The organism is Polaromonas sp., from assembly GCF_013817205.1.
Classification (GTDB): Bacteria; Pseudomonadota; Gammaproteobacteria; order Burkholderiales; family Burkholderiaceae_C; genus Polaromonas.
This window is the reverse complement of the sequence record NZ_JACDDD010000014.1, coordinates 1-52,924: the sequence shown is the minus strand read 5'-3', so window position 1 is coordinate 52,924 and position 52,924 is coordinate 1. Positions and strand designations below refer to the sequence as shown.

At 62.1% G+C, this 52,924-nt stretch carries 55 protein-coding genes, 2 tRNA genes and 1 pseudogene; 38 read left to right on the top strand and 20 right to left on the bottom strand.

What is annotated here, in order from left to right:
• Window positions 1-291: 291 nt before the first annotated feature.
• From hisF to tatC, 8 genes are all read left to right on the top strand, one after another.
• Window positions 292-1,071 (top strand): imidazole glycerol phosphate synthase subunit HisF, encoded by a 780-nt coding sequence (hisF, locus tag H0W47_RS05375; RefSeq protein WP_296921621.1) that lies wholly within the window; start codon window positions 292-294, stop codon window positions 1,069-1,071.
• Between the two features lie 144 nt (window positions 1,072-1,215).
• A complete protein-coding gene (hisI, locus tag H0W47_RS05370; RefSeq protein WP_296921619.1) occupies window positions 1,216-1,611 on the top strand; it encodes a phosphoribosyl-AMP cyclohydrolase in 396 nt (131 codons plus the stop codon).
• Between the two features lie 15 nt (window positions 1,612-1,626).
• Complete coding sequence (locus H0W47_RS05365) at window positions 1,627-2,007, top strand: phosphoribosyl-ATP diphosphatase (RefSeq protein WP_296921617.1); 381 nt, start codon at window positions 1,627-1,629, stop codon at window positions 2,005-2,007.
• Between the two features lie 28 nt (window positions 2,008-2,035).
• Window positions 2,036-2,407, top strand: a complete 372-nt coding sequence (locus H0W47_RS05360) for a hypothetical protein (RefSeq protein WP_296921615.1) — start codon at window positions 2,036-2,038, stop codon at window positions 2,405-2,407.
• A gap of 20 nt (window positions 2,408-2,427) precedes the next feature.
• Complete coding sequence (locus tag H0W47_RS05355; RefSeq protein WP_296921613.1) at window positions 2,428-2,802, top strand: histidine triad nucleotide-binding protein; 375 nt, start codon at window positions 2,428-2,430, stop codon at window positions 2,800-2,802.
• 121 nt (window positions 2,803-2,923) lie between these two features.
• Window positions 2,924-3,163 (top strand): Sec-independent protein translocase subunit TatA, encoded by a 240-nt coding sequence (gene tatA, locus H0W47_RS05350; RefSeq protein WP_296921611.1) that lies wholly within the window; start codon window positions 2,924-2,926, stop codon window positions 3,161-3,163.
• A gap of 62 nt (window positions 3,164-3,225) precedes the next feature.
• The gene (gene tatB, locus H0W47_RS05345; RefSeq protein ID WP_296921610.1) at window positions 3,226-3,705 is read left to right on the top strand and encodes a Sec-independent protein translocase protein TatB; all 480 of its coding nucleotides are present in this window, start codon (window positions 3,226-3,228) and stop codon (window positions 3,703-3,705) included.
• A gap of 63 nt (window positions 3,706-3,768) precedes the next feature.
• Window positions 3,769-4,569: a twin-arginine translocase subunit TatC gene (gene tatC, locus H0W47_RS05340; protein ID WP_296921608.1), complete on the top strand. Its 801-nt coding sequence runs from the start codon at window positions 3,769-3,771 to the stop codon at window positions 4,567-4,569.
• A 65-nt stretch (window positions 4,570-4,634) separates the two neighbouring features.
• Here tatC and H0W47_RS05335 read toward each other — a convergent pair whose 3' ends face one another.
• A complete protein-coding gene (locus tag H0W47_RS05335) occupies window positions 4,635-5,789 on the bottom strand; it encodes a trypsin-like peptidase domain-containing protein (RefSeq protein WP_296921606.1) in 1,155 nt (384 codons plus the stop codon).
• A gap of 196 nt (window positions 5,790-5,985) precedes the next feature.
• Here H0W47_RS05335 and cysK point away from each other — a divergent pair, with 196 nt between their 5' ends.
• Together cysK and H0W47_RS05325 are read left to right on the top strand one after the other, a co-directional pair.
• Window positions 5,986-6,909, top strand: coding sequence for a cysteine synthase A (gene cysK / locus H0W47_RS05330; RefSeq protein WP_296921603.1), 924 nt, complete (start codon window positions 5,986-5,988; stop codon window positions 6,907-6,909).
• Window positions 6,906-7,688: a Nif3-like dinuclear metal center hexameric protein gene (locus H0W47_RS05325; RefSeq protein WP_296921601.1), complete on the top strand. Its 783-nt coding sequence runs from the start codon at window positions 6,906-6,908 to the stop codon at window positions 7,686-7,688. The genes cysK and H0W47_RS05325 overlap by 4 nt, the downstream gene beginning before the upstream one ends.
• A gap of 6 nt (window positions 7,689-7,694) precedes the next feature.
• Here the strand turns inward: H0W47_RS05325 and H0W47_RS05320 are convergent, their stop codons facing one another.
• Window positions 7,695-8,975, bottom strand: coding sequence for a diguanylate cyclase (locus tag H0W47_RS05320; RefSeq protein ID WP_296921599.1), 1,281 nt, complete (start codon window positions 8,973-8,975; stop codon window positions 7,695-7,697).
• A gap of 217 nt (window positions 8,976-9,192) precedes the next feature.
• On the opposite strand from H0W47_RS05320, the gene pdxA reads away from it, so the two are divergent.
• Complete coding sequence (gene pdxA / locus H0W47_RS05315) at window positions 9,193-10,239, top strand: 4-hydroxythreonine-4-phosphate dehydrogenase PdxA (protein ID WP_296921596.1); 1,047 nt, start codon at window positions 9,193-9,195, stop codon at window positions 10,237-10,239.
• Window positions 10,240-10,420: 181 nt separating this feature from the next.
• Here the strand turns inward: pdxA and mscL are convergent, their stop codons facing one another.
• A complete protein-coding gene (gene mscL, locus H0W47_RS05310; RefSeq protein WP_296921594.1) occupies window positions 10,421-10,849 on the bottom strand; it encodes a large conductance mechanosensitive channel protein MscL in 429 nt (142 codons plus the stop codon).
• Window positions 10,850-11,069: 220 nt separating this feature from the next.
• On the opposite strand from mscL, the gene petA reads away from it, so the two are divergent.
• The 6 genes from petA (at window position 11,070) to H0W47_RS05280 (ending at window position 15,529) form a co-directional block, all read left to right on the top strand.
• Window positions 11,070-11,693, top strand: coding sequence for a ubiquinol-cytochrome c reductase iron-sulfur subunit (gene petA, locus H0W47_RS05305; RefSeq protein WP_296921592.1), 624 nt, complete (start codon window positions 11,070-11,072; stop codon window positions 11,691-11,693).
• 76 nt (window positions 11,694-11,769) lie between these two features.
• Window positions 11,770-13,170 (top strand): cytochrome bc complex cytochrome b subunit, encoded by a 1,401-nt coding sequence (locus tag H0W47_RS05300; protein WP_296921591.1) that lies wholly within the window; start codon window positions 11,770-11,772, stop codon window positions 13,168-13,170.
• Between the two features lie 28 nt (window positions 13,171-13,198).
• Window positions 13,199-13,960, top strand: a complete 762-nt coding sequence (locus H0W47_RS05295; RefSeq protein ID WP_296921625.1) for a cytochrome c1 — start codon at window positions 13,199-13,201, stop codon at window positions 13,958-13,960.
• A gap of 86 nt (window positions 13,961-14,046) precedes the next feature.
• A complete protein-coding gene (locus H0W47_RS05290; RefSeq protein WP_077594012.1) occupies window positions 14,047-14,658 on the top strand; it encodes a glutathione S-transferase N-terminal domain-containing protein in 612 nt (203 codons plus the stop codon).
• A 228-nt stretch (window positions 14,659-14,886) separates the two neighbouring features.
• A complete protein-coding gene (locus H0W47_RS05285; protein WP_296921588.1) occupies window positions 14,887-15,429 on the top strand; it encodes a ClpXP protease specificity-enhancing factor in 543 nt (180 codons plus the stop codon).
• Window positions 15,430-15,453: 24 nt separating this feature from the next.
• Window positions 15,454-15,529, top strand: a tRNA-Thr gene (locus H0W47_RS05280).
• A gap of 108 nt (window positions 15,530-15,637) precedes the next feature.
• On the opposite strand, the gene H0W47_RS05275 is transcribed toward H0W47_RS05280, so the two are convergent.
• Window positions 15,638-15,970: a hypothetical protein gene (locus tag H0W47_RS05275; protein WP_296921586.1), complete on the bottom strand. Its 333-nt coding sequence runs from the start codon at window positions 15,968-15,970 to the stop codon at window positions 15,638-15,640.
• 17 nt (window positions 15,971-15,987) lie between these two features.
• On the opposite strand from H0W47_RS05275, the gene H0W47_RS05270 reads away from it, so the two are divergent.
• The 5 genes from H0W47_RS05270 to H0W47_RS05250 all read left to right on the top strand — a co-directional run bounded on the left by H0W47_RS05270 (window position 15,988) and on the right by H0W47_RS05250 (window position 22,685).
• Complete coding sequence (locus H0W47_RS05270) at window positions 15,988-16,968, top strand: M23 family metallopeptidase (protein WP_296921584.1); 981 nt, start codon at window positions 15,988-15,990, stop codon at window positions 16,966-16,968.
• Between the two features lie 136 nt (window positions 16,969-17,104).
• Window positions 17,105-19,870, top strand: coding sequence for a preprotein translocase subunit SecA (gene secA, locus H0W47_RS05265; protein ID WP_296921582.1), 2,766 nt, complete (start codon window positions 17,105-17,107; stop codon window positions 19,868-19,870).
• 117 nt (window positions 19,871-19,987) lie between these two features.
• Window positions 19,988-21,229 carry a bifunctional glutamate N-acetyltransferase/amino-acid acetyltransferase ArgJ gene (gene argJ / locus H0W47_RS05260; protein WP_296921580.1) on the top strand — a complete coding sequence of 414 codons (1,242 nt, stop codon included), beginning with the start codon at window positions 19,988-19,990 and terminating at the stop codon, window positions 21,227-21,229.
• 17 nt (window positions 21,230-21,246) lie between these two features.
• A complete protein-coding gene (locus H0W47_RS05255) occupies window positions 21,247-22,218 on the top strand; it encodes an ATP-binding protein (RefSeq protein ID WP_296921578.1) in 972 nt (323 codons plus the stop codon).
• The gene (locus tag H0W47_RS05250) at window positions 22,215-22,685 is read left to right on the top strand and encodes an NUDIX domain-containing protein (protein WP_296921576.1); all 471 of its coding nucleotides are present in this window, start codon (window positions 22,215-22,217) and stop codon (window positions 22,683-22,685) included. The genes H0W47_RS05255 and H0W47_RS05250 overlap by 4 nt, the downstream gene beginning before the upstream one ends.
• Window positions 22,686-22,794: 109 nt before the next feature.
• On the opposite strand, the gene H0W47_RS05245 is transcribed toward H0W47_RS05250, so the two are convergent.
• Window positions 22,795-23,439: a lytic transglycosylase domain-containing protein gene (locus H0W47_RS05245; RefSeq protein ID WP_296921574.1), complete on the bottom strand. Its 645-nt coding sequence runs from the start codon at window positions 23,437-23,439 to the stop codon at window positions 22,795-22,797.
• Window positions 23,436-25,178, bottom strand: coding sequence for a proline--tRNA ligase (locus H0W47_RS05240; protein WP_296921571.1), 1,743 nt, complete (start codon window positions 25,176-25,178; stop codon window positions 23,436-23,438). The genes H0W47_RS05245 and H0W47_RS05240 overlap by 4 nt, the downstream gene beginning before the upstream one ends.
• A gap of 114 nt (window positions 25,179-25,292) precedes the next feature.
• Here H0W47_RS05240 and H0W47_RS05235 point away from each other — a divergent pair, with 114 nt between their 5' ends.
• Both H0W47_RS05235 and H0W47_RS05230 read left to right on the top strand, forming a co-directional pair.
• Window positions 25,293-25,985, top strand: a complete 693-nt coding sequence (locus tag H0W47_RS05235; protein ID WP_296921569.1) for an RNA pyrophosphohydrolase — start codon at window positions 25,293-25,295, stop codon at window positions 25,983-25,985.
• Entirely contained in the window at window positions 25,975-26,478 is a 504-nt protein-coding gene (locus H0W47_RS05230; protein ID WP_296921567.1) for a CNP1-like family protein, read from the top strand. The genes H0W47_RS05235 and H0W47_RS05230 overlap by 11 nt, the downstream gene beginning before the upstream one ends.
• On the opposite strand, the gene proB is transcribed toward H0W47_RS05230, so the two are convergent.
• From proB to rplU, 4 genes are all read right to left on the bottom strand, one after another.
• Window positions 26,468-27,604: a glutamate 5-kinase gene (gene proB / locus H0W47_RS05225; protein ID WP_296921565.1), complete on the bottom strand. Its 1,137-nt coding sequence runs from the start codon at window positions 27,602-27,604 to the stop codon at window positions 26,468-26,470. The genes H0W47_RS05230 and proB overlap by 11 nt on opposite strands.
• 83 nt (window positions 27,605-27,687) lie before the next feature.
• Window positions 27,688-28,770 (bottom strand): Obg family GTPase CgtA, encoded by a 1,083-nt coding sequence (gene cgtA / locus H0W47_RS05220; protein ID WP_296921563.1) that lies wholly within the window; start codon window positions 28,768-28,770, stop codon window positions 27,688-27,690.
• Window positions 28,771-28,900: 130 nt separating this feature from the next.
• Entirely contained in the window at window positions 28,901-29,158 is a 258-nt protein-coding gene (rpmA, locus tag H0W47_RS05215; RefSeq protein WP_296921561.1) for a 50S ribosomal protein L27, read from the bottom strand.
• Between the two features lie 38 nt (window positions 29,159-29,196).
• Window positions 29,197-29,508, bottom strand: coding sequence for a 50S ribosomal protein L21 (gene rplU / locus H0W47_RS05210; RefSeq protein ID WP_077593996.1), 312 nt, complete (start codon window positions 29,506-29,508; stop codon window positions 29,197-29,199).
• Window positions 29,509-29,659: 151 nt separating this feature from the next.
• Between rplU and H0W47_RS05205 the strand changes: the two genes are divergently transcribed.
• The 9 genes from H0W47_RS05205 (at window position 29,660) to H0W47_RS05165 (ending at window position 36,854) form a co-directional block, all read left to right on the top strand.
• Window positions 29,660-30,643, top strand: a complete 984-nt coding sequence (locus tag H0W47_RS05205; protein ID WP_296921559.1) for a polyprenyl synthetase family protein — start codon at window positions 29,660-29,662, stop codon at window positions 30,641-30,643.
• A gap of 16 nt (window positions 30,644-30,659) precedes the next feature.
• Window positions 30,660-30,736, top strand: a tRNA-Pro gene (locus tag H0W47_RS05200).
• Window positions 30,737-30,877: 141 nt separating this feature from the next.
• Window positions 30,878-32,605: a type IV-A pilus assembly ATPase PilB gene (gene pilB / locus H0W47_RS05195; protein ID WP_296921557.1), complete on the top strand. Its 1,728-nt coding sequence runs from the start codon at window positions 30,878-30,880 to the stop codon at window positions 32,603-32,605.
• 247 nt (window positions 32,606-32,852) lie between these two features.
• Window positions 32,853-34,070 (top strand): type II secretion system F family protein, encoded by a 1,218-nt coding sequence (locus H0W47_RS05190; protein WP_296921555.1) that lies wholly within the window; start codon window positions 32,853-32,855, stop codon window positions 34,068-34,070.
• The gene (locus H0W47_RS05185; RefSeq protein ID WP_296921553.1) at window positions 34,070-34,930 is read left to right on the top strand and encodes an A24 family peptidase; all 861 of its coding nucleotides are present in this window, start codon (window positions 34,070-34,072) and stop codon (window positions 34,928-34,930) included. Before H0W47_RS05190 ends, H0W47_RS05185 begins: the two co-directional genes overlap by 1 nt.
• Window positions 34,931-34,934: 4 nt before the next feature.
• Entirely contained in the window at window positions 34,935-35,543 is a 609-nt protein-coding gene (coaE, locus tag H0W47_RS05180) for a dephospho-CoA kinase (protein WP_296921551.1), read from the top strand.
• 34 nt (window positions 35,544-35,577) lie between these two features.
• Window positions 35,578-36,333, top strand: a complete 756-nt coding sequence (gene zapD / locus H0W47_RS05175; protein ID WP_296921549.1) for a cell division protein ZapD — start codon at window positions 35,578-35,580, stop codon at window positions 36,331-36,333.
• Between the two features lie 8 nt (window positions 36,334-36,341).
• Window positions 36,342-36,548, top strand: coding sequence for a DNA gyrase inhibitor YacG (locus H0W47_RS05170; protein WP_296921548.1), 207 nt, complete (start codon window positions 36,342-36,344; stop codon window positions 36,546-36,548).
• Between the two features lie 57 nt (window positions 36,549-36,605).
• Window positions 36,606-36,854, top strand: coding sequence for a hypothetical protein (locus tag H0W47_RS05165; protein WP_296921546.1), 249 nt, complete (start codon window positions 36,606-36,608; stop codon window positions 36,852-36,854).
• A gap of 41 nt (window positions 36,855-36,895) precedes the next feature.
• On the opposite strand, the gene grxD is transcribed toward H0W47_RS05165, so the two are convergent.
• From grxD to hemA, 4 genes and pseudogenes are all read right to left on the bottom strand, one after another.
• Window positions 36,896-37,156 (bottom strand): Grx4 family monothiol glutaredoxin, encoded by a 261-nt coding sequence (gene grxD, locus H0W47_RS05160; protein WP_296921623.1) that lies wholly within the window; start codon window positions 37,154-37,156, stop codon window positions 36,896-36,898.
• Between the two features lie 195 nt (window positions 37,157-37,351).
• Window positions 37,352-38,206, bottom strand: a pseudogene (gene prmC / locus H0W47_RS05155) (peptide chain release factor N(5)-glutamine methyltransferase); the annotation flags it as partial.
• Window positions 38,207-38,285: 79 nt separating this feature from the next.
• Window positions 38,286-39,404, bottom strand: coding sequence for a peptide chain release factor 1 (gene prfA / locus H0W47_RS05150; protein ID WP_296921544.1), 1,119 nt, complete (start codon window positions 39,402-39,404; stop codon window positions 38,286-38,288).
• The gene (gene hemA, locus H0W47_RS05145; RefSeq protein ID WP_296921542.1) at window positions 39,352-40,779 is read right to left on the bottom strand and encodes a glutamyl-tRNA reductase; all 1,428 of its coding nucleotides are present in this window, start codon (window positions 40,777-40,779) and stop codon (window positions 39,352-39,354) included. The genes prfA and hemA overlap by 53 nt, the downstream gene beginning before the upstream one ends.
• Before the next feature lie 94 nt (window positions 40,780-40,873).
• Here hemA and H0W47_RS05140 point away from each other — a divergent pair, with 94 nt between their 5' ends.
• Entirely contained in the window at window positions 40,874-41,164 is a 291-nt protein-coding gene (locus H0W47_RS05140) for a hypothetical protein (RefSeq protein ID WP_296921539.1), read from the top strand.
• Window positions 41,165-41,171: 7 nt separating this feature from the next.
• On the opposite strand, the gene ugpQ is transcribed toward H0W47_RS05140, so the two are convergent.
• The 6 genes from ugpQ to ugpB form a co-directional block, all read right to left on the bottom strand.
• Window positions 41,172-41,912, bottom strand: coding sequence for a glycerophosphodiester phosphodiesterase (gene ugpQ / locus H0W47_RS05135; protein WP_296921537.1), 741 nt, complete (start codon window positions 41,910-41,912; stop codon window positions 41,172-41,174).
• Window positions 41,909-42,250 carry a VOC family protein gene (locus H0W47_RS05130; RefSeq protein ID WP_296921535.1) on the bottom strand — a complete coding sequence of 114 codons (342 nt, stop codon included), beginning with the start codon at window positions 42,248-42,250 and terminating at the stop codon, window positions 41,909-41,911. The genes ugpQ and H0W47_RS05130 overlap by 4 nt, the downstream gene beginning before the upstream one ends.
• Before the next feature lie 5 nt (window positions 42,251-42,255).
• Window positions 42,256-43,266: a sn-glycerol-3-phosphate import ATP-binding protein UgpC gene (locus H0W47_RS05125; protein WP_296921533.1), complete on the bottom strand. Its 1,011-nt coding sequence runs from the start codon at window positions 43,264-43,266 to the stop codon at window positions 42,256-42,258.
• 105 nt (window positions 43,267-43,371) lie between these two features.
• Window positions 43,372-44,226, bottom strand: coding sequence for a sn-glycerol-3-phosphate ABC transporter permease UgpE (gene ugpE, locus H0W47_RS05120; protein WP_296921531.1), 855 nt, complete (start codon window positions 44,224-44,226; stop codon window positions 43,372-43,374).
• A 70-nt stretch (window positions 44,227-44,296) separates the two neighbouring features.
• Entirely contained in the window at window positions 44,297-45,178 is an 882-nt protein-coding gene (ugpA, locus tag H0W47_RS05115; protein ID WP_296921529.1) for a sn-glycerol-3-phosphate ABC transporter permease UgpA, read from the bottom strand.
• A gap of 91 nt (window positions 45,179-45,269) precedes the next feature.
• Window positions 45,270-46,583 carry a sn-glycerol-3-phosphate ABC transporter substrate-binding protein UgpB gene (gene ugpB, locus H0W47_RS05110; RefSeq protein ID WP_296921527.1) on the bottom strand — a complete coding sequence of 438 codons (1,314 nt, stop codon included), beginning with the start codon at window positions 46,581-46,583 and terminating at the stop codon, window positions 45,270-45,272.
• 218 nt (window positions 46,584-46,801) lie between these two features.
• On the opposite strand from ugpB, the gene H0W47_RS05105 reads away from it, so the two are divergent.
• The 4 genes from H0W47_RS05105 to H0W47_RS05090 form a co-directional block, all read left to right on the top strand.
• A complete protein-coding gene (locus H0W47_RS05105; RefSeq protein WP_296921526.1) occupies window positions 46,802-50,830 on the top strand; it encodes an FAD/FMN-binding oxidoreductase in 4,029 nt (1,342 codons plus the stop codon).
• Between the two features lie 20 nt (window positions 50,831-50,850).
• Window positions 50,851-51,264, top strand: coding sequence for a DUF971 domain-containing protein (locus H0W47_RS05100; RefSeq protein WP_296921524.1), 414 nt, complete (start codon window positions 50,851-50,853; stop codon window positions 51,262-51,264).
• Between the two features lie 160 nt (window positions 51,265-51,424).
• Window positions 51,425-52,156 (top strand): bifunctional demethylmenaquinone methyltransferase/2-methoxy-6-polyprenyl-1,4-benzoquinol methylase UbiE, encoded by a 732-nt coding sequence (gene ubiE, locus H0W47_RS05095; protein WP_296921522.1) that lies wholly within the window; start codon window positions 51,425-51,427, stop codon window positions 52,154-52,156.
• A gap of 23 nt (window positions 52,157-52,179) precedes the next feature.
• Window positions 52,180-52,924: TIM44-like domain-containing protein (locus H0W47_RS05090; protein ID WP_296921520.1), on the top strand; the 745-nt coding region annotated here is incomplete at its 3' end.

Genomic DNA, 52,924 nt, shown 5'->3' with positions numbered 1-52,924 from the left:
GGTCGAGGCGGACGCAGACTCGGGCCAGCATCGCCAGAAAACCGGCTCGAACACTGTGCCGGTTTCATGTTGTGAACTCTTGACTAGCAACTCTCGCTGCGGCGGGGGTTATGCAGACCTTCCCTAGAGGTCCCCATAAATCCGATTCTCGGGCGCATGGCGTCGTTGCGCGGTGCTCGCAATCCTCATGCACCGAAGTGCATTCCGGTTCCTGTGCGCCGTGCGCCTTGCCCTGCATCCCGATAATCGAATTTCTGGCAACCTCTACAGTCCTCTACCTCAGCTAACTCAATGCTCGCGAAAAGAATCATTCCGTGTTTAGACGTCACCGGCGGCCGCGTCGTCAAAGGTGTCAACTTCGTCGAGCTGCGTGATGCCGGCGATCCGGTCGAGATTGCTGCGCGTTACAACGAGCAGGGGGCTGACGAGCTGACCTTTCTGGACATCACGGCCACCAGCGACGGGCGCGATTTGATTCTGCACATCATCGAGGCCGTGGCATCCCAGGTCTTCATTCCGCTGACGGTCGGTGGCGGCGTTCGCACGGTTGAAGACGTGCGGCGCCTGCTCAATGCCGGCGCCGACAAGACCAGCTTCAATTCGGCCGCACTGGCAAACCCCCAGGTGATTGAAGACGCTTCGGCGAAATATGGCGCGCAGTGCATCGTGGTCGCCATCGACGCCAAGCGCCGCTCCGAGGAAGAAGCCCTCACGCGCGGACCGGGCTGGGACGTTTACAGCCACGGTGGCCGCAAGAACACCGGGCTGGACGCAGTGGCCTGGGCCAGCGAGATGGCGCGGCGCGGCGCCGGTGAGATTTTGCTGACCAGCATGGACCGCGACGGCACCAAGTCAGGTTTCGACCTGGCACTGACCCGCGCCGTCAGCGACGCGGTCAGCGTGCCGGTGATCGCCTCGGGCGGTGTCGGCAACCTCGACCACCTGGCCGACGGCATTCAGCTCGGCGGCGCCGATGCCGTGCTGGCCGCCAGCATCTTCCATTACGGCGAATACACCGTGCAACAGGCAAAAGCCCACATGGCGGCACGCGGCATCCCCGTCAGGGTTTGACGCAACCCCCGCAGGCTTTGCGCACTGCGTGTCGCTACGCCTTCCCCCCTGCTGGGGCGGCATCTGCGGCCCGGCAAAGCCGGTTCCGCGATGCCCTGGCCTGGAAAACCTCTGACGCCCCTCCAAATCCATGACAATTGACGCATGACGCAAAAATGGCTGGATGACATCCAATGGGACGACAAGGGCCTGATCCCGGTGATCGCTCAGGAAGCCGCCAGTGGCGACGTGCTGATGTTTGCCTGGATGAACCGCGAGGCCCTGCAGAAAACCGCTGAACTCGGGCAGGCCGTGTACTACAGCCGCTCGCGCGGCCGGCTCTGGCACAAGGGTGAGGAGTCCGGACACCTGCAGACGGTGCACGAGATCCGTATGGACTGCGACAACGATGTGATCCTCCTGAAAGTCACCCAGCTCGGCCACGAGCCGGGCATTGCCTGCCACACCGGCCGGCACAGCTGCTTTTTCAGCCTGTACCGGGACGGCCAGTGGGTGGTCACTGAGCCGGTCTTGAAAGACCCGTCCAACATCTATAAATAGGCAACAAGAACACGCATGAGTTCCAACGATTCCCTGCAGCGCCTGGCGCGCATCATCGAAAGCCGCAAGCCCGGGCAAGGCGGCGACCCGGCCACCAGCTACGTCGCGCGCCTGCTGCACAAAGGCCCGGACGCCTTTCTGAAAAAAATTGGTGAAGAAGCCACCGAGACCGTGATGGCCGCCAAGGACATCGACCACGGCGGCGCCACGCCGGAACTGCGCGCCAAACTGGTCAACGAAGTTGCCGACCTGTGGTTTCACAGCCTGATTGCGCTGGCCCATTACGGCCTGTCGCCTGTCGACGTGATTGCCGAACTGGAGCGCCGTGAGGGCACCAGCGGCATCGAGGAAAAAGCCCTGCGCAAGGCGCAGGACCGTGAAGCTGCCGAAAAATAACACCTACCCACCGCAGAGGAAGAACACCATGAGCGAGACCGACCTGGCCGAATTCGACACCAAAGGCCCCAATGACCGCCTGGTCATGCACGTGCTGTATGGCCTGCATACCCTGGCCTGGTTCAGCGCCGGCATCTTCGCCGTGGTCGCGCTGATCGTCAATTACCTGCGCCGTGGGGAGGAGTCCGATGCGCTGTATATTGACCACCACAACTACATGATCCAGACCTTCTGGTGGACGCTGATGTGGCTGGTGCTGCTGTCGCCGCTGTGGCTGCTGCTGTTCCTGCCGGGTGCGATTGCCTATGGCATCGTCTGGCTCTGGTATCTGTACCGCTGCATCCGCGGGTGGATGAAGTTCAACAGCCACCGGCCGGCCACCAGCCATCCCGCTCTTTGAGTTCACGCCATCGCCCGACCATGAGCCAGCCCAGCCACGCCCACGACGAAAACTGCATTTTCTGCAAGATCGCTGCCGGAAAAATCCCCAGCCGCAGGGTTTACGAGGACGATGAGATATTTGTCTTCGACGACATCAACCCCTGGGCGCCGGTTCATTTTCTGATGATCCCGAAAATGCACATCCCGTCGATGGCTCAGGTCGGGCCGGAACAGGCGGCACTGCTGGGTCGCATGATGGTGCTGGCCCCCAAACTGGCCCTTGAAAAGGGCTGCCGGCCCTACCCGGAAGGCGGGTTTCGCATTGTGACCAATACTGGCGCCGAGGGCGGGCAGGAGGTTCACCACCTGCATATTCACGTCATGGGCGGCCCAAGGCCCTGGTTGAAAGGTTGATTTGCCTGCACAACCCGCCCGCAAGCAGGTGTAATAGGGCTTGTGCTGTGCGAGACCTTTAGAATCAATACAGTTGTATGGAACCCGGCAAATTTTGCCGTTACTGAATCAGGAGTAAATCATGGGCGGACTAAGTTGGGTACATTGGTTGATCGTGCTGTTGATCGTGGTGATGGTCTTTGGCACTAAAAAACTTCGGAATATGGGCAGCGACCTTGGTGGCGCCGTCAAGGGTTTCAAGGACGGCATGAAGGAAGGTGGCCAGACTGCTGATGAAAAAGCTGCTGAAGCCGGCCAGGTCACGCACGCACAAACTGCCGACAAGACCACGATCGACGTGGAAGCAAAGCAGAAGTCCTGATCAGGATGGCCGTCCCCCTCGCCTGTTATTGCTGTATCGCGTCATGCGGGGTCTGATGTCCAATGATTGATCTCGGCATTTCGAAAATTGCCCTGATAGGTGCGGTGGCACTGATCGTCATTGGGCCGGAAAAACTTCCACGTCTGGCCCGCACCATCGGTACCCTGCTGGGCAAGGCGCAGCGTTATGTCGCCGACGTCAAGCAGGAGGTCAACCGCTCCATGGAGCTGGACGAGCTCAAGAAGATGAAGGAATCGATGGAAGGCGCGGCGCGCGACGTCGAAAACTCCATCCAGACCAACGCCAGCGACTTCGAGAAATCCTGGGCAGAAACCACCGGCACGGCGTCCAGTGAAGAGTTGCCGGGCATGATCAGTTTCCCTGAATACAAACACCCGAAGAAAAACTGGCGCCTGAAGACCGGCGCCACGCCGCAGTGGTACAAGGCGCGCTCCGGGGTGCGTACCAAGGCGCTGTCGGGTGCAGCCCGGGTGGCCCGTTACCGTCCCCGTCCTGGCGCGTCTTCCGGCCGAAACGGCTGATTTGTTTCTCAACCGTCACCCACGCGCAGCCCTCGCGCCTATTTTCCAGCGCACACCGTCCCCATGAGCGATCCCAACACCGACAAGCCCGACGAACTCGCGGGCACTGAGCAGCCCTTTGTGCAGCACCTGATGGAGTTGCGCGACCGGATGATCAAGGCGGTCATCGCCATCGGCATTTGCGCCGGCGTGTTGGCGTTGTACCCGGGCCCCGGGGCTTTGTACGACCTGTTGGCCGCGCCGCTGGTGGCGGCCCTGCCCAAGGGGGCCACCCTGATCGCCACCAATGTGATCTCGCCGTTTGTGGTGCCGATCAAGATCCTTGTCATGGCGGCCTTCATGATGGCGCTGCCGGTGGTGCTGTATCAGGTGTGGGCCTTTGTGGCGCCCGGCCTTTACGCCCACGAGAAAAGGCTGGTGATGCCGCTGGTGGTCTCCAGCACGCTGCTGTTTTTTGTGGGTGTGGCCTTTTCCTATTACTTCGTGTTTGGCCAGGTTTTCAGCTTCATCCAGAGCTTTGCACCCAAGTCGATCACTGCCGCACCTGACATCGAGGAATACCTCAACTTCGTGCTAGGCATGTTCCTGGCATTCGGCCTGGCGTTTGAGGTGCCCATTGCCGTGATCCTGCTGGTTCGCATGGGTGTGCTGAGCATTGCCCAGTTGCGTGAATACCGGGGCTATTTTTGGGTGATTGCTGCCGTTGTCACAGCCTTGGTCACGCCGCCCGACGCGGGCTCCATGATCATGCTGCTGCTGGTCGTCGGCAGTCTGTATGAGGTCGGTATCTGGGCGGCGCAGCTGTTCGCCAAACACACCAAAAAGCCCGAATCCGACGGCGACACCGAAGCCGCCAAACCCTGAGTCAAACAGGCCTTTCGCCCATACCGGACGGGCGCAACCAGCTATTAATTTTGTAGCAAATCTGCTTACTGACGGCGCTGCTGCGGGCGCTGCCGGGTGCCGGGCACCACAGCGATGTCGGTCTTTTTATCCTTGCGCCACACCGCCAGCGGGGCTGAGAGGCCGGGCTTGAGTGCTGCTACGGCAGTCAGCAGTTCCGACACCGTCCCCACCGCCTTGCCGTTCACCTCCAGAATCACGTCGCCCGGCACGATGCCAGCCTGGGCGGCCGGGCCATTTTGCAGCACGCCTGTGATCACCACGCCCCCCGCCGCGCCGGGCTTGATGCCAAAGGTTTCGGCCAGCTCGGGGCTCAGCTGCTGCGGCTCCACCCCTATCCAGCCGCGCGTGACCTGTCCGTCCTTGACGATGCTTTCCAGGACCTGCTTGCCGGTGGACACCGGAATGGCAAACCCGATGCCCATGGAGCCACCCGAGCGCGAATAGATCGCGGTGTTGATGCCCAGCAGCCGTCCTTGCGTGTCCACCAGCGCGCCGCCCGAGTTGCCAGGGTTGATCGCTGCGTCGGTCTGGATGAAGTTTTCGAAGGTGTTGATGCCCAGCTGGTTGCGGCCCAGCGCGCTGACGATGCCGCTGGTCACGGTCTGGCCGACGCCGAAGGGGTTGCCGATGGCCAGCACCGGGTCGCCGACCTGCGCCGTGTCCGAGCTGCCCAGCACGATGACCGGCAGCTTGTCGAGCTCGATTTTCAGGATGGCCAGGTCGGTTTCCGGGTCGGTGCCTATGACCTTGGCCTTGGCCCTTCGGGTGTCGTTGAGAATGACCTCGATGTCATCGGCGCCTTCGACCACATGGTTATTGGTCAGGATGTAGCCGTTGGGGCTGACGATGACGCCGCTGCCCAAGCCGACCTGCGGCTCGATCTGGCCACCCTGGTCACCAAAGAAGAACCGGAACCAGGGGTCGTTCATGTTGGGGTTGCGTGCGGCCGCCTTGCTGGTGTTGATGCTGACCACCGCAGCCGAGGCCGCCTTGGCCGCCGCCGCAAAACTGCCGGCCGGTGCGGCGCTGCCGGCCGGACCAACGGGCGCTTCAATCACGGCCACTGCATTGCTGAGCGCCCGCCGGTTCACCCATTGCGGCTGCAGGGTGGCAACGACAAAATAGGCGGCCAGCAGCACGGTGACGGTTTGTGAAAAGAAAAGCCAGGATTTGCGCATGGGGGGTCCAGGGGGAAGAGGCTGCCGCCAGCCGAACAGGGCTGCGCAGCGATTGCAACAAGCGCAATTTTCCTCCAGTTTGCAGGCCTTGCGGCGGCGTCTGCGTGCCGGAAGGGCCATAATTTGCAGACATTCCGGCGAGCCCGCGCGCGGCCCGTCCTCGCCGCAGCCTCGCGGTACCACCCAAGGATTCGCCATGAAGGCCTCCAGCGTTCTCGCCACCATCGGCAACACACCGCACATCCGCATCAACCGCCTGTTCGGGCCGGCCAGCCAGACGCACCAGATTTACGTCAAGTCCGAGCGCAGCAACCCGGGGGGCTCGATCAAGGACCGCATTGCGCTCGCCATGGTCGAAGCCGCCGAGCAGTCCGGCGCGCTGCAGCCCGGCGGCACCATCATCGAGCCGACCTCGGGCAACACCGGCGTTGGCCTGGCCATGGTGGCCGCCGTCAAGGGCTACCAACTGGTACTGGTGATGCCCGACAGCATGAGCATCGAACGCCGGCGCCTGATGCTGGCCTATGGCGCCAGATTCGAGCTGACGCCGCGCGAAAAAGGCATGAATGGCGCGATTGCCCACGCCAAAGAGCTGGTCGCCAAAACGCCCGGTGCCTGGATGCCGCAGCAGTTCGAAAACCCCGCCAACATCGCCGTCCATGTACGCACCACCGCAGAGGAAATTCTGGCCGACTTTCCGCAGGGCGTGGACTACCTGATCACCGGCGTGGGCACCGGCGGTCATTTGAGCGGCGTGGCACAGGTTCTCAAGGCGAAGTTTCCGTATATCAAAGTTTTTGCGGTCGAGCCCACGGCCTCTCCCGTGATCAGCGGCGGCAAGCCATCGCCGCACCCGATCCAGGGTATAGGCGCCGGTTTTATCCCGGCCAACCTGCAGACCGCTCTGCTCAACGGCGTGATTCAGGTCGAGGGCGATGCGGCCAAGGACTATGCGCGCCGCTGTGCTGCGCAGGAGGGCTTGCTGGTCGGCATTTCCTCGGGGGCCACGCTGGCGGCGATTGCGCAGAAGCTTCCGGAGATTCCTGCCGGCAGTATCGTGTTGGGGTTCAATTACGACACCGGCGAACGCTACCTGTCGGTTGAAGGTTTTTTACCGTGACCGTTCAGTATGCGGTGGTTGCGCCGCGAGCGTTGTTGCTGTCGGCTTTCGACCAGCTGCTGCAGCCCGAGCTGTTCAAGGATTACGGTCCCAATGGCCTGCAGGTCGAGGGCAAGGCTGAGGTGCGCAAGATCGTCTCTGGCGTCACCGCCAGTCTGGCGCTGATCGAGGCGGCCATCGCGGCGCAGGCGGATGCGATTTTTGTGCACCACGGCCTGTTCTGGCGCGGCCAGGACGGGCGGGTGACCGGCTGGATGAAGCAGCGCCTAGCGCTGCTGCTGGCGCACGACATCAACCTCTACGCCTACCACCTGCCGCTGGACGCGCACCCCGAACTCGGCAACAACGCGCAGCTGGGCCTGCGGCTGGGCTTGAAGGCGGACCGGTATTTCGGCGACAACAAGCTGGGATTTCTCGGCGGGCGCAGCGGCGCCGAAGATGGCTTCGACACCGCCGAGAGTCTCGCTTTACACGTCAAAAATACATTAAATCGGCCTGTAACCCTCGTCGGACGGGCGCAAGCAGCTATTAAAAACGTAGCATGGTGCACTGGCGGCGCGCAGGGCTACTTCGAGGACGCCATCGCTGCCGGAGCCGACGCTTTTATCACCGGCGAGATCTCCGAGCCGCAGGCGCACTACGCGCGTGAGATGGGTGTGGCCTTCATCGCCTGTGGCCACCATGCGTCAGAGCGGTATGGCGCGCCTGCGGTGGCGGCGCATGTGGCGGCGCAGTTCGGGCTGGTGCACGAGTTCATCGATATCGACAATCCGGCCTGAAACGGTTCAGGCCGGGGTGCGATGCTGACGCGCGCGCGCCGGGCGCGAACGGGCGCTACGCATCGCGTGCCAGCTGGCGCCGAGTTCCGCGTGTTCCACCGGCACCGCCTGGCGGGTGATCTCGTCGAGCAGCGCGGCCCGCGAGCGCATCGTGCGGGCCGCCGCCGCCATGTCCTGCACCTCATGCAACAACTCATCGACGTCCTTGGCCGCGCCTGACATATGCACCATGCCAACGCCGATGTCGACGCTGAGCCTGATGCGTTCGCCACTGAGTGAGGTCACTTCCACCGGCTTGCGCAGGCTGGAGGCCACCCGCAGGCCCATGGTGCGTATCCAGCGCGGCGAATGCAGGGTTTCGATGAGCACGACGAAGCAGCGGTCGTAAAAGCGACCGGCCGGATTGACCACACCGGTATGACGCTGCATGCGCCGCGCGAGCTGGATGTAGATCTCGTTGAGCCCGTAGTGGCCGACTTGGGCCAGCAGCCGCTCCGGCTCAAAAACCTGCACAGCCATCAGCGCGCCGTCGCGCCGCGTGCGCGCCTGCCGGCGTTGCGCGTGGACGATTTTCTGCACGATCAGGATGCTGCCGTAGAGCTGTGTCACCGGGTCACGCCGGGAGCGGGCGTGATGGCGAATCTGCCTGATCTGGTGATTGCGCTGCCATAAAAGACCGGCAATCAGGGAAATGCTCAGCAAGCCCAGCAACGCCAGGCCGGCTTGATACGGGGCAGACAGCGTCCCAAGGTCCAAAGCCAGCCAGTACAAGCCCAGCTGCAGCGGAAGCGTGAGCAGGGCGGCAATGGCCAGCCCCCAGGCCATCCGGTCACCCTGCTGCGCCGCTCGTGCGGTCAGCCACAGCATCACACACACACTGGCGACGGTGAGCGCTGCAGACGCAGCCAGTTTCATGGGCGAGGGCAGCAACAGGCACAACGGCCCGCCAACCAGGCACAGGCAGGTGGTGCCGCGAAAACTGATGTCCGTCAAGCGGTCGCGCCGGGCTGACGCCAGCCAGTGCCTGCCGCCGTAAAAGCCCATGCCGCTGCGCAGGGGCCCAATCAAGACCTGAGCGCTGGCTATCCAGGGCGCGCTTGCCGATGGCAGCATGGCTGCCGGCAAGCCGGAGAGCAGGACGAAAAAAAGCCAGTACATGCCGAGGTAGACCAGGCTTTGCAGGCTGGCGCGGCTGCGGCTGTAGGCGGCTTCGGCGGCGGCCAGCAACACCACCAGCCCCATGGACCCGGTGGCGGCACTCCAGATGATGATTTCGGCGTTGGTCATGGCAATGCAGGCAGGTCTGAAGCCCGCACAGGCGCTTGCGCGAAAATACCGACAGAATGCATCGTGCAGCTTTCTTCCATCCGGCTTCCTGCCGTCTGCCGTTCAACCGGGGATGCGGTCGGACGGTGCAGCTTTCAAATCATTATGGGCCGATCAGGTGGCCAGGGGAAGTCATGACATACACCAAGGCCGGACCGTTCCATGTTGGGATGCTGGTATGGCGCTGAACCGGCCGCTGCTCATCACCATGGGGGATCCGGCGGGCATCGGGCCGGAAATCATTGCCAAGGCCTTTCGCGATGCGCCCGCCGAGCTGGCGGGCTGCGTGGTCGCAGGCGATGTGGCGACCCTGCGCCGGGCGTCGCGGCTGATCTCGGGCGCGTCGGCTTTGGCTTTGCCCGTGGTGCAACTGGCAGCAATCGGCGATTGGGCGGGCGTGCCGCCGCGCAGCATCGCGGTGCTGCAGAGCTGCGACTTGCCCGACCTGGCCGCTTACGGCCAGGTCAGTGCAGCGGCTGGCAAGTCGGCGGCAGAGTGCATCTTGCGCGCCGCCCGCGCCACGCTGCGGGGCGAGGCTGGGGCCATGGTCACGGCGCCCATCCACAAGGAGGCGCTGGCATTGGCCGGTGCGGCGTTTGCGCGTTTCCCGGGGCACACCGAACTGCTGCAGGCAGAAGCCGCTGCCTTTGCCGGCAGGGGGCTGACCGACATGCCGGTGCGCATGATGCTGGCCAACGATGAGCTCAAGACCGTGCTGGTCAGCATTCACCTGTCCCTGCGCGATGCCTTGGACGCGGTCACGGTGGACAGCGTGCTGCAAACCCTGCAGATCACACACCAGTCAGTGCGCAGCGCTTCTGGCAGCGCGCCGCGCATCGCGGTGGCCGGCTTGAACCCGCATGCAGGCGAGGGTGGCTTGTTCGGCCGGGAAGAAATCGACATCATCGCGCCGGCCATCGCCGCCGCCCGTGCCCAGGGCATGGATGTGAGCGGCCCCTTCGCGCCCGATACCGTATTCATGCGCGCGCGTACGCCGACCGGACAGGCTAGCGAGTTTGACGTGGTGGTGGCGATGTACCACGACCAAGGCCTGATCCCGGTTAAGTACCTCGGCGTGGAGCAGGGTGTCAATGTCACCCTGGGTCTGCCGCTGGTGCGCACCAGCCCGGACCACGGCACGGCTTTCGACATTGCCGGCACCGGGAAGGCGGACGCATCCAGCCTGATCGCCGCCGTGCGCATGGCGCGCCGGCTGGCCGCCTGAATTGCCCGTTTAATTATGAAAAATGCCGCCAGCCCTTGTGTGGCGGGCGCAAGCAGCTATCAAAAGTATAGCGCCCATCTCCTGTTTACAAGCGGGGGCCGCGCGTCCGGCTTCGCCGGCGCGCAGGCGCCGCCCCTGAGGGGGAGGGCCGCTACACGAAGTGAGCGGTCAACGGGGGAACTTACTTCTTCAGACTGTCGCGAATCTCGCGCAGCAGCACCACATCTTCAGGCGTGGCTGCGGGCGGCACCGCCTCGGCAGGATCTTCCCTTCGCAGGCGGTTGATCTGCCTGATCATCAGGAAGACGATGAAGGCCAGGATCGCGAAGTTGACCGCCACGGTGATGAAGTTGCCATAGGCAAACACCGGCACGCCAGCTTTTTTCAGCGCATCGAGGGTGGCGGCGGTTCCCGGCGGCACGCTGCCCAGAATGATGAACAGGTTGGAAAAATCGATTTTGCCGATGACCGCGCCAACCAACGGCAGCACCAGGTCGCTGACTACGGAGTCGACAATCTTCGCGAACGCCGCACCTATGATCACGCCCACGGCCAGATCAATCACATTGCCCTTGACGGCAAATTCTCTGAATTCCTTCATCATGCCCATGGCGTGCTCCTGTGTTGTGCCAGATCGTTTTCCGCAGTATCAGCGGGTCACCATGCCGGATTATGGTTGCTCTTTCGGCACGCGGATCGGCCGTGTGCGGGCGATGTCATGGCGACCCTGTCGGGTGGGCCCCAGTGCTTGAAATTGCGCATCGCGCTCCGTTACAATCCCGGGTTGACCCCAATACGCCTTTTTTCCAGCCTGTTCTTGTAGGACACCCATGACCGACGCAAGCCTCAAGGCGCCCCCGAGTGCGCCCATCGATAAAGATAAAAGAAACTGGATGATCGCGACCTGTGCCGCCGGCGGCGCAGGCGCAGCGGCAGTGGCTGTGCCTTTTGTCAGCACTTTCCAGCCGTCCGAGCGCGCCAAGGCCGCGGGCGCTTCGGTGGAAGTCGATATTTCTGCCATGAAGCCGGGCGAAAAACTCACGGTGGAGTGGCGCGGCAAACCAGTCTGGATTGTCCGGCGCACGCCTGAGCAACTGTCCGGTCTGTCCAAGCTGGACCCGCAGCTGGCCGATCCCAAGTCCGAGCGCAAGCCCGGCGAGCTCACGCCGGAATACGCCCGCAATGAAAGCCGCTCGATCAAGCCCGAGTACTTTGTGGCTGTCGGCATCTGCACGCACCTGGGCTGCTCGCCCAGCGACAAGTTTGCCAGCGGCCCCCAGCCTTCGTTGCCTGACGATTGGGCCGGCGGCTTTTTGTGCGCCTGCCACGGCTCCACCTTTGACATTGCCGGCCGCGTCTACAAAAACAAGCCGGCGCCGGACAACCTGGAAGTGCCGCCCCACATGTACCTGTCAGACGCCAAGCTGCTGATCGGTGAGGACAAAAAAGCCTGAAGCTTTGCTGGACCGGGCGGCTGATCGATTGATGCGCCGGCCCAGGTCCTCCACCGACTAGCAAATAGGATCCCTTATGGCTGAATTCAAAGAACTATCCCCCGATGCACCGGCTGCCGCCAAGTTGATGAACTGGGTCGACAACCGCTTCCCCGCCAGCAAGCTCTACAAAGAGCACATGAGCGAGTACTACGCGCCCAAGAACTTCAACTTCTGGTACGTGTTTGGCTCGCTGGCCCTGTTGGTGCTGGTGATCCAGATCGTCACCGGCATCTTCCTGACCATGCACTACAAGCCGGATGCGGCGCTGGCCTTCGGTTCGGTCGAATACATCATGCGCGACGTGCCCTGGGGCTGGTTGGTGCGCTACATGCACTCGACCGGTGCGTCGGCGTTTTTTGTGGTGGTTTACCTGCACATGTTCCGCGGCCTGATTTACGGCAGCTACCGCAAGCCGCGCGAACTGATCTGGGTGTTTGGCTGCGCGATTTTCCTGTGCCTGATGGCCGAGGCGTTCATGGGTTACCTGTTGCCCTGGGGCCAGATGAGCTACTGGGGCGCTCAGGTGATCGTCAACCTGTTTGCCGCGATTCCTTTCATCGGTCCTGACCTGGCGCTGCTGATCCGCGGCGACTATGTGGTCGGTGATGCCACGCTGAACCGCTTTTTTGCCTTCCACGTGATTGCCGTGCCCCTGGTGCTGCTGGGCTTGGTGGTGGCGCACATCATCGCGCTGCACGAGGTCGGCTCGAACAACCCCGACGGCGTCGAGATCAAGAAGCACAAGGATGCCAGCGGCAAGCCGCTGGACGGCATTGCCTTCCACCCTTACTACACGGTGCATGACATTTTTGCCGTCAGCGTGTTCCTGATGGTGTTCTCGGCCATTGTGTTCTTCGCGCCCGAGGCTGGCGGTTACTTCCTCGAGTACAACAACTTCATCCCGGCCGACCCACTCAAAACGCCGCTGCATATCGCGCCCGTCTGGTACTTCACGCCGTATTACTCAATGTTGCGCGCGATCACCACCCAGATGATGTGGGTGCTGATTGCCTGCGTGTTGCTGGGCGCCGTTCTGGGCGTGCTCAAGGCGAAGATCGCCGGCCTGTTTAAGGCCGCCATCGTCGGCGCTGCGGTGGTTCTGATTGCCGCCATGCTGATGATTGATCCCAAGTTCTGGGGCGTGGTGGTCATGGGCGGCGCGGTCATCATCCTGTTCTTCCTGCCCTGGCTGGACCACAGCCCGGTCAAGTCGATCCGTTATCGCCCGGACTGGCACAAATACCTCTACGGTGTTTTTGTGATCAATTTTGTGGTGCTCGGCTATCTTGGCATCAAGCCGCCATCACTCATCAATGAGCGTGTGTCCCAGGCCGGCACCCTGTTTTACTTCGGTTTCTTCCTGCTGATGCCGTGGTGGAGTCGTCTCGGGACCTTCAAGACGCCCCCTGACCGCGTGACTTTTGCCGCCCACTGAGCCGGAGATGCTGACCATGATGAAAACATTGAAAAAACTGGCCATTGGCGCGGTGGCCGTACTGGCGCTCGCTGCGGGTAACGGCGCGTTTGCCGCGAGTGGAGGCATTGCCTGGGACAAGGCGCCCAACAAGACCAACGACTTGGGCGCCCTTCAAAACGGCGCCAAGTTGTTCGTCAACTATTGCCTGAACTGCCACTCGGCGGCTTTCATGCGTTACAACCGCCTGCAAGACATAGGCCTGACCGAGCAGCAGATCAAGGACAACCTTCTGTTTGGCACCGACAAGGTCGGCGACACCATGAAGGCGGCCATCGATCCTAGGCAGGCCAAGGAATGGTTTGGCGGCAATCCGCCTGATCTCACGCTGATGGCCCGTTCGCGCGCCGGAGCGGGCGGCACGGGTGCCGACTACCTTTACACCTATCTGCGTGCCTATTACCGCGACGACACCAAGGCCACCGGCTGGAACAATCTTGCTTATCCCAACGTGGGCATGCCGCATGTGCTGTGGGAATTGTCTGGCGAACGCAAGCCGCTCTTCGACGAGAAGGAAGAGCATGGCCACAAGGTGCAGGTCTTCAAGGGCTGGCAACAAGTCACGCCCGGCACCATGAGCCCGCTGCAGTATGACCAGGCCATGGCCGATCTGGTCGGTTACATGCAGTGGATGGGAGAGCCGGCGCAGAACACCCGTGTCCGGGTCGGTGTCTGGGTGCTGCTGTTTCTGTTGATGTTCACCTTCATTGCGTGGCGCCTGAACGCTTCATTCTGGAAAGACATCAAGTAATTTTTTCGCCGGAACTTGTTTTCCGGCACCTTCTGGAGTGGATGCCTTCACCGTATCCACTCCTTTGCATTTAGGAGTTCGCAACCATGATGGTCCTTTATTCAGGCACGACCTGCCCGTTCTCGCACCGCTGCCGTTTTGTGCTGTTTGAAAAGGGCATGGATTTCGAAATCCGCGATGTGGACTTGTACAACAAGCCCGAAGACATCAATGTCATGAACCCCTACGGCCAGGTGCCCATTCTGGTTGAGCGCGACCTGATCCTGTATGAGTCGAACATCATCAATGAGTACATTGACGAGCGCTTCCCGCACCCGCAATTGATGCCCGGCGACCCGGTGGACCGCGCGCGCGTGCGCCTGTTCCTGCTGAACTTCGAAAAAGAACTGTTCGTGCATGTCAACACGCTCGAAGCGCGCGCTTCCAAGGGCAACGAAAAAGCGCTGGAAAAGGCCCGCTCGCACATCCGCGACCGCCTGACGCAACTGGCCCCGGTGTTCCTGAAAAACAAGTTCATGCTGGGCGACAACTTTTCCATGCTCGACGTGGCTATTGCGCCGCTTCTCTGGCGCCTGGATTACTACGACATCGACCTGTCGAAAAACGCCGCGCCACTCCTGAAGTACGCCGAGCGCATCTTCTCGCGTCCGGCTTACATTGAGGCGCTGACACCTTCCGAGAAGGTCATGAGGAAGTAATGGTGCCCCCACGCTCGCTCGCTGCGTGTAGCTCGCTGCCCCCCAAGGGGGCTGTGCTTGCTCGGGGCGGCCCTTCGCGGCGCACCATGGCCTCCACGCTTGTCGCTTCGCGTACTGGGCAGCCCCCCGGGGGGGCGCTGCGCCTGCGAACCGGCGAAGCCGGATCCGCGGCTCCTGCTTGTAAAGAGGGTGGTTGCACGCTGATGTGGGGCGGGCGTGGCTGATTTCATGAACGCCCTGGACGCCACGTCGACACGCCCGTATTTGATACGGGCGCTGTACGACTGGTGCACCGACAACGGGTTGACGCCTTATGTGGCGGTGGCTGTTGACGAAACCGTCCAGGTGCCGCGCGAGTACGTCAAGAACAACGAAATCGTGCTCAACATTTGCTTTGATGCGACCAGCTCGCTGAAGCTGGGCAACGACTTCATCGAGTTCAAGGCGCGTTTTGCCGGCAGTGCGCGCGAAATCATGGTTCCCATCGCGCGTGTGATTGCCATCTACGCACGTGAAAACGGCCAAGGGATGGCGTTTCCGTTGGGGACACCTGTTACCGGCGTGTCTCAGGCGGACGCTGTTCTTGCCGCACCGCTGGTGTTGACGCCGGAATTGCCGGCAGAGCCGCCGACGGGGACGGCTGGGGACACAAAGGTCGTACAATTGGTCCCGGCCAACAATACGGCTCCGGGACGCGAGGATGATCCGGAGCCTCCCGACCCCCCCAAACCGCAGCAGGGCAAGAGGCCTTCGCTGAAACGGGTGAAATAAACGGGTCAAGTAAACTAGATTTGTGCCGCTTTAGCTCAGTTGGTAGAGCAACCGCCTTGTAAGCGGTAGGTCGTCAGTTCGAATCCGACAAGCGGCACCATTTTCACCAGTTCCGTTCCGGCCCCGCGCCGGCTGCCGGCGACTATCACTTCGATAGCAGGCTACGTAGATGGCATGAGCCCCCACGGGGTATTTGCCTTATATCCTGCTACTTTCGGGTTATTAGTATCTTCAGCCGAATTGAGGTAACCTTCCAACCTTTGTCGATCAGGCGGGACTGGATCAGCGGCAGCAGTTGGCGGACTTTGGCGGCAGCGGCATTGCTGCTGACCAGCAAGCACCACTCGCCGTCATCAATCGGGCCGGCTTGGACCGAGGACCGCAGGGTTTGCGGAATCAGGGACTCGATGGCCTTGAGCCTGTCGTTGGAATCCTGAACCAGCCCGGTCAGCCGCGCCAGAGACGGCGAGTTCTCGACCGCCTGGCTGAAGGTGACGGCCCGATGCGGGCGGTGGCTGGATTCCACGGCAGGTAGGCTCAATTCAAGGAGTGGGACAGGTGCATCTGATTATCACGGATGCGTGGCTAGCCAAAAGCCGCGCGGTTTATCTAAGTGGCACCCGGTTGGTGGTGGTCGGTTTTGTTGCTGCACTGGTCCTGATGCTGGTGGCTGCCGGCATGTACCACTGGGTTTTTCTCAAGGGCGCGCGTGAAGGCTGGCCGGTGATCGGATCGCTGGTCAAGCTGGTGGTCAAGGACGAGTTTGAACAGCGCGACCGCTTCCTCCGGGAAAACCTCGACGTCATGGCCAAGCGCCTCGGCGAGATGCAGGCCAAGATGATGCAACTCGAAGCCCTGGGCGAGCGGGTCTCAGGCTTGGCGGGCGTGAATCCCAATGACATCAAAACGCAGCCCGGGCGCGGCGGTGTGCTGGTCACCGGGCGCTCCCTGACCATGGAGGAGCTGCAAGCCACGCTTGCCGACCTCGACCGGCTAACCGACCAGCGCGTGGACCTGATGACTGTGATGGAGTCGCGCCTGTTCGACCAAAAGATCAAGAAAATGATGGTGCCGACACAGCAGCCGGTGCAGGCTGGCGTCCTGGGCTCGGCCTTTGGGTGGCGCATCGACCCGCTCAATGGCCGCTCGGCCCTTCACACCGGGCTGGATTTTCCGGCCGATCCGGGCACCCCCATCCTCGCCGCCGCTGGCGGTGTCGTGGTGACCCAGGAGTACCACTCTGCGTATGGGAACATGGTCGAGGTGGACCATGGCAACGACCTCGTCACGCGTTACGCACATGCTTCCCGCGTGCTGGTCAAAAAGGGTGACTTGGTCAAGCGCGGGCAAAAAGTCGCCGAGGTCGGCACCACTGGTCGCTCAACCGGTCCGCATCTGCATTTCGAGGTGCTGGTCCAGGGCGTCTACCAGGATCCTCAAAAATTCCTGACAGCGGGCCAGAAACTGCCGCAGGCGCCGACGGTTGCCATCGCCTCGTCAGCGGCAGCCCAGCCGGCCACCGTGCCCCGCCCGAAGTAAGGGGCGCAGCAGAGGTAAAATTCTCGTTTGGCGCGCAGTTGAACAAACGGCGAGCGCCCACACTTACGTCGATACTCAATAAGGGATTTCGGCCGCACTGCCAGCTCACCGGGGCTGCCAGCGCGGCCTCGCATTTATGGCTTCCAATATCCTGACCAAACTCTTCGGCAGCCGCAACGACAGGCTCCTCAAAACCTACCGCAAGTCCATTGAGCGCATCAGTGCGCTGGAAGCTCCGCTTGAGAAACTCGATGACACCGCGCTGCGCGCCAAAACCCGGGAATTCATAGACCGCGTGGCTGCGGGCGAAACCCTGGATGCAATTCTTCCCGAGGCGTTTGCGGTGGTCCGCGAAGGCAGCAAGCGCGCCATGAAAATGCGCCATTTCGACGTCCAGATGCTGGGTGGCATGGCGCTTCACAACGGCAAGATTTCGGAGATGGGCACTGGCGAAGGGAAGACCCTGACCGCCACCCTGCCGGTTTACCTGAACGCGCTGACCGGTAAAGGCGTGCATGTGGTGACCGTCAACGATTACCTGGCCAGCCGCGATGCGCGCTGGATGGGCAGGTTGTACAACTTCCTGGGCCTGACGGTGGGCGTCAACCTGCCCAACATGGCGCGCGAGGAAAAGCAGGAAGCCTACCGCTGCGACATCACCTACGGGACCAATAACGAGTTTGGTTTTGACTACCTGCGCGACAACATGGTTTATGAGGTCGCCGACCGCGTGCAGCGCGGTCTGAACTACGCCATTGTTGACGAGGTCGACTCCATCCTGATCGATGAAGCGCGCACGCCGCTGATCATCAGCGGTCAGGCCGAAGACCACACCGAGATGTACCTGGCGATGAACACGGTCGTCCCTGCGCTGACCCGCCAGGAAGGCGAGGCCGACCCGCGCACCGGTGAGGGCGTCACCAAGCCGGGCGACTTCACGCTGGACGAAAAGACCCAGCAGGTGTTTCTGACCGAGCAGGGTCACGAAAATGCCGAACGCATCCTGTTCAACCTGGGGCTGATTCCGGAAGGCGCCACCCTTTACGACCCGGCGAACATTTCGCTGATGCATCACCTGTACGCGGCGCTGCGCGCCAACCACCTTTACCACCGCGACCAGCACTATGTCGTGCAGGAAGGCGAGATCGTCATTGTTGACGAGTTCACCGGCCGTCTGATGTCGGGCCGGCGCTGGAGCGAAGGGCTGCATCAGGCCGTTGAAGCCAAGGAAGGCGTCGAGATCCAGCCTGAAAACCAGACCATGGCCTCGATCACCTTCCAGAACTATTTCCGCCTGTACGGAAAGCTGTCTGGCATGACCGGAACGGCCGACACCGAGGCCTATGAATTCCAGACCATCTACGGCCTTGAGACCACGGTAATTCCGCCGAACCGTCCGAGCCGGCGCGACGACCAGCTGGACCGCGTCTACAAGACCACGCGCGAAAAGTACGAAGCCGCCATCAAGGACATCCGCGAGTGCCATGAGCGTGGTCAGCCGGTGCTGGTGGGCACGACATCGATCGAAAACTCGGAAATCATCGACAAATTGCTGGAAAAGGAAAAACTTCCGCACCAGGTGCTCAATGCCAAGCAGCATGCGCGTGAGGCCGAGATCGTGGCCCAGGCCGGACGCCCCGGAATGATCACGATTGCGACCAACATGGCCGGTCGGGGCACCGACATCGTGCTCGGTGGCAACGTGGAAAAGCGCATCGAAATGGTCGAGGCTTCAGAGAGCATCCCCAAAGAGGGCAAGGACGCCGAAATCACGCGGCTGCGCGCCGAATGGTCGCAGGAGCATGAAAAGGTCAAGGGCCTGGGCGGGCTGCGCATCATCGCGACCGAACGTCACGAATCCCGCCGCATTGACAACCAGCTGCGCGGCCGCTCGGGCCGCCAGGGCGACCCCGGGTCGTCGCGCTTCTACCTGAGCCTGGACGATCCGCTGATGCGCATCTTCGCCGGTGACCGCGTACGCGCCATCATGGAACGGCTCAAGATGCCCGACGGCGAAGCCATCGAAGCAGGCATCGTCACGCGCAGCATCGAGTCGGCCCAGCGCAAGGTAGAGGCGCGCAACTTCGACATCCGCAAGCAGTTGCTCGAATACGACGACGTCGCCAACGACCAGCGCAAGGTGATCTACCAGCAGCGCAACGACATCATGGACGCCACCAGCCTGGGTGAACAGATCGCCTCCCTGCGCGAAGGCTGTTTCACCGACGTGGCCCGTCAGTACATTCCGACGGAAAGCGTCGAGGAGCAATGGGACCTTGCGGGCCTGGAAAAAGTGCTGCTTGACCAGTGGCAGATTGAACTGTCGCTGCAGCAGGAGGTGGAGGCAGCCAGCGCCATTTCCGACGAAGACCTGGTCGAAAAGGTGATCGCAGCGGCCCATGAAGCATTTGCCGCCAAAGTGGAAAAAGTGGGCGAGGAAAACTTTACCCAGTTCGAACGTGTGGTGCTGCTGCAGAGCATCGACAAACACTGGCGCGATCACCTCAGCGCACTCGACCATTTGCGCCAAGGCATTCACCTGCGCGGTTACGCCCAGAAGCAGCCCAAGCAGGAATACAAGCGCGAGGCTTTCGAGCTGTTCGGCCAGTTGCTGGACAGCGTCAAGAATGAAGTTACCAAAATCCTCATGACGGTGCAGGTGCAGTCGGGCGAGCAACTCGACCAAGCCGCCGAGGAGATGGAAGACCGTGCGGAGCGGATCGCCAACGTGACCTATACCGCGCCAACCGAAACTGGCGGCGTTGAGACCACGGTGGACGAGGAATCGCAACGCTACAAGCAGGCCCTGCCAGCTGGCGCCGTGCCGCGCGTCGGTCGCAACGATCCCTGTCCCTGCGGCTCTGGCAAAAAATACAAACTCTGCCACGGCAAGCTGAGTTGATGCCCCCACGTTCGTTCACTGCGTGTCACTCTCTGCCGCCCAAGGGGGCGCATTTTTCCTAGGGGCGGCCCGTCGGAAAAACCTTTCTACCCTACCGTTTCCTGGAGTCTCGAAAACATGCCTGTGAACTTGTCCGCCACACCCGCTGCCGACCTGTATCCCGTACCTGGTGTGCGCTGGGGCATCACCGAAGCAGGCATCCGCAAGGTGGGTCGCAAGGACCTGTCGGTGCTGTTGCTCGACGAAGGCGCTTCGGTCGGCGCGGTCTTCACGCAAAACCGCTTTTGCGCCGCGCCGGTTCAGCTGTGCCGCGAGCACCTGGCCAAAAACAGCGGCAAGAGCCTGGGCATACGCGCGATGCTGATCAACACCGGCAATGCCAACGCCGGCACGGGTGTCGAGGGCCTGAACCGGGCGCAGGCCAGCTGCATTGCGCTGGCCCGTGAACTGAATCTGGCACCCGAGCAGATCCTGCCGTTTTCGACCGGCGTCATCATGGAGCCCCTGCCGCACGACCGCATTGCCGCCGGCCTGCCTGCCGCCGTGGCAGATGCGCATGAGTCCCACTGGGGCAAAGCCGCCGAAGCCATCATGACCACCGACACCGTGGCCAAGGCTTTCTCCAGCCGCATGACTCTAGGCGGCGCGACGGTCACCATCACCGGCATAGCCAAGGGTGCCGGCATGATCCGGCCCAACATGGCGACCATGCTCGGCTTTCTCGCGACCGACGCCTGCGTGGCGCAGGACCTGATGGCGCAGCTCGCCACGGATCTGGCCGAGGGTTCGTTCAACCGGGTCACGGTCGATGGCGACACCTCGACCAACGATTCCTTCGTCGTGATGGCCACCAACCGCGCGAAACACGCGCAGATCACTTCGCTGGACAGCGCCGCCGGCCAGGCGCTGAAGGCGGCCATGCTGGACATCGCCCGGCGGCTGGCTCAGGCCATCGTGCGCGATGGTGAGGGGGCCACCAAGTTCATCACCGTGCAGGTTGAAGGCGGAAAAACCGCCGCAGAATGCCGTCTGGTGGCCTATGCGATAGCGCACTCGCCGCTGGTCAAGACGGCGTTTTTTGCCAGCGACCCCAACCTCGGACGTATCCTGGCCGCGGTCGGTTATGCCGGCATCGCCGACCTCGACCAGACAAGAATCGACCTGTATCTCGATGATGTGCTGGTGGCGAAAGACGGTGGCCGGCATCCCGACTATGTCGAGGCTGATGGCCAGCGTGTGATGAAACAAAGCGAGATCACCGTTCGCGTCGTGCTGGGACGCGGCGACGCGGTCGACACGGTCTGGACCTGCGACCTGTCTTACGACTACGTCAAGATCAACGCCGACTATCGCAGCTGAGTGCTGGCGCATTGACCATGAACGAGCAATTTGAACGCCTGATGGTCCGCGCCGAGTCTCTGCTGGCGCGCATCGAATCCGTGCTGCCGCAGCCGCTGTCGGCGCCGGACTGGAGTGCCTCGGTGGCTTACCGCTACCGCAAACGCAGCTCTGGCCATGGCGCGTTGGAGCCGGTACGCCACATCGGCCAGATGAGTCTTTCGAACCTCAAGGAAATCGAGGACCAGAAGGAAAAAATCCGGCGCAACACCGAGCAGTTCGTGAGCGGCAAGCCTGCCAACAATGTGCTGCTGACCGGCGCGCGCGGTACCGGCAAGTCCTCACTGATCAAGGCCTGCCTTAATGAATATTCGGCGCGCGGGCTTCGTCTGATTGAGGTCGACAAGGCCGACCTAGTGGACCTGCCCGACATCGTCGACGTGGTCTCCGTCCTGAGCGAAAAATTCATCGTGTTCTGCGACGACCTGAGTTTCGAGGAGGGCGAGCCCGGCTACAAGGCGCTCAAGTCCATCCTTGATGGCTCGGTCGCGGCGGCCACGCCCAATGTGCTGATCTACGCGACCAGCAACCGGCGCCACCTGCTGCCCGAATACATGACGGAAAACCTAACCTATTCCCGCAGCGAGGACGGCGAGGTGCATCCCGGCGAGGTGGTGGAAGAAAAAATTTCGCTGTCCGAACGCTTTGGCCTGTGGGTCAGCTTCTACCCCTTCAGCCAGGACGAGTACCTGACCATCGTCGCGCAATGGCTGTCGTCATTCGGTGTGACGCCAGAGGCCATCAGTGCCGCCAAACCGGCGTCGCTGGTCTGGGCGCTGGAGCGCGGCTCACGCAGCGGTCGGGTGGCTTATCAGTTTGCGCGCGACTATGCGGGGCGTGACAGCGACAGTCGGCCTGTGTCCGCGCCGGTGATCGCTGCCTACGAACGGCCCGGTGCTGCGGTTTCGGCTTCCGACCCCGGCGACCAGGCGGCTGACCACGCGACATGAGCGTGCTGGTGGCCGACGGCGAGCGCCCGCGCGAAGGTGGCGCGGACCGCAAGGTGGTCGATGTGGCGGTGGGTGTGCTGCTGCGGCCGGATGGCGACTTCCTGCTGACGTCGCGCCCGCCCGGCAAGGTCTATGAGGGCTACTGGGAATTCCCCGGCGGCAAGCTCGAGGCCGGCGAGACTGTGGAACAGGCCCTGCGGCGCGAGCTGCACGAGGAAATCGGTATCACAATAGGCGCGGCCCACCCCTGGAAGGTGGAGCTGGTCGACTACCCGCACGCGCTGGTGCGGCTCAACTTCTGCAAGGTTTTCGACTGGCACGGTGAGCTGCACATGCGTGAAGGCCAGGCGTTTGCCTGGCAACGCTTGCCGGTGTCCGTGACGCCCGTGTTGCCGGGCACCTTGCCAGTGCTGGACTGGTTTGCTGCGGAGCGCCAGTTTGCAGAGATCACCCGCGCCGCCGATTGAGGCAAGCCAGGGTAGCGTCTTCGCTACCTTTTTGATAGCTGCTTGCGCTTTACAGACAAGGGCTGGAGCCTGTTCTGGCTTGAAATTGAGGCTCTTCCCGGCATCAGGCTCAGGCCGTGAATTCCCACAGCTTTCTCGCCCCCAGCACCGCATCCGGGTAGGGTGCCTTTCCGCGCGAGCCGTTGTAGCGGCCCAGGCCCATGAACAGATCGCCTTTTTCCCGGTCCAGGTAGTGGCGCAAGATCACGCAGCCAAAACGCAGATTGGTTTGCATATGGAACAGCTTGCCGGGGTCGCCGTCGCCGATGACGCGCGTCCAGAATGGCATGACCTGCATGTACCCGCGGGCGCCGACCGGGCTGACTGCGAACTTGCGGAAGTTGCTTTCGACCTGAATCAGGCCCAGCACCAGCGCCACGTCCAGCCCGGCGCGTTTGCTTTCGTACCAGACGGTCTGCAGGAATTCCTTGCGGATTTGCAACTCCGGTTTTTTCTTTTTCAACCGATCGCTCATGGCGCCCAGCCAGCGCAGGTAGGCCAGCCGGCTGTCGGTATCGCGAAACTCGGGCACCGGTGGCGCCTGGCTGGCAATGGCCGAACTCAGCGCATTGCGCACCGGGTCGATCAGCGGTTCCTCGATCTGTCCGCCGGCCACGGCTTGCTCTGAAATAAATAGCAGAACCCCCCCGGCCGACAAGGACTGGAGGCACTTTCTCCTTGTAACCGCAGCTAGACAACAAGCCTCTGCCGTCATGCGGCCAGCTTGCCTTTCAGAAAGGAAAGGATCTCGGCACTCGCCACGTTGCTCGCAGCCGCGTCGCGGCGGTGCTGGTATTCGACTTGGCCTTCCTTGAGCCCGCGGTCACCGATGGTCACGCGGTGTGGCACGCCGATCAGTTCCCAATCGGCAAACATCGCGCCGGGGCGCTCGCCGCGGTCGTCCAGGATCACGTCCACGCCTGCGGCCACCAGATCATCATGCAGCTTCTGGGCCGCAGCCTTGACGTCGGGAAAGCGGTCCGGGCTGATGGGGCACAGCACCACGGTGAAGGGCGCAATGGCATCGGGCCAGATGATGCCCTTGTCGTCATGGTTTTGCTCGATGGCGGCGGCCGGCAGGCGTGTGATGCCGATGCCGTAGCAGCCCATCTGCAGGAACTGCGGCTTGCCGTTTTCATCGAGAAAAGTGGCGTTCATGGCCTGGCTGTATTTGGTGCCAAGGTAAAACACATGGCCTACCTCGATGCCGCGCTCAATAGCCAGAACACCTTTCCCGTCGGGCGACGGGTCACCGGCGATGACGTTGCGCAGGTCTGCAATCACCTCGGGTTCAGGCAGGTCACGGCCCCAGTTCACACCGGTGATGTGAAAATCCGGTTCGTTGGCGCCGCAGACCCAGTCGGCCATGACGGCGACCTCGCGGTCCACCACCAGCCTGATCGGTTTTTTCAGGTTCAGCGGCCCGAGGTAACCCGGCTTGCAGCCAAAATGGTCTTCGATTTCAGGCAGGGTGGCAAAGCGGAAACCGGCCAGACCATCGACCTTGCCGACCTTGACTTCGTTCATGTCGTGGTCGCCACGCAGCAACAGCAGCCAGACCTGGGTCTTGATGACTTTGCCGGCATCGTCGAGATCTTCGGTGGCCAGCACCAGTGATTTGACCGTTGTATCAAGCGGAATCGAGAGCAGCTCTGCCACATCGCCGCAGGTGGCCTTGCCGGGCGTGGCGGTTTTGGTCATGGCCCGCGAGGCCGCCTTGCGCAAACCTTGCGGCGTCAGCGCCTCGGCTTTTTCCATGTTGGCTGCGTAATCGCTATCGGGGCAATAGACGATAGCGTCCTCACCGGTGGCAGCAATCACCTGGAACTCTTCGCTCAGGTCGCCACCGATAGCGCCGCTGTCAGCGGCCACAGCGCGGTAGCGCAAGCCGAATCGGTCGAAAATCCGGCGGTAGGCGGTGGCCATCACCTGGTAGCTGGCTTTGGCTGCGGTCTGGTCCCGGTCGAAGCTGTAGGCGTCCTTCATGATGAATTCACGCCCACGCATCAGGCCGAAGCGCGGGCGGCGTTCGTCGCGAAACTTTGTCTGGATCTGGTACAGGTTTTTCGGCAGCTGCTTGTAGCTCTTGATATCCTGCCGCATCACATCGGTGATGACTTCTTCGCTGGTCGGCTGGACCACAAAATCACGGCCGTGGCGGTCCTTGATGCGCAGCAGCTCGGGGCCCATTTTTTCAAAGCGGCCGGTTTCCTGCCAGAGCTCGGCCGGCTGGATCACCGGCATGGTCATCTCGACCGCGCCGGCGCGATTCATTTCTTCCCGGACGATTGCTTCGACCTTGCGGATCACGCGCAGGCCCATGGGCATGTAGTTGTAAATGCCGGCCCCCAGCTTCTTGATCATGCCGGCGCGCATCATGAGCTGATGGCTGACCACCTCGGCGTCCGCGGGCGCTTCCTTGAGCGTGGAAATGAAGAACTGGGAGGCTTTCATGACTTGTTTTTCTGGGCTTCGTGAAGTTTTTGGGGGCGGTGCCCCGGGGTGCGCTTGGCTCTGAGCATTCTGCTGTGCATAATGGACTCAGTTTAAAAAATTTGAGGTTTGATTATGCTTGACCGGGACGGCTTTCGGCCCAACGTCGGCATCATCTTGCTCAACCAGAGAAGTCAGGTATTTTGGGGCAAGCGCATACGCACTCACTCCTGGCAGTTTCCGCAGGGTGGCATTGACCGTGGTGAAAATCCCGAGCAGGCCATGTTCCGCGAATTGCACGAAGAAGTGGGGCTGATGCCGCAACATGTGCAGGTGCTTGCCCGGACCCGGGACTGGTTGCGCTATGAGGTACCCGACCGGTTTATCCGCCGCGATGCGCGCGGACATTACAAAGGCCAGAAACAGATCTGGTTCCTGCTGCAGCTGGTCGGCCACGACTGGGACTTGAACCTGCGCGCGACTGACCACCCCGAGTTTGACGCCTGGCGCTGGAATGACTACTGGGTGCCACTGGACGTAGTCGTCGAATTCAAGCGCGGTGTTTACGAGATGGCGCTGACCGAGCTGTCGCGTTTTGTGCCGCGCGCCGACAACCGTTTTGATGCCAAACCGGACCACCGAAACCGGTATTTGCGCGGCGGCATGCGCCAGCGTGACCTTGGGGAAGCTGGCGAGCACGGCGTGCATGCGGCCGGCATCCCGGGCGCGTCCTTTGAGCTGCCTCCCGGCGCCACCTTCGAGCCTGACCCCCAAACCGGTCTGACCAGCCTGACAGCCATTTCCCAAAATGAAAAACATGATCATTAAATCACTGGTGATGGCCTGCCTGGTGGGCCTGTCGGCCACGGCCTGGGCGCAACGTGATGTGGACCTGCTCGACTGGAAGGAAGAGGCGGTTCCGCCGCCGCCGGCCTTCGACACGGGCAAGCTGCTGACCTTTGACGTCTTGCAGGCATCGTCGCTGGTCTTCGGCGTCGACCCCGCAACGTTGCGCATCTCGAAAGACGGTGTGCTCAGCTATGTGATGGTCGCTACCAGCGCAAGCGGCGCGCGCAATGTGCTGTATGAAGGCATACGCTGCGTAACCGGCGAGGTCAAGACCCATGCGCGTTACAGCCCCTCGGGCAGCTGGACACCGGTGACCCTACCCGAATGGCGCTCGATGTTCGACAACATGCCATCCAAACACGCATTGGCCTTCGCCCGGGCCGGCGCATGCGACAACTCGGCACAGGCCTCGTCGGTCGATGAAGTTGTCCGCAGGCTGAAACTCAACCGTTCCGGCCGCTTCAGCTGGTGAGCACTAGGTTGGTCCGGTGGACCATCTCGGTTTCGCCGGTGTAGCCCAGCAACTTTTCGAATTCCGCTGAGGGCTTGCGGCAAATCAGCCTGGCCTCGGCACTCGAGTAGTTGGCCAGGCCGCGCGCAATTTCTCCGCCTGCGGCATCATGCACGGCAATCACGTCGCCGCGCGAGAATTCGCCCTGCACCGAGGTCATGCCAATGGGCAACAGGCTTTTGCCTTCGTCGTGAACTTTCACCGCCGCGCCTGCGTCCACCGTCACCGAGCCGCGCAGCTGGAGGTGGTCGGCCATCCATTGCTTGCGCGCCTGGTTTTTCGGCGTTTGGGCCACCAGCAGGGTGCCGATGGCTTCACCCTGGGTCAGGCGGATCAATGCGTTGGGCTCGCGTCCCCATGCGATCACTGTCGACGCGCCAGAACCGGCCGCCCGTTTCGCCGCCAGAATTTTCGTGATCATGCCGCCCTTGCCGATGCTGGAGCCGGCACCACCAGCCATCGCTTCCAGCGCCGGATCGCCGGCGACCGCCTCATCGATGAAGCGCGCTTCGGGGCTCTTGCGCGGGTCGGCGCTGTACAGGCCTTTCTGATCGGTCAGGATGATCAGGACGTCGGCCTCCACCAGGTTGGCCACCAGCGCACCCAGCGTGTCGTTGTCGCCGAACTTGATCTCGTCGGTCACCACGGTATCGTTCTCGTTGATCACCGGCACCACGCCGAGCTGCAGCAGCGTCAGCAGGGTGGAGCGGGCGTTGAGGTAACGCTCGCGGTCGGTCAGGTCGGCGTGGGTCAGCAGCACCTGGGCGCTGCCGACGCCGTTGTCGCGCAGCTGGCTCTCATAGACCTGCACCAGGCCCATTTGTCCAACAGCGGCGGCGGCCTGCAGCTCGTGGATGGCCTTGGGGCGTGCTGTCCAGCCCAGCCGTTTCATGCCTTCGGCAATCGCGCCGCTGCTGACCATGATGACCTCCCGGCCGCTTTTGACCAAGACCGCCAGCTGCTGGCACCACAGGCCGATGGCGGCGGCGTCCAGGCCCCGGCCATCATTGGTGACCAAACTGGAGCCCACCTTGACCACAATGCGTCTGGCGTTCAGAAGGACTGGGGAAGCTGCGGTTGGTGGCATGTTCAGATCGTTTTGTGCTCCAGCCCTTACCGGTCGGGCGTGAGTAGCTATGATTATTGTAGCAAATGGACGCCCGCACCGGGTCAGAGGGCGTCGGTTTCGCGCGGCAGGTCGGCAAACCGTGGGTCGATTTCTTCGGGTGCCTGTTCGCTTTTTTGCACACTCTTGACGTGCTGGTAAATCGTCTTGACCAGCTGTTCGCAGCCTTCACGCGTCAGTGCCGAAATCTCGAATACCGGGCCCTTGAACTTGAAACGCTTGACGAAGTCTTTGACCAGTGCAGCGCGTTTGTCGGCGTCCACCATGTCGAGCTTGTTGAGCACCAGCCAGCGCGGCTTGTCGTAAAGCGCCGGGTCGTATTTCTTGAGCTCGCCGACGATGGCCTTGGCCTGCGCCACCGGGTCCACGCTGTCGTCAAACGGGGCCATGTCCACAATGTGCAGCAGCAAACGCGTGCGCTGGAGGTGGCGCAGGAACAGGTGGCCCAGGCCAGCGCCTTCGGACGCGCCCTCGATCAGTCCGGGCAGGTCGGCGACCACAAAACTCTGCTCGGGCCCCACGCGCACCACGCCCAGATTCGGGTGCAGCGTGGTGAAAGGATAGTCGGCGATGCGTGGCCGCGCGTTGGAAACGGCGGTAATGAAGGTGGACTTGCCGGCGTTGGGCATGCCCAGCAGGCCGACGTCGGCCAGTACCTTGAGTTCGAGCTTGAGGCTTTTGCGCTCGCCGGGCCAGCCCGGGGTCTTGCTGCGCGGCGCGCGGTTGGTCGAGCTTTTGAAGCGCAGGTTGCCAAAGCCGCCGTCGCCGCCCTTGGCGATCAGCATTTCCTCGCCCGGCACCAACAGCTCGTACAGGACTTCTCCAGTTTCGGCGTCGGTCAGGATGGTGCCCACTGGCATCTTCAGCATGATGTCGTCGCCCTTGGCGCCGAACATATCCGAGCCCATGCCATGTTCACCGTTGCGCGCTTCATGGCGGCGTGAAAAGCGGAAGTCCACCAGGGTGTTCAGGTTGACATCGGCCACCGCATAGACATGGCCGCCACGGCCGCCGTCACCGCCGTTGGGACCGCCGAACTCTTTGTACTTTTCGTGGCGAAACGAGACGCAGCCGCTCCCGCCATCGCCGGCGGCGATGTCAATAAAGGCTTCGTCAACAAATTTCATGATCGGCTCTGGTGTGTACTGTGGCGGCGCCCGGGCCGTCAGGAAGTTCGGGAAAACAGTTTACAAATAAAAAAGCCCCGACAGGTCGGGGCTTCGTTCGAGTCCAAGCGACTTAATCGAAGTGATCAGCTTACGCCGGAGTCACGTTGACCGTGTGCTTGTTCAGCGCGCCCTTGACGGCAAACGAGACCGAACCGTCCACCAGTGCAAACAGGGTGTGGTCTTTGCCGATGCCGACGTTGACGCCGGGGTGGAACTTGGTGCCGCGCTGGCGCACGATGATGCTGCCCGCGTTGATCACTTCGCCCCCGAACTTCTTGACACCCAACATCTTGGGCTGCGAATCGCGCCCGTTTCGCGTAGAGCCGCCGCCTTTTTTCTGTGCCATTTTTCAATACTCCTTGGTGAGTCCTGGTACTTCGCTACTTAACCGACGATGGCGCCGATTTGCAGTTCAGTGAAGTTTTGCCGGTGACCCTGGCGTTTCTGATAATGCTTGCGACGGCGCATCTTGAAGATGCGAACCTTGTCGTGCCTGCCCTGCGAGAGGACAGTAACCGTGACAGTAGCGCCGGACACCAAGGGCGTACCAACCGTGATTGTGCTGCCGGTTCCGACAGCCAATACTTGGTCAATAACGATCTCTTGGCCTACGTCCGCAGCAATCTGTTCTACTTTAATTTTTTCGCCAGTAGCAACTTTGTATTGTTTGCCACCGGTTTTTATGACCGCGTACATGTAAGACCTCTTTAAATTGAGTTCTGCGGACGGATTTCCACAGAGCCCTCGATTCTAGCACGGGACGCGGAAAACCCTCATCGCCGCCCATCCGGCCTCGGGTGATGCCGCAGGCTTCCTATAATCGGGCCAACCTCTTGTCTGGACCGCCTTGACTGTCAATTCCTCTCGCACGGCCGCTGCGCTGGCCCTCATCGCCGGCGACATGCAGGCCATGGACGCGGTGATCGCGCGCCGCCTCAGCTCCGATGTTCCCCTGGTCAGCCAGGTGTCGCAGTACATCATTGCGGCCGGCGGCAAGCGCTTGCGTCCCGCGCTGCTGCTGCTGATGTGCGGCGCCCTGGATTACCGCGGCGAACAGCGGTTCAACCTGGCGGCTGTTGTGGAATTCATACACACGGCCACCCTGCTGCACGACGATGTGGTGGATGAGTCCACCTTGCGCCGGGGCCGGGCGACGGCCAATGCCTCGTTTGGCAACCCGGCCAGCGTGCTGGTCGGCGACTTCCTGTATTCGCGGGCTTTCCAGATGATGGTCGATGCCGGCGACATGCGCATCATGCAGACCCTGGCCGAAGCCACCAACGTGATTGCCGAGGGGGAGGTGCTGCAACTGATGAACATGCACGACGCCAGTTTGTCGGAAGAGGGCTACCTGCGCGTCATTCGCTCCAAGACGGCCAAGTTGTTCGAGGCCAGCGCGAGGCTCGCAGCCTTGCTGGCGGGGGCGCCGCCTGATATCGAGCGGGCCTGCGCAGACTACGGCCAGGCGCTGGGAACGGCTTTCCAAGTGATTGACGATGTGCTTGACTATGACGGTGATGCGGCAGAGATGGGCAAAAACCTGGGGGATGACCTGCGGGAGGGGAAGGCCACTTTGCCCCTGATCATCGCCATGCAGCGTGGCACAGCGGCCGAGAACGCCACGATACGCCACGCCATTGAAACCGGCGGAACCGAGCGTCTGGCCGAAATCGTCGCCATCGTCAAGCACACAGGCGCCCTCCAGGCGACCCGCGATGCGGCGGCAGCCGAGGCGCAGCGGGCGATAGCGGCCCAGGCCGTGCTGGGGCGTAGTGCCTACAGCACCGCATTGCTAGAATTGGCTTCCCAGCTGTTGCAGCGTCGTTCCTGACGCGCCCTGGGCACTTCGGGGTGTAGCTTAGCCTGGTAGAGCGCTACGTTCGGGACGTAGAGGCCGGAGGTTCGAATCCTCTCACCCCGACCATTAGCGCCTGTTCCCACCCACTCTTCCAGTTTCATTGTCGTCCGTCCAACACCGGGGTCGAAGCAGCCGCCTTTTCGGTTTACATCGCCATGGCTATCAACGATGATGTCAATTTTGTCACTTTGAGATAGATTCGGACATATGGCCGCCGTCGATACCGTCATCAATTCGCCTGCTTTGCCTGGCTTGGGCCGGGCGCTGGTGATGGCCGGCAAACTTGAGCAAAAGGCCGCAGAGGATATTTTCCGCAAGGCCCAGAAAGGGCGCACCAGTTTTATCGCCGAACTGACCGGCTCCGGCGTGGTTTCTGCCTTTGACCTGGCGCACACCATGTCCACCGCGTTTGCGGCGCCGTTGCTGGATCTGGAAGCAATAGACACACAGCGCCTGCCCAAGGGGCTGCTCGACACCAAGATCTGTCAGGCCTACCGTATCGTTGTGCTCAGCAAGCGCAGCAACCGGTTGATAGTGGCCACGGCCGACCCGTCGGATCAGGAGGCCGCAGAAAAAATCAAGTTCTCGACCCAGATGGGCGTGGACTGGGTGATTGCCGAATATGACAAGCTGTCCAAAATGGTGGAAGCATCGGCTACCACCGCGTCCGAGGCCATGGACAGCATCATCGGCGACGACTTCGAGTTTGACGAGTCCACCGCCGAGGCAGCCAGCGCCGACAACAACGATTCCGGCGTGGCCGAGGTCGAAGATGCCCCGGTCGTCAAGTTCCTGCACAAGATGCTGCTTGATGCGTTCAGCATGCGCGCCTCCGACCTGCATTTCGAGCCCTACGAGCATACCTACCGCGTGCGTTTCCGGGTTGACGGTGAGTTGCGCGAAATCGCTTCGCCGCCGGTGGCTATCAAGGAAAAGCTGGCGTCCCGGATCAAGGTCATCTCGAAAATGGACATTTCCGAGAAACGGGTGCCGCAAGACGGCAAGATGAAGCTGAAGATCGGGCCCGACCGGGTGATCGATTTCCGGGTCAGCACCTTGCCGACGATGTTTGGCGAAAAGATCGTGATTCGTATCCTGGACCCGAGCAGCGCCAAGCTGGGCATCGATGCGCTGGGCTACGAACCGATTGAAAAAGAACGCCTGCTCAATGCGGTCCAGCGCCCCTACGGCATGGTGCTGGTGACCGGGCCCACAGGTTCGGGAAAAACCGTGTCGCTGTACACCTGCCTGAATATCCTGAACAAACCTGGCGTGAACATATCCACCGCCGAAGACCCGGCCGAGATCAACCTGCCCGGCGTCAACCAGGTCAGCATGAACGACAAGGCCGGGCTGACCTTTTCGGTCGCCCTCAAGGCGTTTTTGCGCCAGGATCCGGACATCATCATGGTCGGCGAAATCCGCGATCTGGAAACCGCCGAAATCTCCATCAAGGCCGCGCAGACCGGTCACCTTGTGCTGTCCACGCTGCACACCAATGACGCGCCTGCCACCCTGACCCGGTTGCGCAACATGGGTATTGCGCCCTTCAACATCGCGTCGAGCGTGATCCTGATCACGGCGCAGCGCCTGGCGCGCCGCCTCTGCCCGAACTGCAAGGCGCCTGCGGACATTCCGCGCGAGACCCTGCTTGATGCCGGGTTCGAAGAGGATGATGTCGACGGCACCTGGACGCCTTTCCGCCCGGTGGGTTGCTCCATGTGCAACAGCGGCTACAAAGGACGGGTCGGAATCTACCAAGTGATGCCGATCACGGACGAGATCCAGCGCATCATCCTGCGCGATGGCAGCGCCCTCGAAATTGCCGAGCAAGCCGCCAAGGAAGGCGTCAAAAGCCTCCGGGGGGCCGGCTTGCAAAAGGTCAAGACGGGCATGACCTCGCTGGAGGAAATTCTGGGGTGTACCAATGTCTAGGAGTCTGTCGCACTTGGGAATCGTCGGCTGTAAATTGACCGCAGCGGTCCATTTTTCACGGTCTTTTCGCCCCATAGCTGGGCTATGGGACTGCAAATCCGGCAAAAACTGTCCTCGCTGGGGCCGATTTTCGCTTTCGACGCCCCAAGTCCGACAGGCTCCTGGCTCTGCCATCGCATTTCGGCCCGTGCAGCGTGGCAGCTGCTCCCGGCTTTCATCATCCTGTAAGCATTAGCAAGAAGGCAACATGGCAACTGCAACATCCAGGGACGTCAAGGAATTTGTTTTCGAGTGGGAAGGGAAAGACCGCAACGGCAAGCAGGTTCGCGGTGAAACACGGGCCGTTGGTGAAAACCAGGTCAAGGCTTCGTTACGCCGGCAGGGCGTGTTCCCAACCAAAATCAAGAAACGCAGCATGCGTTCGGGCAAGTCCATCAAGCCCAAGGACATTGCCATTTTTACCCGCCAACTGGCCACCATGATGAAAGCTGGCGTGCCTTTGCTGCAGTCTTTTGACATTGTTGGGCGCGGCAACCCCAATGCCAGTGTCACCAAACTACTCAACGATGTGCGCACTGACGTGGAAACCGGCACCTCGCTGAGCGCCGCCTTCCGCAAGTACCCCTTGTACTTCAATGCGCTGTATTGCAACCTGGTGGAAGCTGGTGAGGCCGCCGGTATCCTGGAAGCGCTGCTGGACCGGCTGGCGGTTTACATGGAGAAAACCGAAGCCATCAAATCCAAGATCAAGTCTGCGCTCATGTACCCGGCTTCGGTGGTGGTGGTGGCTTTTGTGGTGGTGGCGGTGATCATGATTTTTGTGATTCCGGCATTCAAGCAGGTGTTTTCCTCGTTCGGCGCGGATCTGCCGGCGCCGACACTGTTCGTGATGGCCATCAGCGAATTTTTTGTCGCGTACTGGTGGCTCATTTTTGGCGGCATAGGCGGCGGCATCTACTTTTTCATGCAGGCCTGGCGCCGCAATGAAAAGATGCAGCGTGTGATGGATCGCGTCCTGCTGAAGGTGCCGGTGTTCGGCGTGCTGATAGAAAAGTCCTGCATCGCCCGCTGGACGCGCACGCTGTCCACCATGTTTGCTGCCGGTGTGCCTTTGGTCGAGGCGCTGGATTCCGTGGGCGGCGCCTCCGGCAATTCCCTTTACGCTGATGCCACGGAAAAAATCCAGCAGGAGGTGTCCACCGGCACCAGCCTGACCGCCGCCATGGGCAATGCCAACCTGTTTCCGACCATGGTGCTGCAGATGTGTGCGATCGGCGAGGAGTCGGGCTCCGTGGATCACATGCTTGGCAAGGCCGCCGACTTTTATGAAGCGGAAGTTGATGAAATGGTCGCCGGCCTGTCCAGCCTGATGGAGCCCATCATCATTGTGTTTCTCGGTGGTTTAATCGGCGGCATCGTGGTTTCCATGTATCTGCCGATCTTCAAGCTTGGTCAAGTGGTTTGATGCCGCAACTGGTGTCGGGACTGCCTGCGGGACTTGTCGCCGCGCTGGCAGGTTTTCTCGGTCTGCTGGTCGGCAGCTTCCTGAACGTGGTGATTTACCGTTTGCCAAAAATCATGGAGCGCCAGTGGGTGCTGGAATGCGCCGAAATGTCCGGCACGGCCTTGCCCACTGCTGAGCCCTTCAACCTGATGGTGCCCCGGTCGCGCTGCTCCAGTTGCGGGCATGTGATTGCGTGGCATGAAAACATCCCCGTGCTGAGTTACCTCTTCCTTAAAGGACAATGTTCGGCCTGCGGCTCAAGATTTGGCTTGCGCTATCCGCTGGTCGAACTGACAACCGGTGCGCTGTTTTTCTTCTGCGCCTGGCGCTGGGGCCTGAGCTGGACCGCGCTGGCGTGGAGCGGCTTTTCGGCCGTCCTGGTGGCGCTGGCGATGATCGACTGGGACACCACGCTGCTGCCCGATGACCTCACACTGCCCATGCTCTGGGCAGGACTGATTGTTGCGGCGCTGGGATGGAACCCTATGGTCGCCCTGAGCAATGCGCTGTGGGGCGCCGTCGCGGGTTATCTCTCGCTCTGGCTGGTGTACTGGGCCTTCAAGCTGGTTACCGGTAAGGAAGGCATGGGTTATGGCGATTTCAAACTGTTTGCGGCGCTCGGTGCCTGGTTCGGCTGGTCGGCGCTGGTGCCCATGATCCTGATGGCCTCGGTCATCGGCGCACTGGTCGGAATTGCGATGAAATTTTCCAGCGGCTTGCGTGAAGGCGGCGTGGTGCCTTTCGGACCGTTCCTGGCCGGCGCCGGCCTCACCGCCATGCTGTTTGGACCCCAATCCATCCTTCGCTTCATCGGGTTATAAGGGCATGCCGGCTTTGCGCGTAGGGCTCACCGGGGGCATAGGCAGTGGCAAAAGCACGGTGGCGGGCATGCTCGCCGATTGCGGCGCCGCCATCATCGACTCAGATGCGATCTCGCGCCAGACGACAGCCCCGGGCGGAGCGGCGATTCCCTTGATCTCCGGGCACTTCGGCGCGGAGATGGTGACGGCCGAAGGTGCGCTGGACCGCGCTCGCATGCGCTCACTGGTTTTTAGCGATCCCCAAGCCAAACTCCGGCTGGAAGCCATCATCCACCCGCTCGTCGGCACGGAAACTGCGCGTCAGGCGGTGCAGGCTGAGGAATCGGGGAAGCGCTGCATCGTGTTTGATGTGCCGCTGCTGGTGGAGTCCGGCCGCTGGCGACAGAATGTGCACCAGGTGTTGGTGGTGGACTGCAGCGAAGAAATGCAGATCAGCCGCGTCATTGCCCGCAATGGTTGGTGCCGGGAGCAGGTCGGTCAGGTGATGGCGGGACAGGCCAGTCGCAGCCAGCGACTCGCCGCCGCTGATGTCTGTATTGCCAACGATGGGTCGGTCTCGCTGGCCGCGCTGGCACTGCTGGTCCGGCAGGCGGCGCAACGCTTCGGGCTATGATGGCTGATCCTTCCGCTGAAAAAGATATATCGCAGTGATTCTTTACGAATATCCCTTCAACGAACGCATTCGCACGTATTTGCGGCTTGAGCACCTCTTTCACCGCCTTGGCGAACTGGCCGCGCGGGACCATCCGACCGACCACCACTACGCAATCACGACGATTTTTGAAGTGATGGATGTGGCGGCCCGCGCCGACCTGAAAACTGATGTGCTCAAGGATCTGGACCGGCAAAAACACCAGCTCAATGGCTACCGGGGCAATCCCGCGATCTCTGAGGCGGTGCTCGATGAGGTGACCGCCCAGCTGGATGCCTGTTTTGCCACCCTGACCGGGTTGCCGGGAAAAGCTGGTCAGTCCCTGACCGAAAACGACTGGTTGATGAGCATACGCAGTCGCATTGGCATCCCTGGCGGCACCTGTGAGTTCGATCTGCCGGCGTATTTTGCCTGGCAGCATTTTGATGCGGCCACCCGCCAGCAGGATTTGCAGCGCTGGATCGCCACGCTGGTGCCACTGGCCGAATCGGTGCGCATGCTGCTCAAGCTGCTGCGCGACTCCGGTCTGCCGCAAAAAGTCGTGGCTAACGGCGGGCAGTACCAGCAGACCCTGCCGCAGGGGCGCACTTTCCAGTTGCTGCGCCTGCGGATCGACCCTGCGCTGGGACTGATTCCTGAAATCAGCGGCAACCGGTTGATGGTGTCGGTCCGCATGATGCGCCATGAGAGCGATGACCGACTGCATGCGTCGGCCGACGATGTGGCTTTTGAATTGACGCTCTGCTCCTGAATAGCGCGATGACTTCCGGTCTCTCCCCATCCAAAATGGTGGTATGCCCCGGCTGCGGCGGGCCCAGTGTCTATGCGCCGGACAACCGCTTCCGCCCTTTCTGCAGCGAGCGCTGCAAGAATGTCGATCTGGGTGCCTGGGCCAGCGAGAGTTTCCGCATGCCGGCGGATGCCCCACCGGATGACCAGGTGTACGGCGACGCCAAACTGCAGTAAAAACACAATCTGTGTGCAAGCAGGCGGCGACTGACCGCCGTTTTCAGGGAGTGTGAAATGAATGGATCGTCGTTTTTGAGGCGTGGCGCCCTCGTGGCATTGGGCACGGCCTTGTGTCTGGCGTTCTTGGCCGGGTCGGGCCTTGCGGCGACCGAGAAGGCCAAAAAGACCTCGGCCGTCAAGAAGCAGGGCAGCACAAAATTCTTGCCGGGATCGCAGGAAACCCGTAAGGAACGCAGCGAGCGGCTCAAGCGGGAGTGCAAGGGCCGGGTCAATGCCGGCGCTTGCACTGGTTACACCGACTAGCGTGCGGGCAGATCAGCCCGCAGCCCGGTGGAAACCTCGGCTCAGGCCGACGGGGTGCCCAGAACCCGTTGCAATTCTCCGTTCTCGTACATCTCCATCATGATGTCCGAGCCGCCTATGAATTCCCCCTTCACATAAAGCTGGGGAATGGTTGGCCAGTTGCTGTATTCCTTGATGCCGTTGCGAATTTCTGGATCTTCCAGCACATTGACGGTGGCGGGCTTGTTCACGCCGCAGGCCTTGAGGACCTGGATGGCGCGGCCTGAAAAGCCGCACTGCGGGAACTGGGCCGTGCCTTTCATGAACAGCACGACGTCGCTGGATTTGACGATCTGGTCTATGCGCTGCTGGGTATCACTCATGTCGGGTCCTTGAAGGAGGTCAAGCCGTTGCCGGGGCGGATCGGGCTGATCCGGCGGCCGTCCACCCCAAATGGATGTCACCGGCGAAAAAATCAATGGCTGATTATCCCGCTGTTTGCTGCGGGCTGCTTTCACCCCCGGCCAGCGCCCGCCCGAACAGCGTTCCACGCCGGCCAGATCGATGCGACTTTGCACTTGGCTAAAGCCTTGCGCTGCCAGCAAGAGGCACACAGCGTCGGCCTGGCCGTAGCCATGCTCCAACAACAACCAGCCTTGCGGATGAAGGTGGGCGGGTGCGTGCTTGATGATGGTCCGGAGGTCGTCCAGACCGTCAGTGCCAGCAGCGAGCGCGTTCAGCGGCTCGTGGCTCAAGCTGCTGAGATGCGGATCATCCTTGGCCACGTACGGTGGATTACTGGCGATCAAGTGAAAGTGTCCGCTTACATTTTCAAGCCAGCTGCCTTCGATGAAGCTGATGGTCAAGCCGTGGCGCGCCGCATTGCCACGGGCTACGGCGAGGGCACCGGCGCTGGCATCGAGGGCGGTGATATCCAGGGCCGGCCGGGTTTTCTTCAGTGCCAGCGCAATCGCGCCGCTGCCGGTGCCCAGATCCAGCACACGCGCGCCCGCCGGCATGCCGGGGGACGCCAGCGCTTCAAGCGCCCAGTCCACCAGGGTTTCCGTGTCCGGGCGCGGCACCAGCACGCGCGTGTCGACCTCAAACTGCAGGCCGTAAAACTCTTTGCGGCCAACGATATAGGCCAGCGGTTCACCGGCGGCCCGGCGCAGACTCAGCGCGCGGACCCGGTCGGCGGTTTCCCCGGGGAGGGCATCGCCGTCATGCGCCAGCAGCCAGCCCCGGTCGCTGTCAGGCCGGCCCAGCGCATGCAGCAGCAGCAGTTGCGCGTCCAGGCGCGCCAGCCCCAGGGTCTGAGCTGCGGCGAGGGCCTGAGCGCAGTTCAGCAGGTTCGGCGTGTCTGGATGGGGCATTGATTTTGCTATCAATTCAGGAGCTGTCTGCGCCCGCTGGATAGGGGCTGAAGGCCGATTTGATTCATAAGTGGCCCGATCAGCCGTTCGACGCCGATTCCAGCTCGGCCAGCAATTCCGCACCGCGCGCGACTTGCAGCGCGGTCACCACGTCGTCCATGTCGCCCTCCATGATGGACAGCAGCTTGTACAGGGTCAGGTTGATGCGGTGGTCGGTGAGCCGCCCCTGCGGGAAGTTGTAGGTGCGGATGCGATCGCTGCGGTCCCCGCTGCCGATCAGGCCCTTGCGGGTGGCGGCGTCTTTGGCGGCGCGTTCAGAACGGTCTTTCTCGTGGATACGCGCAGTCAGCACCTTGAGCGCCTGCGCCTTGTTGCTGTGCTGGCTGCGGCCGTCCTGGCATTCGGCGACGATGCCGGTCGGCAGGTGGGTGATGCGCACCGCCGAGTCGGTCTTGTTGATGTGCTGGCCGCCGGCGCCGCTGGCGCGGTAGGTATCGATGCGCAAATCGGACGGGTTGATCTGGATGGCCACCGCCTCGTCGGGCTCGGGCAGCACGGCGACGGTACACGCGCTGGTGTGGATGCGTCCCTGGGTTTCTGTGGCCGGCACGCGCTGCACACGGTGGCCACCGGATTCAAAACGCAGCTTGCCGTAGACGCCCACACCCATGGGGTCGGTCGCGCCGTCGATGCGAATCACCACCTCCTTGTAGCCGCCGAGTTCGCTGGGCGACTCGCTGATGACTTCGACCGCCCAGCGCTTGCGCTCGGCAAAACGTGAATACATGCGCAGCAGATCGCCGGCAAACAGTGCCGACTCGTCGCCGCCGGTGCCGGCGCGGATCTCGATGAAGGCCGGGCGCGCATCGTCCGGGTCTTTCGGGATCAGCATCAGCTGCAGGTCCGCATCCAGGCCGGCGATGTCGGCCTGCGCCGCGCTGATTTCCTCTTCCGCCATGGCCGCCATCTCGGGATCGTCTTTCGCCTCGGCCAGCATGACCTGCGCGCTGGCCAGATCGGCCTCGCGCGCCGTCATGCGCTGGTACTGGCCGACCACGATGCTGAGCTCGGCATGTTCGCGCGTCAGGCTGCGAAAGCGCTCCATGTTGCTGACCACGTCGCTGGCCGACAGCAGCGCGTCCAGCTCATGCAGGCGGAAGATCTGGCGGTCCAGGGTCTGGCGGAGAAAGGGTTTCATCGGGGAAAATGCGGGTGGGCGAACAGTCGGGGACGGCACCGGCAAAGCCGGCAGGGACGGGCAGCGGATAGTGGCCGCGATGCGGCGCAGCGCAGCTAACGCTCTGGTCTTCGGTCGGCAGGTTGCCGCGCAGGAACAGGCGGGACACCGTCTGCGCCGTGGCTTCGCGGCTGCCGGCGTCGCCCGCGTGCAGCTCGGCCAGCGTACCGTGCAGCATCTTCTGCGTGAGGCCGCGCGACAGTGCGTCCAGCACCGTGTCCACTGGCTCGCCACGTGCCAGCAGCTTTTTCGCGCGCGCAATCTCGGCGGCGCGCCAGGCGTCGGTTTGTGCATTGAGCTGCTGAATCAGTGGCACGGTGCGGCGCTGGCCCAGCCAGTGCATGAAGTTCTGCACACCGGCATCGATGATGACTTCGGCCTGCGCGACGGCGGCCTGCCGGCTGTCCTTGCCGGTTTGCACCACATGGGCCAGGTCGTCCACGGTGTAGAGGTAGATGTCGGGCAGTTCCTTGACCTCGGGCTCGATGTCGCGCGGCACGGCCAGGTCGACCATGAACATCGGACGGTGCTTGCGCAGCTTGACCGCACGCTCCACCGCGCCCAGGCCGATAATGGGCAGGGTGCTGGCGGTGCAGCTGATCACCGCGTCGAACTCATGCAGTCGGCTCGGCAGGTCGGCCAGGCGCATGACCTCGGCGCCAAAGCGGCTGGCGAGTTTTTCACCACGTTCCAGCGTGCGGTTGGCCACCGTCATGGACTTAGGGTTTTTGGCGGCGAAGTGGGTCGCGGCCAGGTCAATCATTTCACCGGCGCCGACAAACAACACGCGGATGTCGCCAAGATCCTCGAACAACTGCCCGGCCAGCCGCACCGAGGCAGCCGCCATGCTGATGCTGTGCGCCCCGATTTCGGTGCTGCTGCGCACTTCCTTGGCCACAGAGAAGGAGCGCTGGAACAGCTGGTGCAGGGTGCTGCCCATGGCGCCGGCGTCTTCGGCCGCGCGCACGGCTTCCTTCATCTGGCCGAGGATTTGCGGCTCGCCCAGCACCATGGAGTCGAGTCCGCTGGCGACACGAAAGGCATGGCGCGCGGCCTGGTCGTTTTCAAGCGTGTAGGCATGTGAGCGCAGCAGGGCCGGCGACACGCCGCCGTGGTGCGCCAGCCAGTCCAGCGTGTGGTCGATGTCGGACCGGTCACTGGCGCAGTAGATCTCGGTGCGGTTGCAGGTGGACAGCAGCGTGGCCTCTGGCTGCCGCTTCAGTGAACTGCGCAACCCCTTCAGGATCGGCTCGACCTGGTCGATGGCGAACGCAAACCGGCCCCGCAAATCAAGCGGTGCGGTGGTATGGTTAATGCCGAGGGCCCAGACTGACATCCGCTGATTATAAAATTGAAGCCATGAGCAGGCGCTCACATTCTTTCAATCCCCTTGATACACGGCAAGCCGGCCGACAATTCACCCTGAGGCCATGACCGCATTCAACCTGATCAACCAGTTGCTCAATTTCATGGCGCCGGCCGCCGCTGTCGCCTTGTTGCTGGGGTTGTCGGTCCGTCTTTTTGCCGGATTTTTCAGATCAAAAAGGCCTCCAGCCCACGGCTGGATTGCACAAGCAGCTATTGTTTTCATAGCGGGCGTAGTGTTGCTGCTGGCCGGGCTGCTGGTGTTTGGCCGCGACGGCAAGATGGCCAGTTATGCGTTGCTGGCCGTCGGCGCTGCCACCTGCCAGTGGCTGTTGCTGCGCGGCGGCAAGGCCTGACCCGGGCTCAGGCGTCCGGCGGAAACAGGTCGGTGCGGTCGGTGATTATGCCGTCTGTGCCCAAATCCAGCAGGCGCCGGGCGGCCCATTCGTCGTTGACGGTGTAGCTCAGGGTGCGGAAGCCGGCCTGCTTTGCTGTGCGTACGCTGGCCGCATCCCACAAGGCGTGGTTGCAGACCAGCGCGGTGCAGTCCAGTGCCTGTGCGATGTCCACCCAGCCATCCCACCAGCTGTCGAGCAAGAGCCCGCGCGGCAACTGCGGCTGGGCGGCTTGTGCAGCCTTCAGCGCCTCGGGCCGGAACGAGGTCAGCAAGGGCGGCACCGCAGCGCCTGCCCAGAGCCGGGCGGCCGCATCTGCCACGACCTGGCCGGTCAGTACCTCAGCGCCCGGCGTCGGCTTGATCTCGATGTTCAGAAAGTAGCCGTTGTGCTGGCAGTAACGCGCGAGGTTGTCCAGGCTGGCCAGCGGCTCGCCCGCATGGGCGCGCGAATGCCAGCTGCCGGCGTCCAGCAGCGACAGCGCGTGCCAAGACTGGTCGCCGGCCGTGCCCTTGCCGTTGCTGGTGCGCTCCAGCGTGGCGTCGTGCAACAGGAAGGGTACGTCGTCGGCGCTCAGCTTCACGTCACATTCGAACATGCGGTAGCCGTGGGTCGCGCCCAGGCGGAAAGCCGCCAGGGTGTTTTCAGGCGCCTGTTTGCCGGCGCCCCGGTGCGCGATCCAGCGCGGGTAGGGCCAGCCGCTGTTCACGCAGACTCCCCGAATTTCAGCAGATTGCCGTGCGGGTCGGTCACGTACAGCTCCTTCATGCCCCAGGGCTGCGCCACTGGCGGATCGAGCGTCAGGCCACGCTGCACGAAATCCGCGTGCAGCGCCGCGGTGTCGCCGCGCACGTAGCAGGAGGTGTTTTCAGCGATATGCCGTTCGGGGCAGAGCCAGAAATGCAGCTCGCAGCCGTCGCGGGCAAGAATCAGGTAGCCGGGGGTTTCCAGTTCGCAGGCAAAACCCAGCCGCTGCATGTAGAACGCCCGCGACTGCGCGATGTCCAGTGACGCCAGGACCGGGACGGTGGACTGGATGCCCGCCATGGCGGTCAGCCGGGGATGCGTTTGCCGGTATCTGCGTCGAAGCTGTGCAGCCGGTCGGGTCGGGGTGCCACATGGATGATGGTGTCCGGTGCCGGTGAATGCGTGCCTTCTTCGACCCGCACGATCAGCTGTTCTCCGTTCACGCGGCCGTAGATTAGGCGCTCCGCGCCCAGCAGTTCGACGGTTTCGACCTTCACTTCCCAACCTTCGATGCGCACGTCCAGGTGTTCCGGGCGGATGCCCAGAATGGTGCCGGGCTTGCCGCCGGGTGCGTTTTTCAGCAAATTCATCGGCGGGGAGCCGATGAAGCTGGCCACGAAAGTGGAGGCGGGCGTGTGGTAAACCTCTTCGGGTGTTCCGAACTGCTCCATGTTGCCGGCGTTCATGACGATCATCCGTTGCGCCAGTGTCATGGCCTCGACCTGATCGTGGGTGACGAAGAGCGAGGTGATGCCCAGTTCGCGGTGTAGCTTCTGGATTTCCAGCCGGGTCTGGGCGCGCAGCTTGGCGTCGAGGTTGGACAGCGGCTCGTCGAACAGAAAGACCTGCGGCTGGCGCACGATGGCGCGGCCCATGGCCACACGCTGGCGCTGGCCGCCTGAGAGCTGGCGCGGCTTGCGGTCCAGCAGGTGGCCGAGTTCCAGGATGCCGGCGGCCTTGTCGACGCGCTGCTTGATCTCGTCAATCGGCATTTTCTTGATCTTCAGGCCGTAGGCCATGTTGTCGAACACGCTCATGTGCGGGTAGAGCGCGTAGTTCTGGAACACCATGGCGATGTCACGCTCGGCCGGCTCGAGCTGGTTGACCACGCGGTCGCCGATCCAGATTTCACCGCCGGAGATCTCTTCGAGGCCGGCCACCATGCGCAGCAGCGTGGACTTGCCGCAGCCCGAAGGCCCGACGATGACGATGAACTCGCCATGCGCGATGTCGGCGGTGACGCCATGGATCACCTGAAGCTCGGCTTTGCCCTTGCCGTACTTCTTGACGATGTTTTTGAGTTGGATTGAAGCCATTGAGACAACCTATGTTGGTTTTAATTCAAGCGGACGCCGCAGAACCGGCTTTGCCGGGCCTCAGGCGACGCCCCCTGGGAGGCACGAAGGCGCTTACTGGGAGGGTCATTTCTCCGTATCGACCAGGCCCTTGACGAACCATTTTTGCATCAGCATCACGACGATGGCGGGCGGAAGCATCGCGAGGATAGCGGTGGCCATCACCACATTCCACTCGATGTAGACCTCGCCGAAGATCAGGCGCTTGATGCCCATCACGATGGGGTACATGGATTCATCGGTAGTGACCAGCAGCGGCCAGAGGTACTGGTTCCAGCCGTAGATGAACTGGATCACGAAAAGCGCGGCCATGGACGTTTTGGACAGCGGCAGCAGCACGTCTTTGAAGAAGCGCATGGGTCCGGCGCCATCGACGCGCGCCGCCTCGACCAGTTCGTCGGGCACCGTCATGAAAAACTGCCGGAAGAGAAAGGTGGCTGTGGCCGACGCGATCAGCGGAATCGTCAGGCCCGACATGCTGTTGAGCATGCGCAGGTCGGAGATGACCTCATAGGTCGGGCCGATGCGCACCTCCACCGGCAGCATCAGCGTCACGAAAATCATCCAGAACACGAGGTTCTTGAAGGGGAAGCGGAAGTAGACGATCGCAAATGCCGACAGCAGCGAAATCGCGATCTTGCCGATGGCAATGATCAATGCGCTGGCCAGGCTGATGCCCATCATGGGCAGGGCCGGTGCCACCGTCGCGCCGGCCTCGGTCTTGCCGCCGAACAGCGCGAAGCGGTAGCTTTCCACGATGTTGTTGCCGGGCAGCAGAGAAATCGGGTTACTGGACATGATCTGCTCGGCAGTCTGGGTCGATCCGATGAAGGTGACGTAGATCGGGAAGAACACGATGACGACCCCGAGGATGAGGATCGCGTGCGAAACGAAGTCGAGGATGGGGTGGCGTTCGATCATGCAGGCCTCCGCAGGGCCACCCGGAGTGGCGTCGAATGGCTCGAAGTGGGCAGAGTTGGGGCGGTTCTCATCAGTAGTGGACTTTTTTCTCGACAAATTTGAACTGGATCACCGTCAGCACGACAACAATGACCATCAGTACGACCGACTGCGCGGCCGAGCCGTTGATGTCCATGGCCTTGAAGCCGTCGTAATACACCTTGTAGACCAGGATCGAGGTGTCTTTGCCCGGGCCACCGCTGGTGGCGGCGTCGACGATGGCAAAGGTTTCGAAGAAGGCGTGCACGATGTTGATGACCAGCAGGAAGAAGGTGGTCGGCGACAGCAGCGGCCACACGATGCTCCAGAAGCGCTTCCAGGGCGTAGCGCCATCAATCGTGGCAGCTTCAATCAGCGAATGCGGGATCGATTGCAGGCCGGCCAGGAAGAACAGGAAGTTGTAGGAGATGTACTTCCAGATGGACGCCATGACGATTAGCGCCATGGCATGCCTGCCGTTGAGGACGTGGTTCCAGTCGAAGCCCATCTCGATCAGGGCATAACGGATCACGCCGTAGGGCGAGGCGAACATCATCAGCCACAACACGCCGGCCACCACCGGGGCCACCGCATACGGCCAGATCAGCAGCGTTTTGTAGATGCCCGCGGCGCGCACCACCCGGTTGGCCATGACCGCCAGCAACAGTGCCAGCGACATGCCGCCGACGGCTACCAGCACCGAAAAGATCGCCGTGACGCGAAACGAATCCAGGTAGGCCGGGTCGCCGAACAGGCGGCGGAAGTTGTCCAGACCGACGAATTCGCTGGAGGAGCCAAACGCGTCTTCCTGCAGCACGCTCTGATAAAGCGCCTGGCCGGCCGGCCAGAAAAAGAAGACCAGGATGATCGCCATCTGCGGCGCAATCAGCACCCACGGCAACCATGCTGACTTGAAGAGGACTCTCTTTTCCATACTTTGCTATAAAAATAAGAGCAGCCCGCGCTTGTTTGGCGCGGGCTGCGGGCTATTCGGTCAAAATAGGTCGCTCAGGACCTCTCGCGCATCAGCCCTTGTTGGCTTTCTGGAAGCGCTCGAGTTGCTCGTCTCCGCGTTTGACGGCGTTGTCCAGCGCTTCCTTGGCAGTCTTGTTGCCTTGCCAGACGCCTTCGAGCTCCTCGTCGATGAGGGTGCGAATCTGTACAAAATTGCCCAGGCGGACGCCGCGCGACTTGTCGGTGGTCTTGCGAATCATCTGGTTGACGGACACGTCGGCGCCGGGATTCTGCTTGTAGTAACCGGACTTTTCGGTCAGCTCGAACGACGCCTTGGTGACGGGCAGGTAGCCCGTGCGCTGGTGGCTGGCCGCTGCAACTTCCGGTTTGGACAGGTAGTTGAGGAAGGAAGCCACGGCCTTGTATTCCTCAGGCTTCTTGCCTGACATCACCCAGATGCTGGCGCCGCCGATCACGGTGTTCTGCGGTGCGCCCTGCACGTCAGGGTAGTAGGGCAGGGTGCCGGTGCCGTAGCCGAACTTGCCGTTGCGCTTGACGCTGCCGGCCAGTGCCGAGGAACCCGTAGCCATCGCGCACTCGCCCGAAACGAAGGTGGCGTCGGCTTTGTTTTCACGGCCCTTGTAGACAAACAGGCCGGTCTTGGCCATGTTGCCCAGGTTTTCGATGTGGCGCACGTGCAGCGGGCTGTTGAAGGCCAGGCGCGTGTCGGTGCCGCCAAAGCCGTTGTTCTTGGTCGCGTACAACACGTTGTGCCAGGCCGAGAAGCTTTCCAGCTGGGTCCAGCTGATCCAGGACGTGGTGAACGGGCATTTGTGGCCGGACGCCTTGAGCTTGGCCGCAGCCAGCGCTACTTCTGGCCAAGTGGTGGGCGGCTTCTCGGGATCCAGGCCGGCGGCCTTGAACGCATCCTTGTTGTAGTGGAACACCGGCGTGGAGCTGTTGAAAGGGTAGCTCAACATCTGGCCGTTTGGCGCGGTGTAGTAGCCCGAGACCGCCGGCACGTAAACCGCGGGATCGAACTTCAGGCCCGCGTCGGCCATCACCTTGCCGACCGGTATGGTGGCGCCCTTGGCGGCCATCATGGTGGCGGTGCCGACCTCGAACACTTGGATCATGTGGGGCGCGTTGCCGGCGCGGTAGGCGGCAACACCTGCGGTCATCGACTCTGCGTAACTGCCCTTGAAGGTGGGCACGACCTTGTAGTCCTTCTGGCTGGCGTTGAAATCCTTGGCCAGGTCATTCACCCACTCGCCCAGGGCGCCGCCCATGGAATGCCACCACTGGACTTCGGTTTGGGCGTGGCTGGCGACGGGCGCAACAAGTGCGCAGGCCGCCAGGGCGATTGCTGTCAAGCTCTTTTTCATTACTAACTACTCCTGGATGAGGCGGATGTTCGAACAAGCAGATTGCCGAGTTTACGAACGATTTGTGACAGTTCGATTTAAACGGTGTGACAGATTTTCCGCTAGCGGGTTTCCACGAAGGCCTGCCGGCATACCGCTGTGAATGTTGCGCTGCGGTAACATAGGGGCAACGCGCCGGACACAGGCCCACAGGCCTCTTTCGCACCCGGCCTCCCACGATGAACGCTCCTGAATCTCTTCAAAAGTTAAGCGCACTGGCCGGTGAGGCTGGCGCCGGCGCAGCCCGCATTCGCGAAATTCCCTACAACTACACCTCGTTTTCCGACCGGGAAGTCGTGATTCGCCTGCTGGGCGCGCGCGCCTGGGACCTGCTGAACCTGCTGCGCGACGAACGCCGCACTGGCCGCTCGGCCCGTATGTTGTACGAGGTGCTGGGCGACATCTGGGTGGTGCAGCGCAACCCCTATCTGCAGGATGACTTGCTCGACAACCCGAAACGCCGCCGCATGCTGGTGGAGGCCCTGCAACACCGCCTGGGCGAGGTCGAAAAACGCCGCACGCCCGAGCAGGACAGCCAGCGCGATGCCATCGTGGTTGAGCTGCTGGACGCGGCCAAAGGCGCCGTGGCGCAGTTCGCCACGTCCTTCGAAAACATGTACGACCTGCGCCGCCTGACCGCGCGCAAGCTGGGCAAACTGACGCAGAAGGACAACATCAAATTCGACGGCCTGTCGCGTGTCTCGCATGTGACTGATGCGACCGACTGGCGTGTGGAATACCCGTTTGTGGTGCTCACCCCAGACACCGAGGCCGAAATGGCCGGCCTGGTCAAAGGCTGCATAACGCTCGGCCTGACCATCATCCCGCGCGGCGGCGGCACCGGCTACACCGGCGGCGCGATTCCGCTGACCTGGAAATCGGTGGTTATCAACACCGAAAAACTCGAGGCCATGACCGAGGTTGAGATGATGGCCCTGCCCGGCATCGCCCAACCGGTGGCCACGGTCTGGACCGAAGCCGGTGTGGTGACGCAGCGCGTGGCCGATGCGGCCGAACGCGGTGGCTTTGTGTTCGCGGTAGACCCGACCTCGGCCGAAGCCTCATGCATAGGCGGCAATATCGCGATGAACGCCGGTGGCAAGAAGGCCGTGCTCTGGGGCACGGCGCTGGACAACCTGGCGTCCTGGCGCATGGTCACCCCCCAGGCCGAGTGGCTGGAAGTCACTCGGCTGGACCACAACCTTGGCAAGATCCACGACGCCGAGCAGGCCAGCTTCGAGCTCAAGTATTTCGCCGCCGACGGCAAGACGCATCTGCGCACCGAACGGCTGGACATCCCCGGCAAGACCTTCCGCAAGGAGGGCCTGGGCAAGGACGTCACCGACAAGTTTCTCAGCGGACTGCCCGGTATTCAAAAGGAAGGCTGCGACGGCCTGATCACCAGCGCGCGCTGGATTGTGCACCGCATGCCGGCGCACACGCGCACCGTCTGCCTGGAGTTTTTCGGCAATGCCAAGGATGCAGTGCCCAGCATTGTCGAGATCAAGGACTTCATGTTCGCTGAGCAAAAGCGCGGTGGCGCCATCCTCGCCGGACTCGAACACCTGGACGACCGCTACCTGAAGGCGGTCGGTTACGCGACCAAGTCCAAGACCCACGGCGGCCTGCCCAAGATGGTGCTGTTTGGCGACATCGCCGGCGACGATGCCGATGTCGTGGCGCGCGCCACTTCGGAAGTGGTGCGCATTGCCAACTCGCGCCGCGGCGAAGGTTTTATTGCCATCAGCCCCGACGCGCGCAAGAAATTCTGGCTGGACCGCAAGCGCACCGCGGCAATTTCGCGCCACACCAACGCCTTCAAGATCAACGAGGACGTGGTGATTCCGCTGCCGCGCATGGCCGAGTACACCGACGGCATCGAACGCATCAACATCGAGCTGAGCCTGGCCAACAAGGTCAAGCTGTGCGATACGCTGGAGACGTTTTTCCTCAAGGGCAAGCTGCCGCTGGGCAAGTCCGACGACGCCGGCGAGATTCCGTCGGCCGAACTGCTGGAAGACCGCGTTGGCCAGGCCGTGACGCTGATCGCCGGCGTGCGCGACTTGTGGTCAGGCTGGCTGCGCGATGTAGACGCGCTGTTTCCGCAGCTGCAGGATCATTCGCTGCGCGCCAGCTGGAAAACCCAGTTGCGCGCGCCGCTGCAGGCAATTTTCTCCGGCGCCGCTTTTGCGCCCATCCTGGCCGAATGCAGCGCCATCCACAAGCAGGTGCTCAAGGGCAGGGTCTGGGCCGCGCTGCACATGCATGCCGGTGACGGCAATGTGCACACCAACCTGCCGGTCAACAGCGACGACTACGAGATGCTGCAGACTGCACATGAGGCAGTGGCCCGCATCATGGTGCTGGCGCGTTCGCTGGACGGCGTGATCTCCGGCGAACACGGCATCGGCATCACCAAGCTGGAATTTTTGACCGATGCCGAGCTCCAGCCTTTTGCCGATTACAAGTTGCGGGTCGATCCCGAAGGGCGCTTCAACAAGGGCAAGTTGCTACGAAATCAGGAGCTGCTTGCGCCCGCCGTTATTGGGCTGGACGCCGAAAATACCAAAAGTTCCAGCGAGCAGGGCGGCGGCCGCCGCGCTGGGCCGCCCCAAGCAAGGCCAGCCCCCTCGGGGGGCAGGGAGCTACACGCAGTGAGCGACCGTGGGGGCCCTATTTATGCCGACCTCACCAACGCCTACACGCCAAGCTTCGGCCTGATGGGCCATGAGTCGCTGATCATGCAGCAGTCCGACATCGGTGCTATCGCCGACAGCGTCAAGGACTGCCTGCGCTGCGGCAAGTGCAAACCGGTCTGCGCCACCCATGTGCCGCGCGCCAACCTGCTCTACAGCCCGCGCAACAAGATCCTCGCAACCTCGCTGCTGGTGGAAGCCTTCTTGTATGAAGAGCAGACGCGGCGCGGCATCAGCATCAAGCACTGGGAAGAGTTCGAAGACGTCGCCGACCACTGCACAGTCTGTCACAAGTGCCTTTCCCCCTGTCCGGTGGACATCGACTTCGGCGAGGTGTCCATGAACATGCGCAACCTGCTGCGCAAGATGGGCCAGAAAACCTTCCGCCCCGGCAACGCCGCCGCCATGTTTTTCCTCAACGCCACCAGCCCGCAGACCATCAAGTTCATGCGTGGCGCCATGGTGGACGTCGGCTTCAAGGCGCAGCGCCTGGCCAACGACCTGCTGCGGCGCGTGGCGCGCAAACAGACAGCCCAGCCGCCGGCCACGGTTGGCGCCGCGCCGGTGAAGGAGCAGGTGATCCACTTCATCAACAAGAAGATGCCGGGCGGCCTGCCGAAAAAAACCGCGCGTGCGCTGCTGGACATCGAGGACAAGGACTACGTTCCCATCATCCGCGACCCGAAAACCACGACTTCGGAAACCGAAGCGGTGTTTTATTTCCCCGGCTGCGGCTCGGAGCGCCTGTTCTCGCAGGTCGGCCTCGCGACCCAGGCCATGCTCTGGCACGCCGGTGTGCAGACCGTGCTGCCGCCCGGGTACCTGTGCTGTGGCTATCCGCAAAAGGGCAGTGGCCAGTTCGACAAGGCCGAAAAAATCATCACCGACAACCGGGTGTTGTTCCACCGCGTGGCCAATACCCTGAACTACCTGGACATCAAGACCGTGGTGGTGAGCTGCGGCACGTGCTACGACCAGCTGCAGGGGTATGAGTTCGAGAAAATTTTTCCGGGGTGCCGCATCATCGACATCCACGAGTACCTGCTGGAAAAAGGTATCACCCTGCGCACCGACCAGCCCGGCGCCGGGTATCTGTACCACGACCCTTGTCACACACCGATGAAGCTGCAGGAGCCGATGAAAACCGTCAAGGCGCTGCTGGGTGACCAGGTGCTCAAGTCGGACCGCTGCTGCGGCGAATCCGGTACCTTGGGCGTCACGCGCCCCGACATCTCCACCCAGATCCGCTTTCGCAAGGAAGAGGAGCTGCGTAAGGACGAGGCCACCTTGCGCGCCAGCGGCGCGGTCGCCGCAACTGGCAATGTCAAGATCCTCACCAGCTGCCCGAGCTGCCTGCAGGGCCTGAGCCGCTACGGCAACGACCTGAACAACGGCCTGCTCGAGGCCGATTACATCGTGGTCGAGATGGCCAACCAGATCCTCGGCAAGGAATGGCTGCCCGGCTATGTTGAATCAGCCAACAACGGCGGCATTGAGCGCGTGCTGGTTTGAGTCAAACAAGGTAAACGAACATGGCAGGCCTGCAAGCCGGAACCCCGACACCGACCGAGATCACCGTTCATGGTCAGTCTCGCACGCTGGAGGTCGCTTTTTCCGACGGCGCGTCTTTCACGCTCCCCTTTGAGCTGATGCGCGTGTATTCGCCCTCTGCAGAGGTGCAGGGCCACGGCCCCGGCCAGGAAGTGCTGCAGACCGGCAAACGCGAGGTGACGCTGCTTGAGCTCGAACCGATTGGCAACTACGCTGTCAAACCGGTGTTTTCTGACGGTCACGACAGCGGCATCTTTTCCTGGGACTACCTGTATTTCCTCGGCGCCGAGCAGGCGCGGCTGTGGGCCGACTACACGCAGCGACTTGAAGCGGCCGGCATGCAGCGCGACGCGCCCATGCCTGCCGCCGGCGGCCAGGGCTGCAGCAGCCATTGATGCGCGCAGCCACCGGTTTCTGTTTTGCTATCAATTGCATAGCTGCTTGCGCCCGTTGGACGTGGGCGGGTGTTGTTTTTCAACATAAATTCCGTCCAATGTCCCATGCGGGGGCAGGGTTGTACATTGAATTGCCGGCTTTCACCCCTAGCATTGGTTTATGAGCAGCACCCATTTCGGATTCCAGTCCGTCGACGAGAAAGACAAAGCCAGTCGCGTGCGCGGCGTGTTCGATTCGGTAGCGCCCAAATACGACGTGATGAACGACCTGATGTCCATGGGTCTGCACCGCGTCTGGAAGGCCTACACCGTGATGGTGGCCGATGTGAAAGAGGGCCAGCGTGTGCTGGACATCGCAGGCGGCACCGGCGACCTGGCACTGGCTTTTGCCCCCAAGGTGGGCAGCACGGGCTGTGTAGTCCATACCGACATCAACGAAGCCATGCTGCGTGAGGGGCGCAACCGCCTGCTCGACGCCGGCAAGGTTCTGCCGACCACCGTGTGTGATGCCGAGAAGCTGCCGTTTGGCGATGCCAGCTTTGACCTGGTGACCGTGGCCTTCGGCCTGCGCAACATGACGCACAAGCACCTGGCGCTGGCCGAGATGAACCGCGTGCTCAAGCCCGGCGGCAAGCTGCTGGTGCTGGAATTTTCAAAAATCGCCAAGCCACTGGAAAAGGTTTACGACTGGTATTCCTTCAATGTGCTGCCCAAACTGGGCAAGCTGGTGGCCAACGATGACTCAAGTTACCGCTATCTGGCGGAGTCCATTCGTATGCATCCCGGGCAGGACGAGCTAAAGGCCCTGATGCATAAAGGTGGTTTTGGCCATGTGGACTATCACAACCTCACCGGCGGGGTGGTGGCATTACATGTTGGAATAAAGTGTTGAAGCAATTACATAGAGGAGACGTCATGAAATTCTGGTCTGCAATTCTCTCGGCCGTACTGGCCGTCACCATGCTACTGGCGTATTCGCCTGTCGCAGAAGCCAAACGCATGGGCGGCGGCGGATCGGTGGGGCGCCAGTCGTCCAATGTGACACAACGCCAGGCAACACCACCGGCCGCGCCTGCCAATACCGCGGCCGCTGCTGCGCCCAAGAAGCCTTGGGGCGCGATGCTGGGCGGCCTGGCTGCCGGTCTGGGCCTGGCCTGGCTGGCATCCTCGCTCGGCCTTGGCGAGGCCTTCGGTCAGATCATCATGTTTGCCCTGCTGGCACTGCTGGTGATGGTGGTGGTTGGATTTGTAATGCGCAGGCTCAAGGCCGGCAATAGCCAGGGCGCCACGCCTTACGCCATGCAGAGCGCCGGCAATGCCGCCACGCCGCGCAACTACAGCCCGCAGAATGTTGGCAACGATGCTTCGGCCCGCCCTTGGGAGCGCAACAACATGGCTTTTGACGGCAGCAAGGCGGCCGGCGGTTCGATGATTGGTTCCGGCCTGGCCGGATCGCAGACTTGGGGTGTGCCCGATGGCTTTGACGCCGAAGGTTTTCTGCGTGCCTGCAAGACCAATTTTGTGACCCTGCAGGATGCCTGGGACCGTTCCGACGTGAACAGCCTGCGCGCCATGATGACTGACGAGATGCTGGAGCAGATCAAGGCCCAGCTGGCCGACCGCGAGTCGCATACCGGTGGCACAGCCAACAAGACAGATG

What these genes read in the sequence shown, in the direction of transcription:
- rpmA (WP_296921561.1), bottom strand. Translation starts at nt 29,158, where the DNA reads ATGGCACAGAAAAAAGGCGGCGGCTCTACGCGAAACGGGCGCGATTCG.
- H0W47_RS05290 (WP_077594012.1), top strand. Translation starts at nt 14,047, where the DNA reads ATGATGGTCCTTTATTCAGGCACGACCTGCCCGTTCTCGCACCGCTGC.
- H0W47_RS05300 (WP_296921591.1), top strand. Translation starts at nt 11,770, where the DNA reads ATGGCTGAATTCAAAGAACTATCCCCCGATGCACCGGCTGCCGCCAAG.
- pilB (WP_296921557.1), top strand. Translation starts at nt 30,878, where the DNA reads ATGGCCGCCGTCGATACCGTCATCAATTCGCCTGCTTTGCCTGGCTTG.
- H0W47_RS05105 (WP_296921526.1), top strand. Translation starts at nt 46,802, where the DNA reads ATGAACGCTCCTGAATCTCTTCAAAAGTTAAGCGCACTGGCCGGTGAG.
- petA (WP_296921592.1), top strand. Translation starts at nt 11,070, where the DNA reads ATGACCGACGCAAGCCTCAAGGCGCCCCCGAGTGCGCCCATCGATAAA.
- H0W47_RS05140 (WP_296921539.1), top strand. Translation starts at nt 40,874, where the DNA reads ATGACCGCATTCAACCTGATCAACCAGTTGCTCAATTTCATGGCGCCG.
- proB (WP_296921565.1), bottom strand. Translation starts at nt 27,604, where the DNA reads ATGCCACCAACCGCAGCTTCCCCAGTCCTTCTGAACGCCAGACGCATT.
- H0W47_RS05230 (WP_296921567.1), top strand. Translation starts at nt 25,975, where the DNA reads ATGATCATTAAATCACTGGTGATGGCCTGCCTGGTGGGCCTGTCGGCC.
- H0W47_RS05335 (WP_296921606.1), bottom strand. Translation starts at nt 5,789, where the DNA reads ATGCGCAAATCCTGGCTTTTCTTTTCACAAACCGTCACCGTGCTGCTG.
- H0W47_RS05285 (WP_296921588.1), top strand. Translation starts at nt 14,887, where the DNA reads ATGAACGCCCTGGACGCCACGTCGACACGCCCGTATTTGATACGGGCG.
- H0W47_RS05355 (WP_296921613.1), top strand. Translation starts at nt 2,428, where the DNA reads ATGAGCCAGCCCAGCCACGCCCACGACGAAAACTGCATTTTCTGCAAG.
- H0W47_RS05360 (WP_296921615.1), top strand. Translation starts at nt 2,036, where the DNA reads ATGAGCGAGACCGACCTGGCCGAATTCGACACCAAAGGCCCCAATGAC.
- H0W47_RS05255 (WP_296921578.1), top strand. Translation starts at nt 21,247, where the DNA reads ATGAACGAGCAATTTGAACGCCTGATGGTCCGCGCCGAGTCTCTGCTG.
- H0W47_RS05100 (WP_296921524.1), top strand. Translation starts at nt 50,851, where the DNA reads ATGGCAGGCCTGCAAGCCGGAACCCCGACACCGACCGAGATCACCGTT.
- coaE (WP_296921551.1), top strand. Translation starts at nt 34,935, where the DNA reads ATGCCGGCTTTGCGCGTAGGGCTCACCGGGGGCATAGGCAGTGGCAAA.
- H0W47_RS05130 (WP_296921535.1), bottom strand. Translation starts at nt 42,250, where the DNA reads ATGGCGGGCATCCAGTCCACCGTCCCGGTCCTGGCGTCACTGGACATC.
- mscL (WP_296921594.1), bottom strand. Translation starts at nt 10,849, where the DNA reads ATGGGCATGATGAAGGAATTCAGAGAATTTGCCGTCAAGGGCAATGTG.
- secA (WP_296921582.1), top strand. Translation starts at nt 17,105, where the DNA reads ATGGCTTCCAATATCCTGACCAAACTCTTCGGCAGCCGCAACGACAGG.
- H0W47_RS05190 (WP_296921555.1), top strand. Translation starts at nt 32,853, where the DNA reads ATGGCAACTGCAACATCCAGGGACGTCAAGGAATTTGTTTTCGAGTGG.
- ubiE (WP_296921522.1), top strand. Translation starts at nt 51,425, where the DNA reads ATGAGCAGCACCCATTTCGGATTCCAGTCCGTCGACGAGAAAGACAAA.
- cysK (WP_296921603.1), top strand. Translation starts at nt 5,986, where the DNA reads ATGAAGGCCTCCAGCGTTCTCGCCACCATCGGCAACACACCGCACATC.
- cgtA (WP_296921563.1), bottom strand. Translation starts at nt 28,770, where the DNA reads ATGAAATTTGTTGACGAAGCCTTTATTGACATCGCCGCCGGCGATGGC.
- H0W47_RS05185 (WP_296921553.1), top strand. Translation starts at nt 34,070, where the DNA reads ATGCCGCAACTGGTGTCGGGACTGCCTGCGGGACTTGTCGCCGCGCTG.
- H0W47_RS05170 (WP_296921548.1), top strand. Translation starts at nt 36,342, where the DNA reads ATGACTTCCGGTCTCTCCCCATCCAAAATGGTGGTATGCCCCGGCTGC.
- H0W47_RS05240 (WP_296921571.1), bottom strand. Translation starts at nt 25,178, where the DNA reads ATGAAAGCCTCCCAGTTCTTCATTTCCACGCTCAAGGAAGCGCCCGCG.
- H0W47_RS05125 (WP_296921533.1), bottom strand. Translation starts at nt 43,266, where the DNA reads ATGGCTTCAATCCAACTCAAAAACATCGTCAAGAAGTACGGCAAGGGC.
- ugpB (WP_296921527.1), bottom strand. Translation starts at nt 46,583, where the DNA reads ATGAAAAAGAGCTTGACAGCAATCGCCCTGGCGGCCTGCGCACTTGTT.
- pdxA (WP_296921596.1), top strand. Translation starts at nt 9,193, where the DNA reads ATGGCGCTGAACCGGCCGCTGCTCATCACCATGGGGGATCCGGCGGGC.
- hemA (WP_296921542.1), bottom strand. Translation starts at nt 40,779, where the DNA reads ATGTCAGTCTGGGCCCTCGGCATTAACCATACCACCGCACCGCTTGAT.
- ugpA (WP_296921529.1), bottom strand. Translation starts at nt 45,178, where the DNA reads ATGGAAAAGAGAGTCCTCTTCAAGTCAGCATGGTTGCCGTGGGTGCTG.
- prfA (WP_296921544.1), bottom strand. Translation starts at nt 39,404, where the DNA reads ATGAAACCCTTTCTCCGCCAGACCCTGGACCGCCAGATCTTCCGCCTG.
- H0W47_RS05320 (WP_296921599.1), bottom strand. Translation starts at nt 8,975, where the DNA reads ATGACCAACGCCGAAATCATCATCTGGAGTGCCGCCACCGGGTCCATG.
- H0W47_RS05365 (WP_296921617.1), top strand. Translation starts at nt 1,627, where the DNA reads ATGAGTTCCAACGATTCCCTGCAGCGCCTGGCGCGCATCATCGAAAGC.
- H0W47_RS05165 (WP_296921546.1), top strand. Translation starts at nt 36,606, where the DNA reads ATGAATGGATCGTCGTTTTTGAGGCGTGGCGCCCTCGTGGCATTGGGC.
- argJ (WP_296921580.1), top strand. Translation starts at nt 19,988, where the DNA reads ATGCCTGTGAACTTGTCCGCCACACCCGCTGCCGACCTGTATCCCGTA.
- H0W47_RS05250 (WP_296921576.1), top strand. Translation starts at nt 22,215, where the DNA reads ATGAGCGTGCTGGTGGCCGACGGCGAGCGCCCGCGCGAAGGTGGCGCG.
- H0W47_RS05245 (WP_296921574.1), bottom strand. Translation starts at nt 23,439, where the DNA reads ATGACGGCAGAGGCTTGTTGTCTAGCTGCGGTTACAAGGAGAAAGTGC.
- tatB (WP_296921610.1), top strand. Translation starts at nt 3,226, where the DNA reads ATGATTGATCTCGGCATTTCGAAAATTGCCCTGATAGGTGCGGTGGCA.
- rplU (WP_077593996.1), bottom strand. Translation starts at nt 29,508, where the DNA reads ATGTACGCGGTCATAAAAACCGGTGGCAAACAATACAAAGTTGCTACT.
- tatA (WP_296921611.1), top strand. Translation starts at nt 2,924, where the DNA reads ATGGGCGGACTAAGTTGGGTACATTGGTTGATCGTGCTGTTGATCGTG.
- hisI (WP_296921619.1), top strand. Translation starts at nt 1,216, where the DNA reads ATGACGCAAAAATGGCTGGATGACATCCAATGGGACGACAAGGGCCTG.
- grxD (WP_296921623.1), bottom strand. Translation starts at nt 37,156, where the DNA reads ATGAAAGGCACGGCCCAGTTCCCGCAGTGCGGCTTTTCAGGCCGCGCC.
- tatC (WP_296921608.1), top strand. Translation starts at nt 3,769, where the DNA reads ATGAGCGATCCCAACACCGACAAGCCCGACGAACTCGCGGGCACTGAG.
- H0W47_RS05235 (WP_296921569.1), top strand. Translation starts at nt 25,293, where the DNA reads ATGCTTGACCGGGACGGCTTTCGGCCCAACGTCGGCATCATCTTGCTC.
- ugpE (WP_296921531.1), bottom strand. Translation starts at nt 44,226, where the DNA reads ATGATCGAACGCCACCCCATCCTCGACTTCGTTTCGCACGCGATCCTC.
- hisF (WP_296921621.1), top strand. Translation starts at nt 292, where the DNA reads ATGCTCGCGAAAAGAATCATTCCGTGTTTAGACGTCACCGGCGGCCGC.